The following is a 41,901-nucleotide window of genomic DNA, read 5'->3' on the forward strand; positions in this document are numbered from 1 at the left end:
CGCCGGCCGCTCCCCCCGCGCCGCTCGCGCCGGCCGCTCGCGCCGGCCGCTCGCGCCGGCCGCTCCCCCCGTGCCGCCCGCGCCGGCCGCTCGCGCCGTGCCGGCGCGGCCCCCGCGCCGCTCGCACGCGAGACGCGAGACGCGGGCCGTCAGTGCTTCTCGGCCTCCGCCCAGGACCGGCCGGAGGCGGTGTCGACCTCCAGGGCGACGGCCAGGTCGACCACCCCGCTCATGGCCTCGACCAGCAGCTCGCGCAGCGCCTCCTCCTCGCCGGGCGCGGTCTCGCAGACCAGCTCGTCGTGCACCTGCAGCAGCAGCTGGGACGCCATGCCCTCGGCCCCCATGCGCTGGTGGACGGCCACCATGGCCATCTTGATGATGTCGGCGGCCGTGCCCTGGATGGGGGCGTTCAGCGCCATGCGCTCGGCCATCTCGCGGCGCTGGCGGTTGTCGCTCATCAAGTCGGGCAGGTAGCGCCGGCGGCCGAACAGCGTGGACGTCCACCCGTCCTTGCGGGCCTGCTCCACGCCGTCGTACAGGTACGCGCGGACACCGGGGAAGCGTGCGAAGTAGGCCTCCATGAGCTCGCGAGCCTCGTCGGGTGGGATGCCGAGCTGCTGGGACAGCCCGAAGGCCGACAGGCCGTAGGCCAGCCCGTAGGTCATCCCCTTGATGCGGCTGCGCAGCGTGTTGTCCACCGCCGAGATCGGGAGATCCCACACCAGCGCCGCGGTCGTCGCGTGGATGTCCTCGTGGCTGGTGAACGCCGCGATCAGGTCCTCGTCGCCGGACAGGTGCGCCATGACCCGCAGCTCGATCTGCGAGTAGTCGGCGAGCAGGAGGCTCGTGTAGTCCTCGCCGGGGACGAAGGCCCGGCGGATCTCCCGTCCGGTGACCGAGCGGATGGGGATGTTCTGGATGTTGGGGTGCTGCGACGACAGCCGACCGGTCACCGCCACGGTCTGGCGGAACTCAGCATGGATGCGCCCCGTCGACGGGTCGATCAGGGGCGGCAGCGCATCCACATAGGTGCCTTTGAGCTTCGAGACCTCGCGGTACTCCAGGAGCGGCGCGACGATGGGGTGGGTGTCGACCATCGCGGTCAGCGCTGCGGCATCGGTGGAGTAGCCAGTCTTGATGCGCTTCGTCTTGGGCAGGTCCAGGCGGTCGAACAGCACCGCCTGCAGCTGCTTGGGGGAATCGAGGTTGAACTCCTCGTCGGCCCAGCCGTAGATCTCCTCCTGCAGACCGCGCATCCGGTCGCCGAGGGTCTCGCCGATCTCCACCAGCACCTCGAGGTCCACGGCGACGCCGGCGTGCTCCATGCCGACCAGCACCGCGACCAGGGGCAGCTCCAGCTCGCCGAGCAGGCGTGCCTGGTCGCGCTCGGCCAGGGCGCCGGCGAGCACGTCGGCGATCTCGTGCAGCGCCTGGGCCCGCAGGGCGCGCTCGGGCCAGTCGTCGGCGATGGCCATCGCCAGCTGCTGGCTCCCCTCGTCGGTCGCGGTCCCCGCGGTCAGCTGCTTGTTCAGGTACTGCAGCGCCAGGGCCTCGAGGTCGTACGCGCGCTGCTGGGGCTGGACCAGGTAGGCGGCCAGCTCCGTGTCCATCTGCACGCCGGCCACCGGCCACCCGCGGGAGGCCGCCGCGTGGCACAACGCCTTCAGGTCGTGCACCAGCAGTGGGCGGTCCTCCGCGGCCAGGAGGGCGGCGAGCAAATCGAGGTCCTCCCGCGCCAGCTCGGCGAGGGTCGCCGTCGCGGGCGCGACGCCGGTGGCGGCGACCGCGACGGCATCCCACGCCACCACCGGGGGCCGGCCCCGGGCGAACGGCACGAGCGCCACCGGCAGGTCCGGGGACACGCTCCCGAGCCAGGTGACCAGCTCCCCCGCACCAAGGCGCCTGGGCTCCACGGCGAACGATCCCGCCTCGACGTCCCCGACCCCGGCATCAAGGGCTTCGGCGAGCCGCTCCCACAGCGCGCGGAACTCGAGGGTGGCGAACAGGCTGCGCACCGCCTCCATGTCGGTGTCGCCGCGCCGCAGCACGTCGATGGACAGGGGGACCTCGACGTCGCGGCGCAGCTGTGCGACCGCGTACCCGTCGAGCACCGCCTGCTGGTGCTCGGCCAGCGCCTCGCCGCGCTTGCCGCGGATGTGCTCGAGGTTCGCGAAGATCCCCTCCAGGTCGCCGTACTCGGCGAGCAGCTTGGCGGCGGTCTTCTCCCCCACCCCCGGGACCCCGGGGATGTTGTCGCTCGGGTCCCCGCGCAGCGCCGCCAGGTCGGGGTAGCGGTCCGGGCCGACGCCGTACTTGGCCGCGATCGCCCCCGCGTCCATGACCACCGTGTCGGAGATGCCCCGTCTGGTGTAGAGCACCGAGGTGTGCTCGTCCACCAGCTGGAACGCGTCACGGTCACCGGTGACCACCAGGGTGTCCATCCCCGAGCCGGAGGCCAGCGTCGCGTACGTCGCGATCAGGTCGTCGGCCTCCACCCCGTCGATGGTCACCTGGGGGATGGCGAGCGCGTCGAGGACCTCGCCGATCAACGGCAGCTGGGAGCGGAAGGCGTCGGGGGTCTCCCGGCGGTTGCCCTTGTACTCGGGCAGGATCGCCAGGCGCTCTGCGGGCCGGCCCTTGTCGAACATCACCGCGATGCCGTCGGGCCTGTGCTCGGTGAGCAGCTTGATGAGCATGCTGGTGAAGCCGTACACGGCGTTGGTCTGCTGGCCGGTCGTGGTGCGCAGATCCTCTGGCAATGCGAAGAACGCCCGGTAGGCCAGGCTGTGGCCGTCGAGGAGTGCGAGGACGGGGCGGGCAGGCATGCCCGCGATGATAGAGGCCTGATCCGGGGGCCCGACATCTGGTCGAAACTATCGCCTTCGTAGGATAGGATCACACCACCGAGCACGCTCCACGCACCACCGGTAACCAAGGAGAACACCGATGTCGAGGACGAGATGGTTGCGCCTCCTGGCGATTGTGACCGTACCTGCCCTCTTTCTGACGGCCTGTCCGGCCGACGAGCCGGAGGAGGAAGATCCCGAACCCGTCGAGACGCCCGATGACACCGAGACGGAGGAACCTGAGGACGACGTCACCCGCGGCGACGGGGTGCTGAGCCTCGGCTTCGTGCTGCCCGAGACCGGTGACCTCGCCTTCCTGGGCGACCCCATGATCGAGGGGCTCAACTACGCCGTGGAGCAGATCAACGAAGCTGGTGGCGTCCTCGGCGAGGACGTCACCCTCACCGGCGGCGACGAGGCCGGTGACACCGCCGTGGCCAGCGAGACGGCGGACCGCCTGCTCGCCGACGGCGTCGACGCCATCATCGGCGCGGCGGCGACCGGCATGTCGCTGGCGATCATCGACCAGGTCACCGGCGCCGGCGTCGTGCAGTGCTCCGGCTCCAACACCGGCCCGGTCTTCACCACCTACGAGGACGACGGCTTCTACTTCCGCACCGCCCCGACCGACGCGCTGCAGGGGCCGATCCTCGCCGAGAAGATCGTCGGCGACGGCCACACGCAGGTCGCCCTGGCCGCCCGCTCCGACGAGTACGGCGAGGGGCTCTTGGACGCCACCAGTGCGGCGCTCGAGGAGCAGGGTGCCACCGTGGTGGAGGAGGTCCTCTACGACCCGACTGCGGACACCTTCGACTCCGAGGTCCAGCAGCTCGTCGACGCCAACGCCGACGCGATCGCGCTGATCTCCTTCGAGGAGGGCGCGCAGCTGGTCTCCGGCATGATCGAGGCCGGCATCGGGCCGGGCGAAGTGGCGCTCTACGGCGCCGACGGTGTCGCCACCGCCGACTTCCCCGCCTCGGTCGACCCGGGTGACCCCAACGTCGTCGACGGCATGTCGGGGACCCGCCCCGACGCCAGCGTCGACCCCGAGTTCCAGAGCGGGTTGGAGGAGTTCGCCCCCGACCTCGAGGACTTCACGTTCGCCCCGCAAATCTACGACTGCGCGGTGATCACCGCCCTGGCGGCGGTGGCCGCGAACAGCGACGACCCCGAGGTCTTCGTCGAGGAGATGAACAACGTGACCCGCGACGGCGAGGAGTGCACCAACTTCGCCGACTGCGTCGCCCTGCTCGAGGACGGCGAGGACATCGACTACCAGGGCCCCAGCGGCGCCACGACGTTCACCGACGCCGGTGAGCCGGCGATCGGCACCTACGAGATCTGGGAGTTCGCCGACGGCGAGTTCACCGTCATCGAGAGCGGCATCGAGTCCACGCTCGAGGAGGGCGCAGAGGAGTAGTCCCGGTCACACCATCGAGGGGGTCCGGTTCACCGGACCCCCTCTCGTGGTCTTACCGAGCCTTGGCGAGGGTCCCGAGGTACAGCTCGATGACCTTCGGGTCGCCGAGCAGCTCGTCACCCGTGCCGGTGTAGGCGTTCTGCCCCTGGTCCAGCACGTAGCCGCGGTGGCAGATCTGCAGGCACCGACGGGCGTTCTGCTCGACCATGACGATGGAGATGCCGGCGCCGTTGATCTGGCGCACCCGGCGGAAGACGCCATCCTGGTTGGCCGGCGACAGCCCGGCGGACGGCTCGTCGAGGAACAGCACCGCCGGGTCCATCATGAGCGCCCGGCCCATCGCCACCATCTGGCGCTCACCCCCGGACAGGGACCCGGCCCGCTGCTTGCGGCGGTCAGCCAGGAGGGGGAACAGGTCGGCGACGAACGCGAACCGTCGGTCCCACTGCTTGGGCCGCAGGTACAGGCCCATCTCCAGGTTCGCCTCCACCGACAGACGGGGGAACACGTTGGCGACCTGCGGGACGTAGCCGACGCCCTTGGCCACGAGCTGGTGCGCCGCCAGGTTGGTGATCTCCTCGCCGCGCAGGCGCACCCGCCCCTCGGTCACGGCCAGCAGGCCGAACATGGCCTTCACCAGGGTGGACTTGCCGGCGCCGTTCGGCCCGATGATGCCCACGAGCTCGCCCTCGGCCAGCTCCAGGTTGCAGCCGTTCAGGATGTTGATCCCCGGCACGTAGCCGGCGACCACCGACTCCGCGACGAGCACCGGGTCACTGGTCACGCTCGTCCTCCTCTGGTGGCGGCTCGTCATGGCTTGCGCCGAGGTACGCGTCGATGACCGCCTGGTTCGCCCCGATGGAGTGCGGGGGGCCCTCCGCGATGATGCGCCCCTCGGCCATGCAGACCACCCAGTCGCTGATGTCCATGACCACATCCATGTCGTGCTCCACGAACAGCACGGTCATGCCCTCGTCGCGCAGCGCCTTCACGTGGCCGAGCAGGGACTGCGTCAGCGCGGGGTTGACCCCGGCCATGGGCTCGTCGAGCATCACCATGGACGGTTCCGCCATGAGGGCGCGGGCCATCTCCAGCAGCTTCTTCTGCCCTCCGGACAGCGTGCCCGCGTAGTCGTCACGCAGGCCGTCCAGCTTGAAGCGCGCAAGCAGCTCGTCCGCACGGTGCTGGTTCGCTGTCTCCTGACGGCGCCACAGCGCCGGCACGAGGGAGGGCAGGAAGCGCTCCCCCAGCTGCCCGCCGGCGGCCAGCATCATGTTCTCCAGCACGCTCATGCGGCCGAGTGCCTTGGTCAGCTGGAACGTGCGCACCATGCCGAGGCGCGCCACCCGGTGCGCCGGCACGCGCGCCAGCGGGTGCCCGTCGAAGGTCCAGCGGCCACGGTCGGGAGCGTCGAAGCCGGTCATCAGGTTGAAGAACGTCGTCTTGCCCGCGCCGTTGGGACCGATCAGGCCGGTGATGAGCCCGCGCGGCACCTCGAGGTGCGCCACGTCGACGGCCTGCAGCCCTCCGAAGGACCGCTCGATCTCGTCGGCGATCAGGATCGGATCGGGTTTGGCGACCCCGGGCTCGGCCGGCACGCCCGCGAGCGGGTCACGGCTGCTCACCGCCGGGGCTGCGCCGTCCCCGCCCTGGGGGGACGGCCGGGAGTCACTTGGCATCGAGCTGCATCTCCCTGCGGTCGCCGAGGAGCCCCTGCGGGCGGTAGACCATGAGGAGCATCAGGCCGAGCCCCACCAAGGCGAACCTTGTCGCGCCGATGGAGCCCGACCCGAAGTACTCGGGGGGCAGCAGCTCCGCCGCTGCCGCGCGCCGCAGGAAGCTGTCGAACCCGGCCACGATGAACCAGAAGATCACCGACCCGACGATCGGGCCCAGGATGCGGGCTGCGCCCCCGAGGATCAGCACCGTGTAGGCGAAGAACGTCAGCTGCGGCTGGAAGGTGTCCGGTTGCACCGTCTGCAGGGTGAGGGAGAACACCACGCCGCCGATCGCGCCGACCACGCCGCCGATGACCAGGCTCTGCATCTTGTAGGAGAAGACGTTCTTGCCGAGGCTCCGGGCCGCGTCCTCGTCCTCCCGGATCGACTTGATGACCCGGCCCCAAGGGCTGCGCATGAGCGCCCACATGAACAGCGAGATCAGCGTCACCAGTGACCACCCCACGACGATCACCCACAGCCGCCGCGAGCTCAACGTGAGCAGGAGGATGTCGTAGTCGCCCGGCGGGATGGGGTTGAGGCGGTAGAACTCGTCGGCGAACCCCCGCAGGCCGAACACCCCGTTGGTCACCGGACGGGCGTCGCTGGAGCGGAAGATGAACCGCAGGATCTCCGCCGCGGCGATGGTGGTGATCGCCAGGTAGTCGGCGCGCAGCCGCAGGGTCGGTGCGCCGAGGAGCAGCGCCAGGACGACCGCCAGCCCGATGGAGATCAGGATCCCGACCCACAGGCCGAGCCCGAAGGTCGAGACCCCGATCGCGACACCGTAGGCCCCCACGAGCATGAACCCGACCTGCCCGAAGTTCAGCAGACCCGTGTAGCCGAAGTGCATGTTCAGCCCGATGGCCAGCAGCGCGTAGACCGCGGCGGACGGTCCGGTGGCCGTCCGCAGGGCGTCGGTGAAGATCGTCAGGCTGCTGAGGCCGACCGCCTCGGCGGCGGCGAACACCACCACGGTCACCGCCACCAGCACGGCGACGAGCTTGATCTGGCCGCGGGCCTTCGGGGTCCACCGGGGGGCAGGCGTCTCCTCCTGCTCGTCGGCGGCCGCCTGGGTGGATGTCACGGGCGGGCTCCTCCCATCAGCCGATCCGCTCCTTGAAGCCCAGGATGCCCTGAGGTCGGACCAGCAGGATCAGGATGAGGATCAGCAGCGCCCACATGCTCTTCAGCTCGGTCGAGAACCAGATCGTCGACAGCTCCGTGACCAGGCCGACGACGATGCTGCCGACGATGGCGCCGTACGCGGTACCGAGCCCGCCCAAGATCACCCCGGCGAACATCAGCAGCAGGAGGCGGAACCCCATCAGGTAGTGCACGGTCTCGACCAGGCCCAGCAGGATCCCGCCCAGGGCGGCCAGTCCGGCGCCGACCACCCAGACCACGAGGATGATGCGCTCCACGTTGATGCCCGAGGACTCGGCGAGGTCCCGGTTGTCGGCGACCGCCCGCATGGCCTTGCCCAGGCGCGTGCGGTTCAGCAGCAGGCCGACGCCGACCAGGACGACCAGGGCGAGCCCCATCGCGAACAGGTCGCGGGGGGTGATCCGCACGGGACCGAAGATGAGCGCCGTCTGGACCGTGTAGTCACGGTAGGGATTGGGACTCCCGCCGTGGAAGAAGAGAATGACGTGGCGCACGAAGAACGCCAGACCCACCGTGATGACGAGCATCTGGACCAGCCCGGTCCGGCGCCGGCGCAGCGGCCGCCACATGCCGGCCTCGAGGGCGCCCCCGAAGCCCGCACCGATCCCCACGGCGATCACCGCGGCCGGGACGATGTGCAGCCCCGCCGTGTTCAGCACCAGCGCGGTGATGGCACCGAGGGTCACCAGGTCCCCGTGGGCGAAGTTGATCAGCCCCGTCGTGCCGAAGATCAACGACAGGCCGATGGCGGTCATCGCGATGATCAACCCGAACTTCACGCCGTTCAGGCTGCTCTGCGCGAGGCGTCGCACGAACTGGCCCTCGGCGGCCTCCCGCTCGCCGAGCTGGAAGATCAGCGTGCGGACCTGCCTCGGGCGGATGGTGACGTCGAGCGTCGCACGATCGGGGTTCGTGAGCCCGAGGTCTGCCGGCAGGGTCTCCACGTCGAGCGTGGCCTCGTACGGGCCAGGGCCAGGGAGGTCGACCGTCCACGACCCGTCATCGTCGCTCGTCACGCTGTCGATGACCGCACCGTCGTCGTCGGCCACCGTGATGGCCACGTCCTCGACCGGCTCTCCCTCCTGGTCGGTCAGGGTGCCCTGGACGCGTTCGTCGGCTTCCTGGGCCACCGCGGGCGACGCCGTCAAGGCGGCGAGCACCATGATCGTGCCGAGCACCACCCCCACGAGGTTGCCCACCGTGCCGCCTCGCCTCCTCTGCCGGTCCCGCCGGTCCCGGATTCTAGTGTGAAAGTCGACGCAAGGGTCACAGGACCTGCACACCTTCGACGATGCGTCCGCGATCCAGGAGGATGAGCTGGTCCGCGCTGCCGGCCTCAGGGCTGCTCGTATCGCTCCACGACCTGTTCGGCGACGGCCTTCATGGTCAGGCGGCGCTCCATCGCAGTGCGCTGCAGCCACCGGAACGCGGACGCCTCGGTCATCTCCTCGCGTTCCTGCAGGAGGCCCTTGGCCCGCTCGACGAGCTTGCGGGCCTCGAGACGATCGGTGAGGTTGCCGACCTGGCTCTCCAGGCCCTGCAGGTCCTTGAAGCGCCCGGCGGCGATCTCGATCGCCGGCAGCAGGTCGTGCTTCTGGAACGGCTTCACGAGGTAGGCCATGGCCCCTGCGCGGCGGGCCTTCTCGATGAGGTCGCGCTGGCTGAACGCCGTCAGGATCAGCACCGCCGACAGCCGCTCGCGGGTGATCTGCTCCGAGGCCTGGATGCCGTCCATGACCGGCATCTTCAGGTCGAGGATCGCGAGGTCCGGACGCAGCTCACGGGCAAGACGCACCGCGGTGGCCCCGTCGCTGACCTCCGCCACCACGTCGAAGCCCTCCTCGATGAGCATCTCCTTCAGGTCGAGGCGGATGAGGGCCTCGTCCTCGGCGATGAGGACCCGGATGGGACGGTCGGGTCGCTTGGTCACCTGGTCCTCCTCGGGTGCCGGCGCTGCGGCGGCGGGTCTGGGCATCGGGCATCTCCTTGCGTCGTGCTCGCTAGCCCATTCGGTCGAGCAGGGCGTCCTGCTCGGCGGTCAGCTCCTCGATCAGCGCGGCGGTCTCGTCCCGCTGCCGCTGCAGCCGTCGGAGGTCTTCCGCGGTGGTCCGCCGTTCTCGGTCCGCCAGCGGCGTCCCGGCGACGGTGGCCCGTGTCGCCGCGTCGTCTGCGACGTCCTTCTGGTAGGCCACCTGCTCGTCGAGCACGCGCAGGGTCTCCCGGAGCCGGCGCGCCTCGTCGCGCGCCTCCGCGAGTCGCTTCTCAACGCTTCCGTGCAGTCTCACGCCACCCGTTTCGTCGTGGGGACAGGGGCACCACCCTAGGGGCAGAGGGACTTAGACCGTCGCGGCCCCCGGGGAAGGCGCAGTCTACGACACCTACCCGGCCTGCCGGGAGATGACGTCAGAACAACGTCAGCTGCCCGGCGAGCATGTCTGGTGCTCCGGGAGGGATTCGAACCCTCATGCCTTTCGGCGTGCCCTTTTGAGAGGCATGCGTCTGCCTGATTCCGCCACCGGAGCGCTGCCGTTCCGCCACGAGTGTAGATCGCCGACCGCGGTTCCTTCCACACCAGGTATCGGTCTGCGCGTGGCAGTTTGGGCAGAGGAGGCGGAGGTTCTCAATGCGGTTGTCGGTGCGATCCCCGTTGATGTGGTCGAGCTGGAGCGGGATGGGTTGCCCTTGCCACTCGGTCCCGCCGCAACCCTCACACCGCGCCTCTTTGCGCCCTTCCGCGAGCAACCGCAGCCGCAGCTTGTGGGTGTTTCGGTACGTGGACTCCGCAACCAGGATCTCCTCCAACGGGATCGGCAGGCCGTTCGGCACCCGACCCTTGTTCCAGCCCTGTCCGGTGAAGTGGCCCGTGTCCAGCCCGAGCTCGGCGATGCGCTCCTTGAGCGTCACGTAGGTGCCACCACCGTACTTGAGGCCCAGCTCACGGTGGACGGCGGCGAGCGAACGGGACACCGCGACCGCGCGGGCCAGGTCCGCATCCGACCACATCCGCCCCCGCGGCCGAGCAGGCGACAAGGTCGACGGGTCGACACTCCATGCCGGGGATCGCAGACGCCGCCGTATGTGCGGTCGGTCCAGCCCCAGCTCCAGGATCCGCGTACGAACGGCGACCATGGTGGCACCGCCCTTGGCCAACCCCAGCCTGCTCAGCACCTCGGTGATCGACTCGGACGCGTCCACGGCAGCGCGGAGCTGCTCGTCCGTCCACCGTCGCGGTCTGGCCATGACCGTACAGTCCCACGCCCCTGCGACAACCGGCTGCGGATCTGCCACGGTTGTGCACAGCCTGGGCGGGCCCACGTCACCGCCACCGTGACGCTGGGGCGCCGCCCGTGCGCTAGCGTGGCGGCAGCCGTCTGGAGGAACCGTCCACATGCACCTCGCCATCACCGGTGCGACCGGGTTCATCGGCTCGGCGCTCGTCGCGGCGATGGCGGCCGCCGGGCACGACACGACCCGGGTGACCCGCCGCCAGTCCGACGCGCCCGGCGAGATCAGCTGGGACCCGGCGAGCGGGCGGCTTGACCCCGAGGCCCTGCGTGGCGTGGACGCGGTGGTGCACCTCGCCGGCGAGCCGATCGCGTCGGGTCGATGGACGCAGAAGCGCCGGCGCCGGATCCGCGACAGCCGGGTGGAGGGGACCGCGCTGCTCGCCAAGACCATGGCCGGGATGCCCGACGGACCCCGGATCCTGGTCGCCGCGTCGGGGATCGACTACTACGGCGACCGCGGTGACGAGGTGCTGACCGAGGACAGCGCGCCCGGCGACGACTTCCTGGCCGAGGTGTGCGTCGCCTGGGAGGCTGCCGCCGACCCCGCCCGCGACGCCGGGGTGCGGGTCGTGCACCTGCGGACCGGCATGGTGCTCGGCGAGGGCGGGGCGCTGCCCAAGCTGGCGTTGCCCTTCAAGCTGGGTGTGGGCGGAAGGCTCGGCTCGGGCAAGCAGTACATGAGCTGGATCACGCTCGACGATCACCTGGCGCTCATCGCGTACGCGCTCAGTGACCGCCTGGACGGGCCGGTGAACGCGGTGGCCCCGGCACCGGTCACCAACGCCGAGTTCACCCGCACGCTCGCCGACGTGCTGTCCCGGCCGGCGCTGGTGCCCGTCCCGCGGTTCGCGCCGCGTCTGGTGCTCGGCGAGCTGGCCGACGCTCTGCTGTTCTCCAGCAAGCGGGCCCTCCCGGAGCGCGCCGAGGCGAACGGCTTCGTCTTCACCCACCCCAACCTCGAGGACGGTCTGCGCCACGTGCTCGACCGACCTCGGACCGGATGAGGGCGGCCATGGGCCCCCACGGCGGCGACTCCGATCCTGGGGCCGAACCGGGCCCGAGCGATGGGACCGGTGGGGACGACCCCGTGGAGCGCAACCGCGCGACGCCCGCGCGCACCACCCCGAACCGGCCCGCCGTGGGCGCGGCGGTCACCAACCGCCTGCGCCGCATCACCGGTGCGGCACTGCTGATCGCCACCCTGGTGCTCGTGGCCGCGATCATCGCCGAGCGCGCCAGCTGACCCAGCGACCCGTGCATCGCCCGAGCCTGCGAGGGCGGGTCTCAGCCCCTCCCGGGGCGCCGGCACCCCTCGGCCAGGCCGGCGACGAGCTCGCGGACCGCCTCCGGCCCGCCCTCACCGGCCGCGCGCACCGCCGCGGACCCGACGATCACCCCGTCGGCGAAGCCAGCGACCTCCGCCGCGTGGGCAGCGGTCGACACGCCGATACCCACGCACACGGGCCGGTCGGTGCAGGCGCGCAGCCGCTCGACGAGGGGTGCCGCCATGGTCGACAGGGATGCCCGCTCGCCGGTGACACCGAGCGTCGAGGTCGCGTACACGAACCCCGTCGAGGCGGCGGCGACCGCGCGCAGCCGCTCCTTGCTCGAGGTCGGGGCCGCGAGGAACACGGTCGCCAGGCCATGGGCGGCTGCGGCGGCGGTCCATGGCGCGCCCTCGTCGGCGGGCAGGTCCGGCAGGATCGCCCCGGCCAGTCCGGCGCCCGCGGCCGCGGCAGCGAAAGCGTCGAGCCGTTCGGTCCCCCCGTAGTGCCAGACGAGGTTGTAGTAGGTCATCACGAGTGCCGGCACCTCGATCGCGGCGGTGAGGGCAGCGCACATCTCCAGGTCGTCGCCGGGGGTGTAGCCGCGCTCCATGGCCGTGTGGCAGGCCGCCTGGATCACCGGACCGTCCATCAACGGGTCGGAATACGGGAAACCGACCTCCAAGAGGTCGGCGCCCGCCTCCGCCGCGGCGACCAGGCAGGCTCGTGACGTGTCGAGATCGGGATAGCCGGCGGGGAGGTAGACGATGAGCGCCGCGCGGCCGCCGTCGTTGGCCGCCCGTACCGCCTTCTCGACCATGACGGCGGTCACCCGGACACCTGCCCGCCGCGCCGCTCCAGGACCTCGAGAACCTCGTCGACGTCCTTGTCCCCCCGTCCGGACAGGTTGAGCACCACGATCCCGCTGCGGCCCACCTCCCGGGCGAGGCGGATGGCGGGCAGGACCGCGTGGGCGGGCTCCAGTGCCGGGATGATGCCTTCGAGCTCGCAGAGCAGCCCGAACCCCTCCAGCGCCTCGCCGTCGGTGGCCGTCACGTAGCGCGCGCGCCCCGTGTCGGCAAGCCAGGCGTGTTCGGGCCCGACGCCCGGGTAGTCCAGGCCGGCGGACACCGAGTGGGTCGGGCGGACCTGACCGTAGTCGTCCTGCAGCACGAACGAACGGGCGCCGTGCAGGATGCCCTCGCTGCCCCCGGACAACGACGCCGCGTGGCGCGGGCCGTCGAGGCCCTCGCCCCCGGCCTCGACGCCCACCAGGGCCACCGTTTCGTCTGGTATGAAGGCGTGGAAGGCGCCGATGGCGTTCGAGCCTCCCCCGACGCACGCCACCACCGCGTCGGGCAGGCGGCCCTCGGTCTCGAGCATCTGCCGGCGGGCCTCCTCGCCGATGACCTTCTGGAACTCGCGCACCAGCAGCGGGAACGGGTGTGGGCCCACCACCGAGCCGATGAGGTAGTGGGTGGAGTCGACGTTGGTGACCCAGTCGCGCATCGCCTCGTTGATGGCGTCCTTCAGCGTGCGGCTGCCGCTGGTCACCGGCACGACCTCCGCCCCCATGAGCTGCATCCGCACGACGTTCAACCGCTGGCGGCGGCAGTCCTCCTCGCCCATGTAGACCGTGCACTCCAGGCCGAACAGCGCCGCGGCTGTGGCGGTGGCGACGCCGTGCTGCCCCGCCCCCGTCTCGGCGATCACCCGGCGCTTGCCCATCCGGGTGGTCAGCAGCGCCTGCCCCAGCACGTTGTTCAGCTTGTGGCTGCCGGTGTGCGCCAGATCCTCACGCTTGAGGTAGATGCGACCGCCTCCGGCGTGCGTGGTCAGCCGCTCGGCCAGGTAGAGCGGCGTCGGGCGACCGCCGTAGTCGCGGGCCAGCGCGGCGAGCCGCCCGGTGAACGCCGGGTCGGCCGTCGCTGCGGCGAAGGCCGCGGCGAGCTCGTCGAGCGCGGCGACCAGCGCCTCGGGCACGAAGCGCCCGCCGAACCGTCCGTAGTGACCGAGATCAGACCGGTCGGTGGCGGTCACCGGGGCGCCCCGGTGGAGGCGTCCGCAACTTGCGCCCCCGCCGTGGCGAGCGCCCGCACCGCCACAGCGGGGTCGTCCGCGCACGCCACGTGCTCGCCCACGAGGACGGCGTCCGCGCCCAGGGCTCCCAGCCGGCGCACGTCGTCGGGGCCCTTGACGCCGCTCTCCGCGACCGCCAGCGCGCCGGCGGGCAAGGCGTCGACGACGGCGGCGAACCGGTCCGGGTCGACCTTCAGGCTCGTGAGGTCGCGCGCGTTGACGCCGACTACCAGGCGCCGGCCCGTGGCCGCGGCCGCGTGCGCCGTCGCAGCCCGGGTGGCCTCGCCCGCGTCGTGCACCTCGACCAGCGCATCCAGTCCGGCGCGGTCCGCGGCAGCGAGCAGGCCCTGCAGCTGCGGGTCGTCCAGCGCGGCGACGATCAGCAGCACGGCGCTGGCCCCCGATGCCCGTGCCTCCCACACCTGGTACTCCTCGACCACGAAGTCCTTGCGCAGCACGGGAATCGCCACGGCTCCGACGACGGCCTCCACGTCGGCCAGCGACCCGCAGAACCAGTGCGGTTCGGTCAGCACGCTGACGGCGCCGGCGCCGCCCTCGGCGTAGGAACGCGCCAACGCCGCGGGGTCGGGGATCGGCGCGATCGGGCCCCGCGACGGGCTGGCCCGCTTCACCTCGGCGACGACCGTCACCCCGGGTGCAGCCAGCGCTGCCACCAACCCCGGCGGCGGGTCAGCACCCGCCACCCGGCGCCGGAGGACGCCCAGGCTGACCACGGCGGCAGCGGCGGTGGTCCGTGCGCGCGCGGCCGCGCACGCCTCGTCCAGGAAGTTCGTCACCGGCTGCTCCTTGGGGTGGGCAGCCATCGTAGGGCGGATCGCGGCCAAGCCGCCATCGGGGAAACGACGGTCCGGCTGGGCGACGACCTTACGCCTCGGCGTCGGCGCAGATGACGCTGGAGTGCGCCTCGGCGACGACGATGTCGGCTCCCTCACTGTCGAGCAGGTCCACGCGCAGACCGCGCACGGTGAACCCGTGGCCCTCACCCGCCTCGTCGGGGATCACCTCGTTGATCCACACCTCGGCGACACCGGGGATCACGATGTTGGTGTTGGGCGGCGGGTCCAGGGGCAGCTCCACACCGGCGACCGTGACGTTGACGAACTGCGAGCCCTCCATGGCCTCCTCGAACGTGCCCTCGTCGGGGCACGTCGACGTCGAGATCGTCCGGATCGCGTCAGCGGTGACCAACGGCTCCTCGTCGAGGGGGTCCCCCGAGAGGATCTCCAGGTCGGTGACCGCCGCCTCGCCTTGCGCGAAGCCGAGGTCGAGGTCGCCTCTGGCGAACACCTCGATCACCTCGGCCTCCACCAGCGGCTGCAGCGGCAGCCCCCCCAGCACCTCGTCGGTCTCCTCGGCCTGACGCGGCTCGGGCAACGCGATCGCCACGCTCGGCTCCTCGTCGAGCACCTCCACCCCCAGCAGGTTCACGTCCAACCCGAACGCGCTGGCGGTCAACGAGTCCGCGGGGGACGTCGGCGTCGCGCCCTCCTGCCACGTCTTGGTCGCCGTGTCGGACACCCGTGCGTCGGCGTCGGGATCGCCGGTGAACTGGATGCCGTCGGTCTCCGCGTCGGTGTCGACGACCTCACACGTCTCTCCGGGGCGCACCGGGCACGCCACGATCACGTCGCTGGCAGGGTCGCCGGGGCCCGTGTAGGTGAAAGACGACTCGCCGTCGTCCCCGGTGCGCTGCTCCTCTTGCGCAACCGGGCCGCTGAACACACCCGCACCGGTGTCGCGGTACACCTCGAAGCGCACGTTGGCGTCGGCCAGCAGCGCCTCCTCGTCGTCGCGCACCGTCGCGGTCACCGTGTGCTCGGTGCCCACCGCGTTCGTCGCGGTCGCCGGGGTGAGATCCAACGTCTGCGCCCGGTCCTCCGCCGGGATCAACGAGCCCTCCCGCAGCGCGGCCAGCAACCGCACCAGGAACGACGCCATCTGGTCACGCCGCGTCGACGTGGCCGGGTCGTAGGTGCTCGCCGTGCGCCCGATCGTCAGGTTCAGCGCCTGCGCCCCGTTGATGTTGCGGGCATGCACGTTGCTCGCCGGCACATCGGTGAACGGCCCGCTGTCCCGCTGCAGGTTCTCCAGCGGCACGTCCTCGATGAACGACGCCGCCCGCAAGATGAACGAGGCGATCTGATCACGCCGCAGCGGCAACGACGGGCTGTAGGTCGTGGAGGTCGTGCCCGCGGTGATCCCGGTCGCGGCGAGGATGTTGATGTTGTCCTCGTGGACGTTGCCCGAGATGTCGGTGAAGCCCTGGTCGCTGGCCGGGGGCAGATCCACATCCGCCGCCCGCAACGTGCGCACCATGAACGACGCGAACTGGTCACGCTGCACCTGCGTGCTCGGCCGGAAGCTCCGATCCGCGAAACCCAGCGCGATGTCGTTGTTGTACGCGCAGTCCACGTTCAACCGGTGCACCTCAGGGATCTGCAACCGGTCGGTGAACGGCGCCGGAGGGTTGACCTCGTCAGGACACGCATCGTTGGGGTCGTCCACCGGCTCCTGCGCCAACCCCACCAACGGCAGCAACGACACCGCCATCAGCGCCACGGCCACCGCCGCCACAATCCGCCACGGGTACGAACCCATCGTGCTCGTCTGCTGCGTCATCATCGGGCCTCCAACCTGAAAGGTGCTCTATCGCTTGCCGGCACCGAGACCGGTGCCGGCTCGTCACGAGCGGTCCCGACGCCGCGTGTCAGTACCTCATGGCGGTCGCTGCGCGACCACCTCACCCGGCACAGCGGAGAATCGCCTCCGCTGGCGCTCCGGCGATTCACGTGTCAGTTGCAGATGACGCTGGAGTGCGCCTCGGCGACGACGATGTCGGCTCCCTCACTGTCGAGCAGGTCCACGCGCAGACCGCGCACGGTGAACCCGTGGCCCTCACCCGCCTCGTCGGGGATCACCTCGTTGATCCACACCTCGGCGACACCGGGGATCACGATGTTGGTGTTGGGCGGCGGGTCCAGGGGCAGCTCCACACCGGCGACCGTGACGTTGACGAACTGCGAGCCCTCCATGGCCTCCTCGAACGTGCCCTCGTCGGGGCACGTCGACGTCGAGATCGTCCGGATCGCGTCAGCGGTGACCAACGGCTCCTCGTCGAGGGGGTCCCCCGAGAGGATCTCCAGGTCGGTGACCGCCGCCTCGCCTTGCGCGAAGCCGAGGTCGAGGTCGCCTCTGGCGAACACCTCGATCACCTCGGCCTCCACCAGCGGCTGCAGCGGCAGCCCCCCCAGCACCTCGTCGGTCTCCTCGGCCTGACGCGGCTCGGGCAGCGCGATCGCCACGCTCGGCTCCTCGTCGAGCAGGTGCAGCCCCAGCAGGGTCACGTCCAACCCGAACGCGCTCGCGGTCAACGACTCCGCCCCGACCGGATCCAGCCACGTTTTGGTGGCCACGATGTTGGGCTCGGCGCCCACCACCGGGACACCGACGAACTGGATGCCCGCGGTGCCCGCGTCGGTGTCGGTGACCTGGCAGGTGCCCTCGTCGGGCGCGCAGATCACGATGCGGTCCACCGCCTCGGCGTCGTGGCTGTAGGTGAAGGTGGCCACCCCATCCCCGTCGGTGGTGACCGTTGCCGACTCCACCGGACCCGAGAACGTCGCGTCGGCGGTCTCCGCCCGGTACACCTCGAAGCGGATCGCGGCGCCCTCCACCAACTCGTCCTCGAAGCGGGCGGTGGCCGTCAGCGTGTGGTCCGCACCCAGCGGGTTGACCGCATTCAGCTCACCATCACCGAGCTCGATCTCGTCCACCGGCGGCACGTCCTGCCACGTCTTGGTGGCCACGATGCTGGGCTCGGCGCCCACCACCGGGACACCGACGAACTGGGTCCCCGCGGTGACGGGATCGGTGTCGGTCACCTGGCAGGTGCCCTCCTCGGGCGCGCAGACCACGATGCGGTCCACCGCTTCGGCGTCGTGGCTGTAGGTGAACGTGGCCACCCCATCCCCGTCGGTGGTGACCGTCGCCGACTCCACCGGACCCGAGAACGTCGCGTCGGCGGTCTCCGCCCGGTACACCTCGAAGCGGATCGCGGCGCCGGCGACCGTCTCGCCATCGACATCACGGGCGGTGGCCGTCAGCGTGTGGTCCGCACCCAGCGGGTTGACCGCGTTCAGCTGACCATCACCGAGCTCGATCTCGTCGACCGGGGGCGGCTCGACCCACGTCTTGGTCGCCGTGTCGGACACCCGTGCGTCGGCGTCGGGATCCCCGGTGAACTGGATGTCCTCGGTCTCCGCGTCGGTGTCGACGACCTCGCAGGTCTCCTCGGGGCGCACCGGACACGCCACGATCACGTCCTCGACGGGCTCACCCGGGCCGGTGTAGGAAAAGCCCGACTGCCCCTGGCTGTCGGTGCGCTGCTCGCCCTGCTCCACCGGCCCGCTGAACACGCCCTCACCGGTGTCGCGGTAGACCTCGAAGCGCACGTTGGCGTCGGCCAGCAGCGCTGCCTCGTCGTCGCGGACCGTCGCGGTCACCGTGTGCTGGGTCCCCACCGGGTTGGTCGCCGTCGCCGGGGTGAGGTCAAGCGTCTCCGCCCGGTCCTCCGCCGGGATCAGCGGGCCCTCCCGCAGCGCGGCCAGCAACCGCACCAGGAACGACGCCATCTGGTCGCGCCGCGTGGCCGTGCCCGGCTCGTAGGTCCCCGCCGTGCGCCCGATCGTCAGGTTCAGCGCCCGTGCCCCGTTGATGTTGCGGGCATGCACGTTGCTCGCCGGCACATCGGTGAACGGCCCGCTGTCCCGCTGCAGGTTCTCCAGCGGCACGTCCTCGATGAACGACGCCGCCCGCAAGATGAACGAGGCGATCTGATCACGCCGCAGCGGCAACGACGGGCTGTAGGTCGTGGAGGTCGTGCCCGCGGTGATCCCGGTCGCGGCGAGGATGTTGATGTTGTCCTCGTGGACGTTGCCCGAGATGTCGGTGAAGCCCTGGTCGCTGGCCGGGGGCAGATCCACATCCGCCGCCCGCAACGTGCGCACCATGAACGACGCGAACTGGTCACGCTGCACCTGCGTGCTCGGCCGGAAGCTCCGATCCGCGAAACCCAGCGCGATGTCGTTGTTGTACGCGCAGTCCACGTTCAACCGGTGCGCCTCGGGGACCTGCAGCCGGTCGGTGAACGGCGCCGGAGGGTTGACCTCGTCAGGACACGCATCCTGCGGGTTCTCCACCGGCTCAGGCTGCGCCAACCCCACCATCGGCAGCAACGACACCGCCATAAGCGCCGCGGCCACCGCCGCCACGCCCCGCCACCGGTACCAACCCGCCACACTCGTCTGCTGTGTCATCCTCGGTCCTCCAACTCGCTCACCAGGGCTGCCCGCACATGACCGCGAGACGGGCCGGGAGAAACTCCTGCTCGACGCTCCTAACGCCCGAGCCGCCGATGCGTGACGCCCGATGCCCCCCGAAAGGGGGATTCATGATCCCCTATAGGTGGGATGTCATGGTTCGTCGCTGGCGAGCCCCCAATCACCCTGGTCCTGGCCGGCGGCCCCGTCGATCGAGTACCGGTCGCCGAGCGCCGGCGGCGGCGCCGGGCGGCGCCACGCCACGACCCCGGCGCCGGCGATGGCCACCGCTCCGAGGCCGGCGACCCACGGCGCGGTGGTCAGGCGTCCGGGTGCATCCAGCGCGCGGACGACGCCGACGGCGACCACGACGACCGTCACCGTTCCGACCAGGCACAGCAGCGCACCGAGCACGCGCCGCCCGCGCCCACGCGCCACAATCAACCCCAGCCCACCGAGGACGGCGAGCACCCCCGCCGCGATCCCCCTTGCGGCCAGCGCGATACCCGCCGTGCCCTCGGGCTCGGCCAGGGGCACGCCCCCGACCTCGCGGACCTGTTCGGTCACCACCCAGTTGCCGCTCGTCGCGCCGACCAGGAGCAGCCCGCCGATCACCGCCAGACCGACGGCCAGCGGGGGGAACGTCGTTCCATTCACCGTCACCGCCCGCGGACGGTCGGCCCGGCCATCAGCCGCTCGGCGGCCCGGACAGCGGCGAGCAGCGCCATCGCCTTGTCCTGCGTCTCCGCGTACTCCTGTTCCGGGACGCTGTCGGCGACCACGCCGGCACCGGCCTGCACGTGGGCCCGCCCGCCGGTGAGCACGAGCGTGCGTATCGCGATGCACAGGTCGACGTTGCCGGCGAGGTCGAGGTAGCCGATCCCCCCACCGTAGAGACCCCGCCGCGTGCCCTCCAGCTCGTCGATGATCTCCATCGCGCGGACCTTCGGCGCCCCGGTCAGGGTGCCTGCCGGGAACGTCGCCCGCAGCACGTCCACGGGGCCGACGCCGCGGCGCACCGTGCCGGTCACCCGCGAGGAGATGTGCATGACGTGGCTGTACCGCACGACCTCCATGAAGTCCGCGACGCGCACTGAGGCGGTCTCGCAGACCCGACCGAGGTCGTTGCGGGCGAGGTCGACGAGCATGACGTGCTCGGCCCGCTCCTTCTCGTCGGCGAGCAGGGACCGGCCCAGCTGGATGTCCTCCTCATCGGTCGCCCCTCGCGGCCGCGAACCCGCGATCGGCCAGATCGAGGCGGTGCAGCCCTGCACCCGCACCAGCGCCTCCGGTGAGGAGCCCACGACCTGCAGGTCCCCGTAGTCGAACAGGTACAGGTACGGCGACGGGTTGATGACGCGCAGCACGCGGTAGACGGCGAACGCGTCCACGTCGGTCTCCAGCGAGAACCGCTGGGACGGCACCACCTGGAAGATGTCACCGGCCCGGATGTGCTCCTTCGCGGACTCGACGGCGCCCAGGTACTGCTCCTTGCTCATGTTCGCGGCGGCGTCCGCGACCGAGGTCGCCTCGGGCGGCGCGGCGGGCGGCGCATGGACCTGACCCCCGAGCATCGCGATCAGGCGTTCGGAGTCCACCACCGCCTGGTCGTACTGCCGCCCCGGGTCGTCGCCGACCAGGATGTTGGACACCACGAGCAGGCGCTGGCGCAGATGGTCGAACGCCACCAGCTGTCCGGGGAACATCAGGCGCACGTCGTCCATGCCGAGGTCGTCGACCGTGCCGTCGGGCAGCGCCTCGATGTAGCGCACCACGTCGTAGCCGAGGTAGCCGACCGCACCGGCGAACAGCGGCGGGAGCCCGGCCAGCTCCGGCGCCCGCAGCGTCCCCATCAGCGCCTCCAACGTCGCCAGGGGGTCGCCCGTCTCGGCCGCCTCCCGAGCGGTCGGCGGGGCTGTCCCCTCCAGGCGCACCATGCCCCCGCGGGCGGACATGGTGAGGAATGGCCGCAGACCGATGAACGAGTAGCGCCCCCAGCGCTCGCCGTGCTCGACGGACTCGAGCAGGAAGGTCGGCCCTTCGACGCCGCGGAGCCGGTCGTACACCGCCACCGGTGTCTGCAGGTCGGCGAGCACCTCGCGCCACACCGGCACGACCGCATGGGTGCGGGCGAGGTCGACGACCTCGTCACGCCCCGGCCGATAGGGCGCGGCCGTCACGGGGCGGTGACCGGCTGGTGGAAGCAGCTGCGGGCGCCGGTGTGGCAGGCCCCCGGTCCCTGCTGGTCCACCGCGACCAGCACCACGTCGGCATCGCAGTCGGCGGTCACCGCCACGACCCGCTGGGTGTTCCCGCTGGTCTCGCCCTTGTGCCAGCGCTCACCGCGGCTGCGCGACCAGAAGACGGTCTCGCCGCCGCGCAGGGTCTCGGTGAGCGTGTCCTCGGTCATCCACGCGACCATGAGGACCTCGCCGGTGTCGTGTTGCTGGACGACCGCGGGGATGAGCCCTCGATCGTCGTAGCGCAGACGGGCAGGTTCGCAGACCATGGGTCGCAAGCGTAGCCGTCCCGCAGTCGTGGCGGTCCCGGCCCGGCCTACCGTCCGCCGCGGCTCGGATGGGTGACCCCGGGGCCGGACGCGTCGGAAGCGCTGGCGGCAGTGGCGCCGTGGGACGCAAGGACCTCGCCGCGGACGGGGGCCAGCCCCGCCCCGCGGAAGCCCAGGACCGCCGCCGCGTGCTCCGACAGGTCGATCACGCGCCCGTCGATGTACGGACCCCGGTCGTTGATGCGGACCGTCACCTGCGCCCCGTTGTGCAGGTTCGTCACGCGCACGTTCGTGTTGCAGGGCAGGCTGGGGTGGGCGGCGGTGCGGGCCCCCGGGTCGAAGGGCTCCCCGCATGCCGTGGTCCGTCCGGCGAACGCCCCGCCGTACCAGCTGGCCTGCCCTTCGAACGCCCCGACCACCACAGGGGACGGCGGTGGCGGCGGTGGCGGCTCGGGACGCGGGGCGCCCTGCAGCGCCGCCGCCACCTGCTGGACCACGAGGTCCTCGACCGCCTCGGATCCCCCGACGGTGACGGCGCCGGAGAGGCGGTCGCGGTGGTCGCGCAGCCACTGGTCCGTGCCCGGGTTCAGGGCTTCCCCGGGAACCAGGAGGACCAGGCCCTCGACCACCGCGGCGAGGGGCGCCGCGACCAGCGCGTCGGGGAACGCCTCCCCCGAGGCCATGACCAGGGGGCCCGCCCCGTCGGGCATGCGGTCCAGCGCCCGTTCGGCGAAGGCCGCCGAGGTGAGGTACCGGGACCGGCCCGCGACGCGCTCGACGGGGTAGCCCACGTCGCGCAGACGGCGCTCCACGGCGGGTGACAGAGATCCGGTACCGCCCGCGATCAGCACGCGCGTGGCGCCGAGGTCGCGAAGGCCGCGTTCGACGTCCGGTGACAGGCGATCGAACCGGGTCAGAAGGACCGGGATGCGATCCGGGCCACCGGCCAGCGCTCCCGCCGCCAGGGCGTCGGGCCAGGAGCGGTCCGCCACCGGATGCCGGCCGGGCGCCACCACGACCTCCCCGGTCATCGACGCACCGGCCGCGACCGCGGCCCGCCGGGCGGTCGCGTAGCGGTGCTCGCCTGCGAGCCGGGTGACGTCCTGCCCCGCGTCCGCCAGCTGCGCGGCGACGGCGGAGGACACGGCGTGCTCTCCTCCGACGACCCAGACCTTCGTGACCCCGAGCCGCCCGAGCTCGGCTGCCACGGCTGCCGGCAGCCGGTCGCGCGCGGTGAGCAGGATCGGTCCCTCGACGCGGGCGGCCAGGGCCGTCGAGGCGACCGCGTCGGCAAACGTGTCGGCGGTGGCCAGCACGGCCTGGTCGGCCGTCTCCCAGTACGTCTGAGAGACGGCCACCGCGGTCGCGATCCGATCATGCCCCTGGGTGCGCTGCACGGTCTGCGCAGCGGCGGAGACGATCAGCATGCCCGTGAGGGCCACACCAGCCGCGAGCACGGCAGCGTGACGAAGCACGAGGGACCCTTCCGAGTGGGTGATGGCCGAGGAGCGGTGACTGGGCCAGGGTTCACTCTGCCCAGACGCTCGGCCGGCGAACCATCCGGCGCCCGTCTGCCGGCGCGGATCAGCGCCGGACGGGAAGCCCGGCGGCGGCCATCGCGTCCTTGACCTCGTGGATGCGCACCTCGCCGAAGTGGAAGATCGACGCGGCGAGGACCGCCGAGGCATGTCCGTCGCGCACGCCGGCCACCATGTCGGCCGCGCTGCCCACCCCGCCCGAGGCGACGATGGGCACGTTCACGACAGCGGTCACGACCCGGAGCTGCTCGAGGTCGAACCCTGCTCTGGTCCCGTCGCGATCGATCGAGTTCAGCACGAGCTCCCCCGCTCCCCGCTGCTCGCACTCGACGGCCCACTCCACCAGGTCCCGCCCCGTCGGCGTGCGCCCACCATGGATGAAGACCTCCCACCCGGTCGCCGGCGGCGGCCGGCGCCGGGCATCGATGGACGCGACGACGCACTGGCTGCCGAACGCGTCGGCGGCTTCGCTCAACACCTCCGGGCGCTGCGGGGCGGCCGTGTTGAACGACACCTTGTCCGCTCCTGCCCGCAGGAGCCGGCGGGCGTCGTCGACGGTGCGGACCCCACCGCCCACCGTCAAGGGGATGAACACCTGCTCAGCCGTCGCAGCGACGACGTCGTAGATGGTCTCCCGCCGGTCCGACGAGGCGGTGATGTCGTAGAACACGAGCTCGTCGGCCCCTTCGGCGTCGTAGGCCCGAGCGAGCTCGACCGGGTCGCCGGCGTCCCGGAGCTCCACGAACTGGATGCCCTTCACCACCCGGCCGCCGTGCACGTCGAGGCATGGGACCACCCGCGCGGCCAAGGTCATCCCCGTTGCCCCCGCACGGCGGCCAGGGCGTCTTCGAGCGTGAACCGGTCGGCGTAGAGGGCTTTGCCGACGATCACCGCGTCGACACGCTCGTGCGCGTCGGCCAGGACCTGGAGGTCGTCGAGGCTCGACACCCCGCCGCTGGCGGTCACCCGCGCCGAGGTCGCCTCGGCCACCTCGGCCAGGCGGGCCACGTTCGGGCCCGTGAGCATCCCGTCACGGGCGATGTCGGTGAACACGAACCGCGAGACGCCCATGACCGTGAAGGTGTGCAGCGCGTCGAAGAGGTTGCCCGACTCGGTGGTCCACCCCCGTGCCTTCAGCGTCGTGCCGTCTGCGTCCAGGCCCACCGCGACCCGGTCACCGTGCTCGGCGACGGCGGCCGCCACGAACGAGGGCTCCTCCAGCGCCATGGTCCCGATGATCACGCGGCTGGCGCCGTAGCGGATCGAGTCGTCCAGGTCCGCCATGGAGCGGATCCCACCGGAGGCCTGCACGGGGACCCCGGTCGCCTCCACGATCCGGGCGATCAGGTGGCGGTTGCGCGGGTCGCCGTGGAAGGCGGCGTCGAGGTCGACGACGTGCAACCACTCCGCGCCGGCCTGGACCCAGCGCATCGCCGCGGCGACGGGGTCGGCGTCGTAGACGGTGGTGGAGTCCTCGCGGCCTTGGACCAACCGCACCGCCCGACCGTCCTGGATGTCCACGGCCGGGTACAGGGTGAAGCTCACGAACGGATCCTTTCGGGGCGTGCAGCGCGGGTCATGCGGTGCGGTCCCGGCGCTCGATGCCGCCGACCCAGTTGGTCAGGAGTGCGGCGCCCACCATGCTGGACTTCTCGGGGTGGAACTGGGTCGCCACCACGCTGTCCACCCGCACGATCGCCGCGAGGGCCACCCCATAGGTGGTGGTGGCGACCACATGCTCGTCGACCGCCTCGGAGTAGTAGGAGTGCACGAAGTAGGCGTGGGCCCCAGCCAAGCCCTCCATCAGGGGGTCGACCCGTGCGGGCTCGAGTGTGTTCCAGCCCATGTGCGGCACGATCACGTCATCCGGCAGCCGGCGCACCGTCCCGGGCAACAGCCCCAGGCCGGCGACGTCGGGGTCCTCGTCGCTGCCCTCGTAGAGGATCTGCATGCCGACGCACACGCCGAGCAGTGGGCGGCTGTCCGCGACCCAGTCCCGGGCCAGGGTCTCCAGGCCCTCCTGCCGGAAGCGGCGGACACACTGGCCGAAGCGGCCCACGCCGGGCACCACAAGGGCGTCGGCTGCGAGAGCCGCCTCGGCCGAGTCCGTCACGAACGCGTCCCCGCCGGCACGGACCAGCGCCTTCTCCATCGAGTGCAGGTTGCCCGCGCGGTAGTCGAGCACCGCGATCCGCGGACGCCTCACAGCACACCCTTGGTCGAGGGCACCGCCCCGCCCTCGCCGTGGGGTCTGGCGACCGCTCGGCGCAGCGCGACGGCGACCCCCTTGAAGACCGCCTCCTGGATGTGATGGCTGCCCTCACCGGCGAGCTTCGCGACGTGGAGGGTGATCGCCGCGTTGGCGACGAGCGCCTCGAAGAAGTGCTTGGTCAGCGTGGTCTCGTAGGTCCCGACCAGCTCGACGGGGGTGTCGGCGTCATAGACCAGGTAGGGGCGGCCGGAGAGGTCCACGGCGACGCGCACGAGTGCCTCGTCGATCGGCACGGTCGCGTCGCCGAAGCGCTCGACGCCGGCCTTGTCGTCCAGGGCGTGCGCGAGCGCCTGCCCGAGGGCGATGCCGGTGTCCTCCACGGTGTGGTGGGCGTCGACCTCGAGGTCCCCGTCCGTGCGCACCACCAGGTCGAAGCGGGCATGGCGGCCGAGCTGGTCGAGCATGTGGTCGAAGAAGGGCACGCCGGTGGCCGCCTGGACCTGCCCCGTCCCGTCCAGCTCCAGGCGGACGTGCACCGTCGTCTCCTTGGTCTCGCGCGTGACCTCGCCGGTCCTAGACATCGAGGGACTCCTTCGTCGCCGTGAGGAACGCGTCGTTCTCCTCGGGTGTCCCGACGGTCACCCGCAGGCAGCCCGCGAGCCGCGGATGGCGCGAGAAGTCGCGGACGAGCACCCCGCGGGCCAGGAGCCGGTCGAACAGGTCGTCGACCTCCGTGCGCAGCAGCAGGAAGTTCGCGTCCGACGCGAAGACGTGCACGCCGAGGTCGGTGAGGGCGCGGCGCATCCGGTCGCGCTCGGCCACGATCGTCGGGATGTGCGCGGTGACCTCGGCCGCCAGGTCGACGGCCACCAGACCGGCCTCCTGGGTCATCACGTCCAGGTGGTAGGGCAGGCGGACCTTGCGCAGGTCGTCGACCACCCAGTCCGGGCCGAGGAGGTAGCCGAGGCGCACCCCGGCCATGCGCCACGCCTTGGAGAACGTGCGGACCACCACGACGCGCTCGCAGTCGCCGATCAACGAGGTCGCCGACGCCGTCGATGCGGCATCGGCGAACTCCATGTACGCCTCGTCCACGACCACCAGCGCCCTGCCCGCCTGGTGCACCGCCCGCACCACCGCAGGTGGCACGGACAGGCCGGTGGGGTTGTTGGGGCTGGCCAGGACCACGAGGTCGGGGTCGAACCGGGTCACCGCCTCCGTGGCGATCGCCGCGGTCAGCCGGAAGTCCTCGTCGAGGTCGCCCTCGACGTGGCCCGTGGCGGTCGTCCGCGCGATCTCCGGATACATCGAGTACGTCGGCCGGAAGGTGAGCATGCGCCGCCCCGGACCCCCGTACGCCTGGAACAGCTGGGCCAGCACCTCGTTGGAGCCGTTGGCGGCCCAGACCTGCTCGGGCGGCAGCCCGAAGCGCCCGGCGAGGGCGAGGCGCAGGGCCCAGGCCCGGCGGTCGGGGTAGCGGTGCATCTCCAGGGCCGCCACCCGCTTCGCCAGGTGCTCGGTGAAGGAGGCCGGCGGCGGCCAGGGGGTCTCGTTGACGTTGAGGCGGACCGGGACGTCGAGCTGCGGCGCGCCGTAGGGCTCGACGGCCACGAGGTCGTCGCGGACCGGCAGGCGGGCCATCACCGGCCCTCGAGCCGGATGCGCACCGCCCTGGCGTGGGCGGGCAGGTCCTCGGCCGCGCCGAGGGCGTCGACCACCGGGGCGAACGCCGCGAGGGTCTCGGCGTCGTAGGACACCCAGTTGATCGGCACGAGGAAGTCGTCGGTGCGAAGGCCTCCCGCGAAACGCGCCGTCCCACCGGTCGGCAGGGTGTGGTTCGGGCCGGCGGCGTAGTCGCCGAGCGACACCGGTGTGTGCGCCCCGACGAAGATGGCGCCGGCCGCACGGACACGGTCGGCGACCGAGTGTGCGTCGAGCGTCTGGACCTCCAGGTGCTCGGCGGCGAACGCGTCGGCGACGGCGACGGCGTGCTCGAGGTTGTCGACGAGCACGGCAGCGCCCTGCCCGATCAGGGCGGTGCGGATGCGCTCGGCGTGCCGGGTGGCGGCCACCTCGACGGCAAGGGCGTCGATGACCCGCTCCACCAGGCCCGGGTCGGGGGTGATGAGGATCGCCACGGCCAGAGGGTCGTGCTCGGCTTGGGCGACCAGGTCCGCGGCGACATGGCGGGGATCGGCGCTGTGGTCGGCGATGATCGCCACCTCGGTCGTGCCCGCGAGCAGGTCGATCCCGCAGGCCCCGGCGGCGGCGACCTGCTGCTTGGCCTCGGCCACGTAGGCGTTGCCCGGCCCGACGACCTTGTCGCACCGCGGCACGCTGGCCGTCCCGTACGCCATCGCCGCGACCGCCTGCGCCCCGCCGAGCGCGAAGACGCGGTCGGCGCCGCCGGCGATCTCGGCCGCCGCCAGGATGGCGGCGGGGATGCGTCCGTCCGCGTCGGGCGGGGACGCCAGCACGACCTCGTCAACACCCGCCACGCGCGCCGGCACGATCGTCATGACCGCGGTGGACACCAGGGGTGCCAGGCCCCCCGGCACGTAGGCCCCCACCCGGCGGAGCGGGCTGTGGCGCACACCCATCACCGCCCCGTCCCGGCGATCGGACCAGTCCGCCGGCCGGGCACGCTCGTGGAACCAGCGCACCTGGTCGGTGGCGCGCTCCAGGGCCGACCGCAGTGCCGGGTCGAGGGCGTCGACCGCCGACTTGCACGCGTCGCGGCTGACCTCCGCCACGGGTCCGGAGTAGCCGTCGAGCTCGCCGGTGAGACGCCGCAGGGCGGCGTCGCCCTCCTCGTGGACCGCTGCGAGGATGTCGGCGACGGTCGCCCGCACCTTCGCGGGCGCTCCGCCGGCGGCGCGCCACCGCTCCGCCGGGTACGGGCGGCCCCCGCGCAGGTCATGAACGCTGATCATGGGGCCGACTCTACCGACGCCCCGCTCACCGGGCGAAGCCGGCGGAGACATTACCCCGCCGCGCACATAGGGTAGGTCGCGATGGAGCTGCCCCTGTTTCCGCTGCATCTCGTCCTGTTCCCAGGGCGGCCTCTGCCCCTCCACATCTTCGAGCAGCGCTACCGCACCATGCTCGACGACTGCATGAAGGACGACCGGCGCTTCGGCGTGGTCGCGATCAAGGCGGGACAGGCCGAGGGGGGCTGCGCGGAGATCTTCGAGGTCGGCACCATCGCCCAGATCGAGTCGGTGACGCCCTTGCCCGACGGACGCTCCGACGTCATCACCCGTGGCACGCGGCGCTTCCGCGTCGACGGGCTCGTGCCCGGCACGCCCTACATGAAGGGCGCGGTCGAGCTGCTCGACGAGCAGTGCAGCGATCCCGACGACCACGTGCACGCCGCCCAGCTGCGGGAGCTGCTCGTCCCCTACCTCGCCGGTCTGGGCGCCCCCGAGGAGCTGCTGGCGCGTCTGCCATCCGAGCCCAACGAGCTCGCCTACCTGGCAGCGGCGGCGCTGCAGACCGAGGTGCCGGAGCAGCAGCGCCTCCTGGAGCTGGACTCGACCAGCACCCTCCTGGCGGCGACGCTGCAGACGCTGCGCCGGGAGGTCTGCCTGATGCGCCACTTCGGGACGGTCGGCTCGTTGCGGCCCCCGGACCCGAACGGCGCCCAGCTGAACTAGCATGCGGGCCATGCTCGCCACCATCCCCTCCCCGTCCTCCAACGCCTTGGAGCTCGGGCCGCTGACCGTGCACTACTACGGGTTGGCAATCGCCCTCGGGATGGTCCTCGCCGTGACGGTGGTACGCCGGCGCTACCGCGCAGCCGGCGGCGACCCCGACCTGGCGGACCGCACCGCGGTGTGGGCCATCCTGGCCGGCCTGGTCGGCGCCCGGATGGGCTACGTCTCGACCAACCTCGACCGCTTCTTCCCGGATCGGCCGGCGGCCGTGCTGTTCGTCTGGGAGGGCGGCCTGGCGTTCTTCGGCGGGCTCACCCTCGGTGCTCTGGCGGCCCTGTGGTACCTGCGCCGCAACGGGGCCCTGTCGCCGACCTTCATCGATGCGGCAGCCCCCGCGATCCCCCTGGCCCACGCCGTCGGACGGTGGGGCAACTACTTCAACCAGGAGCTGTACGGCACGCGCACCGACCTGCCGTGGGGACTGGAGATCGACCGCGAGCCCGGCCCGGTACATCCCACGTTCCTCTACGAGTCCCTCGCCAACCTCCTGCTGATGGGCATCCTGGTGCTGCTCGGCCGTTCCGGGCGACTGGCCCGCGGCTCACTCATCTTCGTCTACCTCATCGGCTACGGCACCGTGCGGTTCCTGCTGGAGCTGATCCGCACCGACACCGAGTTCCGGCTGCTCGGCATCAGCCGCAACGGCTACGTCGCCATGCTGGTGGTCACCCTCGGAGTGGCCGGTCTGGTGTGGTGGAACCGGCGCCGGCCGGTCGCGGAGCACGACCCCCAGTCCGAGGCGGCCGCGGTCGACGAGTGAGCGTGCGGGTCGGCCACGATCAGGAGAAGGGGGTCTGGGGCCGCGTCCACGGCCGGCCGTCGACCTCGACGTCGACCTTCTCGTTGTAGAAGGCAACCAGCCCCTCGATCCCGCGCACCTCGGCGTGCACCTCGTCGTAGGCCCACGCGACGTTCTCGAGCCGCTCCCCGCCGGCCTCGGCGGTGTAGTAGCGGCTGGTCGTCCCCTTGTACGGGCAGGACGTCTGGAGGTCGCTGCGCTGCAGCGCGTCCACGCGCACGTCGTCGTGCGGCAGGTAGAACCGGGGAGGCAGACCCGTCTCGAACAGCAGGGTCGGCCGGGTGCTGTCCGCCACCACCTCGCCGCCGACTCGCACGACGACGTGCCGGTCGGAGCGGACGACGTCGCAGCGGTGGTAGGGATCCCGCGGATGCACGCCGATCCGCTCGGCTTCCTCCCACCACTCGTCCACCGCGTCCCACTCGAAGGCCAGGTAGCCCGACAGCGGCGGCGCCTGCGGCAGCGGCTCGGGGTAGCTCCACACCGCGTTCTCGCGCTCCTCACCGCCCACCCGGATCGTCCAGTACGACGCGTCCCCTTTGAACGGGCAGTGTGTCGACTGCTCGGTCGCGGCGAGGAGATCGGTGCGCACGTCCTCCTCGGGAAGGTAGTACACGGGCATCAACCCGGTCTCGTGCAGCAGCATCGCGCGGTCGCTTTCGGCGATCCCCTGCCCGCAGACCACGACACGGATGCGTCGTGGCGTCGGCTCGAAGTACAGCACGTGCCCCGGTGTCTCGCAGTCGAAGTTGAACACCCCCGCGGGCGCATACGCGAAGGGTCCGGTCCCTACCATCAATGCCATGCTGACCCCCTGAGCTGATGACCACTGTCGATCCTAGCTGGCGCGCCCACCCCGCGGGTCAGCCGAGGAGGGAGAAGAAGCGGCCCGCGGCGGGGGCGGCAACGGTCCCGCCGAACCCCCCGCTCTCCACCAGTACCGCCACCGCCAGGTCGCCGCGGTACGCGATGAACCAGGCGTGGGTGGCCGTGCCGCTGCCGAACTCCGCCGTCCCGGTCTTGCCGGCGACCGGTGCCCCGGGCACCTGCGCGGCGGTGCCGGTGCCGGTGCCGTCGGCGACGGCGTGCCGCATCAGGTCCTCCAGCTGCGCGTGCACACGCGCGGACAGCGGCTCGCCGCCCGGCGTCGCCTCGGCGTCGTCCAGGATGCGCGGCGAATCCCAGCGGCCTCGGGCCACGGCGGCAGCGACGCTGGCCATGTGCAGCGGGGTGGCCTCCACCCGGCCCTGGCCGATCGACGCGGCGACGTGCTCCACGGGGTCGGCCGGCTCCGGGAAGCGCGAGCTGGCGACGGGCACGCCGATGTCGTAGTCGATGCCGAAGCCGAACCGGCGGGCGATGGCTTCCAGCGCCCCGGCGGGCAGCTGGTCTGCCGCGTCAACGAAGGCGGTGTTGCAGGACTCGGCGAAGGCCTCCCGGAAGCTGATCGGCCCGAGGACGGCGAACCCGGCATTGCGGAAGCTGCGCCCGCCGATGCTGGTGGTCCCCGGGCACCCCACGGTGGCGGTGGGGTCGAGCCCCTGCTCCAGCAGGGCCGCGGTCGTCACCACCTTGAACGTCGAACCGGGGGGATAGCGCCCGGACAGCGCACGGTTGAACCCGCCCGGCGGCGTGTTCACCACGGCGCGGACCTCGCCGGTCGGGACATCCACGGCCACGAGCGCCGCGGGATCGCCGATGGGGGCCAGCGCGGCCTGTCCCGCCTCCTGGACGCCAGGGTCAAGGGTCGTGCGCACCTGGCCGGGCTCGGTGGCGGCGAAGGCGTGCAGGACCGTGACCACCTCCCCGTCGGCGCTGACGACGCGGACCTCACCGCCTGGGGCCCCGGCGAGGCGCGACTCCAGGGACCGCTGCATCCCCGACTGACCGACCACGTCGCTGGCCTGGTAGGGCACCCCGAGCTCGGTGAGCTGCTCCTCGGTCACTGCCCCGACCGAGCCCGCCAGCTCGGCGAAGGGCCCATCGCCCAGGACGGTGCCGTCGCGGTCCACGAGGGCTGCCCGCACGGGCCACGCGCGGACCCGACCCAGTCGCTGCCCCGCGTCGAGCTCGGGGTGCAGGGCATGCGGCCCCCACGCGACAGCCCAGTCCGACTCGCCGGGCTGCAGGCCGACCGCACCCTCGTAGCGCCACTCCCCCAGCCCGGAGAGCGTGAGCGTCACCGTGTAGGACGCGAGGGCATCGGTCGGCCCGGGGGCGTCGAAGACCACGTCGGTGAGGGTCACCTCCGCGTCGGCGACGTGCAGCGTCTCCCACGCCTGCGCGTGCGCGGCGCCGGCACCGCCGTCGGGATCGGCCACCACGGCGTCGAGGCCCTCCCAGTCGCCGGTCTCCCAGGCAGCGGCGAACTGCTCGGCGGTGGAGATCGCCGCCAGCCGGACCTGACGGGCCCGCTCCGCGCGCTGGGCCGCGAAGAGACCCGCGGTTACCGCCAGCGCCACCGCGGTTCCGGCCACGACCGCAATCGTCAGCCACCGCCGCACGGGCGCTCCTCACACATAGGTCGGGACGGTCGACCGACCCGTTCGCTCCTCACCACCGTAGCGCGCATCCGTCCTATTTCCGGACGAGTGGCGCATCGCCCAAAGGATCAGCAGGCCCCATGGGATCAGGAGACGCTGTCGGACCCGAGCAGCATCTTCAGCTCGGCGTACAACCCCGGGCTGCGCGAGACGTAGAGGTCGGAGGGCAGGCGCAGCGTGGTCCCGTCGCCGTTGGCGCCCGCCAGCCGCAGGTGCACCTGCACGACCCCCGGGTGGCCGCCGAGGACGTCCTTCAGGCGCTCGACGACCTCGGCCGTGCACTGCTGCGGGGCCACGGTCAGCCGCAGCGGTGACGACGTCGCGTCGGACAGATCCGGGGCGTGCACGTCGGCGGCGATCACCTTGGGGGTGTCGCCGTCGTCCAGACGACCCTTGACGCAGAGCACGGTGTCCTCCGTCAGGATGTCCTGCGCCGCCTGGTACACCTGCGGGAAGAAGATCGCCTCGATCCCGCCCTGGAGATCCTCGATCGTGCCGACGACGTAGGGCTCCCCGCGGCGGGTGAACTTCTTGGTGATGCCGGTCAGGATCCCCGCGACGGCGACGGTCCCCGACGCACCCTGCTCCAGCAGGCGTGCGATCGGCGCGGTCGACAGCGTCGCCAGCAGGCGCTCGAGCCCCAGGAGGGGATGGTCGGAGACGTACAGCCCGAGCATCTCGCGTTCGGCCGCCAGCTTCTCCTTGCGCTCGAACTCCCCGTCGGGGATCGACACCGCCTCCACCAGTTCCGCGGTGCCCGCGGTCTCGCCGAACAACGAGAACTGCCCTTCGGCCTCAGCCCGCTTGCGGGCGATCGCCTGCTCGGTGATGGCCTCGAACACGGCCAGCAGACCCTTGCGGGTATGGCCGAGCGACTCGAACGCCCCTGCTTTGATGAGCGACTCGATCGTGCGCCGGTTCAGGACTCCCGCATCCACCTTGGCGCAGAAGTCGGCGAAGTCGGCGAATCGGCCCTTGGCGTGCCGGGACGCCACGATCGACTCCACGACCGCCTCGCCCACGTTGCGCACTGCGGACAACCCGAAGCGCACCTGGGGAACCGCCGTGTCGGGCGATGGCGTGAAGTCCAGGTCGGACTCGTTGACATCGGGGGCCAGGACGGTCATCCCCATCATGCGGCAGGAGTGCAGGTACAGGGGCAGGCGGTCCTTGTTGCTCTTGACGCTGGTGAGCAGCGCCGCCATGTACTCGACCGGGTAGTGGGCCTTCAGCCATGCCGTCTGGTAGCTGACGAGCCCGTAGCCGGCCGAGTGCGACTTGTTGAAGGCGTAGTCGGCGAAGCCCTCGATCAGGTCCCAGAGGTCGGTGGCGAGCTTGCTGGTGTAGCTGTTGGCGACGCAGCCGTCGACGAACTTCGACTTCTGCGCGTCCATCTCGTCTTGCTTCTTCTTGCCGATGGCGCGCCGCAGGAGGTCGGCCTGGCCCAGGCTGAACCCCCCGAGCTGCTGGGCGATCTTCAGGACCTGCTCCTGGTAGACCAGCAGCCCGTAGCTGTCTGCCAGGATGTCGGCGAGGTCGGGATGGGGTACCTCGACCTTCGACCGTCCGTGCTTGCGCTCGGCGTACTCGCTGTGCAGACCCGCTGACATCGGCCCCGGGCGGTAGAGCGCCAGCAGGGCGATGATGTCGTCGAAGCAGTCGGGGCGCAGGTGGCGGCACAGCGACTTCATGCCGGCCGAGTCGAGCTGGAACACCCCGTCGGTGTCGCCGTCGGCCAGCATCGTGTACGTCGCGGCGTCGTCGAGGGCGATGTCCTCGATCACGACGTCCCGCCCGGTGTTGACGGCGATGTGGCGCAGGCAGTCGCTGATCACGGTGAGGTTGCGCAGGCCGAGGAAGTCCATCTTCAGCAGGCCGATGTCCTCGACCATGCCGCCGTCGTACTGCGTGACGATCTCCCCGTCGGACTCCAGCCGCAGGATCGGCGTGTACTCGGTGATGGCGTCGGGGGCGATCACCACCCCCGCGGCGTGGATCGAGTGCTGGCGCCGCAGCCCTTCGAGGCTGAGCGCGGTGTCGAGCACCTTGGCGGCGTCCGGTTCGTTCTCCCACGCCCCGCGCAGCTCGGCGGACAGCTTGCGGGCCTCGGCCAGCGGCTTGTCCTTGCCCATCACCGGCGGAGGCATCATCTTCGTCAGGCGGTCGCCGAAACCGAACGGGTAGCCGAGGACCCGTGCCGAGTCGCGGATCGCCTGCTTGGCCTTGATGGTCGAGAACGTGACGATCTGCGCGACCTTGTCGTCGCCGTACTTCTCCGTGGTGTAGCGGATCATCTCCCCGCGCCGGCGCTCGTCGAAGTCCATGTCGATGTCGGGCATCGACACCCGCTCGGGGTTCAGGAACCGCTCGAAGATGAGCCCGTAGCGGATGGGATCGAGGTCGGTGATGCCGGTGCAGTACGCCACCAGGCAGCCGGCCGCCGAGCCGCGCCCGGGACCGACGCGGATGCCGACCGCCCGGGCGTGGTCGCAGAGGTCGGCCACGATCAGGAAGTAGCCGGGGAAGCCCATCTGCTCGATGACGGCGAGCTCGGTCTCGAGCCGCTCCCGGACGTCGTCGCGCAGCGGGACGCCGTAGCGGCGCTCCGCGCCCTCGTAGACCTTGCGGCGCAGGTACTCCGCCTCGGTCATCCCGTCCGGACAGCTGAAGGCGGGCAGATGGTGACCGCCGAAGGTGAGCTCGACGGCGCAGCGCTGCCCGATCTCCAGCGTGTTGCGCCAGGTCTCGGGGTGCTCCGGGAAGAGGGCGTGCATCTCCTCGGGCGCCTTGACGTAGAACTGGTCGCCCTTGAACTGGAAGCGGTCGGGGTCGTCCTTCTTGGACCCGGTCTGGATGCAGAGCAGCGCGTCGTGCGCCTCGGCGTCGCCCTGGTCGGTGTAGTGGCTGTCGTTGGTGGCGACCAGCCCGATGCCGAGATCCCGGGCGATCTCGACCAGGAGCGGGTTGTTCGCCCGCTGCTCGGGGATGGTGGTGTGGTCCTGCAGCTCGACGAAGTAGCTGTCCTGACCGAAGATGTCGCGGTGCCGGGCTGCGGCCGCGACCGCCCCGTCGCGGTCGTCGGCGAGCAGCAGCTGGTTGACCTCGCCGCCGAGGCATCCCGACAGGCAGATGAGGCCCTCGGCGTACTCCGCCAACAGCTCGGCGTCGGCACGCGGCTTGTACCAGTAGCCCTCCAGGTAGGCCCGCGAGACGAGCTTCATGAGGTTGCGGTACCCCTGCTGGTTCTCGGCGAGCAGGGTCAGGTGGTGGTAGGGCTCGGCACGCGGGTTCGGTGCCCCGTCAGCGCCGGCGCCCCGTCGGCCGCCCTTGGCGAACCGGCTGTCGGGCGCGACGTACACCTCGCACCCGATGATGGGCTTCACCCCGTGGCGGAGGCCGGCCTTGTAGAAGTCGACCGCACCGAACATGTTGCCGTGATCGGTCATCGCGATCGCGGGCATCCCCAGCTCGGCGACCCGTCCCATGAGCGCGTCGATACGGCTGGCCCCGTCGAGCATCGAGTACTCGGTGTGGGTGTGCAGGTGTACGAACGAATCGCTCACCGGTGACGCAACGCTCCTGCATGGTCGGTGGTCTCGTCACCGCAGGCAAGCACACCGACCCGTGAATCACAAGGGTGGAAGTCGCTGCGGGAAGTCGCGGGGAAGCGGCGGGGAAGGGCGGCCAGTCTACCCCCCTGGACCCGGGCGGGGGGCGGTCCCCGCGAGTCGGCGCAGCGTCTCCCGCGCGGCGACGAGGTCCGCGGGCAGGGGCTCGTCGACCGCCACGCGCGCGCCGGTCACCGGATGCACGAACGCCAGGCGACGGGCATGCAGGGCGGGACGGTCCAGCCCCAGCTCGGCGGCCAGCGCGGGGGACGCGCCGTAGAGGCGATCCCCGCAGACCGGGTGGCCGACCGCCGTGAGATGCACGCGGACCTGGTGGGTGCGACCGGTCTCCAATCGCACCGTGAGCACCGCCGCCCGGCCGAGGTCCTCGTCGAGGTCGTAGTGGCTGATCGCCCGCCGGCCGGAGGGGTCGACGGCGAAGCGGGTGCGACGCGCGGTCGAACGCGCGATGGGCGCGTCGATGGTGGCCCGTGGCGGGCTCGGCACCCCCGCGACCAGCGCGGTGTAGACCCGCTCGACGTCGTGGGACCGGAAGCGGGCGGTGAGACCCTCGTGCGCCGCCAGGGTGCTGGCCACGACGAGCAGTCCCGAGGTGCCGCGGTCCAACCGGTGGACGATGCCGGGCCGCCCGGTCGGGCAGGCGGCGGCATGCGGGCCGCACGGGTCGGCCAGCGGTACGCCCATGGCGGTGAGGCCGTCCACCATGCTGCCCGTGCTCGGGTCTGTGCCGGCCCCGGCATGGACCACCAGGCCCGCGGGCTTCGCCACGACGAGCAGGTGCTCGTCCTGATAGCGCACGGGGATGGCGTCGGGCATCGGCGACGGCGCCTGCTCCGCGGCCGTCACCCGGACGCGCTGGCCGGTCCGGAGCCGCTGCGACTTGGTGATCGCGACACCGTCGACCGTGACGTCACCGGCGTCCAGGCGGGACTGCGCCCGCCCCCGGGTCTCGCCCAACCAGGCCGCCAGGGCCACGTCCGCGCGCCGGCCGTCCTCAGCGGCGTCCACGACCTGATCGAGCAGACGCTCCTGACCGCGGTCGCTGCGATTCACGGCTTCCGGTCTGGGGACTCCGGTCGCACCGACTGGTGCGTCGCGCGGGCGGCCGCGGCAGCGCGCTCCTCCCGGTCGACGATGGTGAGCAGCACCGCGATGCCCACCGCTCCAACGACGATGCCGATGTCCGCCACGTTGAACACGGGCCACCAGCCGATGTCGAGGAAGTCGACGACGTGGCCGGAGGGAAAGCCCGGTGGGCGCAGCAGCCGGTCGGTGACGTTGCCGAGGGCCCCGCCGGTGACCAACCCGTACACGGCAGCCAGGGAGAGACGGTCGGTCCGCGGGAGCGCGCGCACCACCAGGACGACCACGAGGATGGTGACGACCAGGAACAGCGCGGGGAACGCTGGGATCCCGAACGCGCCGCCCGGATTGCGGACCAGCCGCAGATCGAGCGGACCCACGGAGGTGCCGGGCACCCCCGTCGCGGGCAGCTGGGCGACGGCCAGCACCTTGGTGGCCTGGTCGAGCAGCAGCCAGATCACCGCCACGCCGAGCGTCGTCGCGTAGATCAGGCGGCGGGGCAACAGGGGCTTGGCCTCCGGCGCGGGCGACGCCGACGCCGACGCCACAACGGCGGAGCGTCGCGTGGGGACCGCGTCGCCGACGCTGCCGGTGCCTTTCGGACCGCCCTTGTCGGGACGGAAACGTCGCCGTTTCGCCCCCTGCTCGTCCGCCGACCTGGTCGGCTCGGCGGGGGCGTCGGCAGGGCCGTCGTCGGTCGTGTTGGTCTCCATGGCGTTCATCGCCCGCAGTGTAGCGGTGGACGCGGCCATGGCTGGCTGCACCCTCCCGACGACGGAGGCCGCAGGTCGGGCGTTACGATGCCCTGACCCTTTCCGATGCGCAGGAGGACCTGTGGGTTTCGAGCCTGTGGAGCAGCATCCCGACTTCCCGGCGCTGGAACGCCGGGTGCTGGAGCGGTGGCGGGGAGAGAAGATCTTCCAGCAGTCGGTGGATGCCCGCGCGGACGGGCCCCTGTTCCGCTTCTACGAGGGGCCGCCGACCGCCAACGGGCAGCCGGGTGTGCACCACGTCGAGTCGCGGGCCTTCAAGGACCTCTTCCCCCGCTACCGCACCATGAAGGGCTACCGCGTCCCCCGCAGGGGGGGATGGGACTGCCACGGCATCCCGGTGGAGATCGCGGTGGAGAAGGAGCTCGGCTTCACGCGCAAGTCCGACATCGAGGCCTTCGGCGTCGCGGCCTTCAACGCCCGCTGTCGCGCCTCGGTGACCCGCTACGTCGAGGACTGGGAGCGCCTGACGCAACGCATCGGCTTCTGGGTCGACACCGACGACGCCTACTGGACCATGTCCACGCCCTACGTGGAGAGCGTGTGGTGGTCCCTGGCGGAGCTGTGGTCCAAGGGCCTCATCTACGAGGGCCACAAGGTCGTGCCCTACTGCCCCCGGTGCGGCACGGCGCTGTCGGACCACGAGGTCGCGCTCGGCTACGACACGGCGGTCGACCCGTCGGTCTACGTGCGACTGCCGGTGCTCGAGGACAGGCTGGCCGAGGAGGGGGCCGCCCTGCTCGTCTGGACGACCACGCCGTGGACCCTGGTCTCCAACACCGCGGTGGCCATCGGTGCGGACATCGCCTACGTCCTCGCTCGTCGACCGACCGACGACGGTCCGCTCGTGCTGGCAGCCGAACGGGTCACCGAGGTGCTCGGCGAGGACGCCGAGATCATCCGTACGGTGTCCTCCGACGAGCTGTACGCCCTGCACTACCGCGCGCCGTTCGACGACCTCGACGATGAGGTGTCGGACGACTGGCACTACGTCACCGTGGCGGATTTCGTCACCATCGCTGAAGGCACGGGGCTCGTGCACCTCGCCCCGGCCTTCGGGGCCGACGACATGGCGGTCGCCCGTACGGACGGGTTGCCGGTGGTGAACCCTGTCGACCTCGAGGGCTGCTTCGACGCGCGCGTGCCTGCCCTCGCCGGTCAGTTCGTCAAGGCCGCCGACCCGGCGATCATCGAGATGCTGCGCGACCGCGGCCTGTTGGTGCGGTCTGGTGAGTACACGCACACCTACCCGTTCTGCTGGCGCTGCTCCACGCCACTGCTGTACTACGCCAAGCCCTCGTGGTACATCGCCACCACCACGGTCCGCGACCGGCTCCTGGAGGTCAACAGCCAGGTCGACTGGCATCCCCCGCACATCCGCGAGGGGCGCTACGGCGACTGGCTTCGGAACAACGTCGACTGGTCGCTGTCGCGCGAGCGGTACTGGGGCACACCGCTGCCGCTCTGGCGCTGTGAGCAGTGCGACACGGTGACCGCGGTCTCGTCGTTGGCCGATCTCGGGGAGAAGGCGGGGCGCGACGTGGCGGGCCTCGACCCCCACCGCCCCGCCGTCGACGAGATCACGATCGCCTGCCCGGCCTGCAAGGCGACCGCGCACCGTGTTCCCGAGGTGATCGACGCCTGGTACGACTCGGGGTCGATGCCCTTCGCGCAGATGGGCTACCCGCATGTCGAGGGCAGCACCCGGCAGTTCGAGGACGCCTTCCCGGCTGACTTCATCTGCGAGGCCATCGACCAGACCCGCGGATGGTTCTACTCGCTGATGGCCGTCTCCACGCTGCTGTTCGACGCCAACAGCTATCGCACCGTGCTCTGCCTCGGGCACATCGTCGATGCCGAGGGCAAGAAGATGTCGAAGTCGCTCGGCAACGTGCTCGACCCGTGGGAGCTGATCGAGTCGCGCGGCGCCGACGCACTGCGCTGGCTGCTGCTGACCGACGGCTCGCCATGGCTGGCGCGGCGGGTCGGGCCCGAACCGCTCGACGAGGTCACCCGCAAGTTCCTCCTGACGCTCTGGAACACCTACTACTTCTTCGCGACCTACGCGCGCATCGACGGCTGGGAGCCCGCGAGCTCACAAGCCCCACCGGTGGGGGAACGCCAGGTCCTCGACCGGTGGGTGCTGGCCGAGCTCGCCGAGGTCGTCCGCGTGGTGGACCGCAGCCTGGACGGCTTCGATGCCACCACCGCAGGCCGTGCCATCGCCGTGTTCGTGGACGACCTGTCGAACTGGTACGTCCGCCGCAGCCGACAGCGCTTCTGGACCGCCGATGACGTCACCTCTGCCCCGGGAGCCGACAAGGACGCGGCGTTCTCGACCCTGCACGAGTGCCTGGTGACCCTCGCCGCACTGGTCGCGCCGTTCATCCCGTTCCTGGCCGACGAGCTGTACGGCAACCTGGTCGGCGCGGTGGACCCCCACGCGCCGGCGAGCGTCCACCTGCTCGACTTCCCCACGGTCGACGAGCGCGCCGTCGACGACGGCCTGCGCGCCGCGATGGGCGCGGCCCGGCGCACCGTGGAGCTGGGGCGGCGGGCCCGCAACGACGCCAAGGTGGGTCTGCGGCAACCGCTGCGACAGGCATTGGTCACCGTCCCGGCGGACGTGCGCGAGACCTGGCCGACGGTCGCCGGGGTGGTCGCCGATGAGCTGAACGTCAAGCACCTGGGCGTCCCCGACAGCCGAGACGGTCTGGTCACCCACCGCGTGAAGCCGAACTTCCGGGCCCTCGGGCCTGACTTCGGCAAGCGCACCCCGGCCGTTGCGGCCGCCATCGAAGCCGCCGACCCGGCCATCCTGGCGGCCGCACTCGCAGAGACCGGGGAGGCCGAGGTGCTCGTCGACGGCGCCCCTGTCCGCGTCACCGCCGAGCAGGCGCAGGTGCACGAGGAATCCGCCCGGGGCTGGCAGGTCTCCAGCGACGGGCCGTTCAGCATCGCCCTCGATCTCGCCCTCGACGACGAGCTGCGCCGGGAGGGCCTGGCCAGAGAATGGATCCGTGCGTTGAACGATCTGCGCAAGCAGGCCGGACTGGCCTTCGACGACCGAATCGAGTTGGAGGTGGCCGCCGAGGGCGAGCCGGCCGCCGCCCTCGACGAGCATGCTGCGGGCATCGCCAGCGAGGTGCTGGCCGTGTCCCTGCGGCGCGGCACGGCCGAGGGCGGCCAGGCGCTGTCCTTGAGCGGGGGCGCCCAGGTCCGGGTGCGGCTGGCGGTCGCCCGATGAGGCGGCCCCCCCGGCGCGTCGCGCTCGATGTCGTGCTCGTGGGCGTTACGGCCGCAACCGGCGTGGCCGTCGCGCGCCGGGCCTTGGCGCGCATCGAACCGCCGACCAACATCACCGGGGCGCCGGTGCCCCTCGACCGGCCGTTCCGCCCGCGGCTCGGCAGCGCGCCAGACGCCCGCATCCTGCCGCCGCGGTGGGAACCGCTCGGGTTGTCCGCGCTGGCACGGTGGGAACCGGCGCCACCCCGGCGCGCTGTGGCCCGCGCAGCCGCCTACGCCTGGGCTGCGCCGCTGACCGCTGTCGGTCTGCTCGTCGGCGGTCTCGCCGGCGTGCGCCCCCGCGTCCGCGAGGGCGTGCTCCTGTTCGCCGACGCCCGCGGTCCGGCCGGTGCGGTGCTGCGCTCGCGAGGGTTCTCCGCCGGGGCGATCGGCCACGTGGTCGTGGCGCTCAACGACCCGTCACCACGGCTGTTCGCCCACGAGCTCGCGCACGTGCGCCAGGCCGAGCGCCTCGGCCTGGGCCTGGCCCCGCTGTACCTGGGACTGCTCGCGGTGTACGGCTACGCGCGGCATCCGTTGGAGCGAGCGGCCAGGGTCGCGGCGCGCCGCACCGCGGGCGCCCCCTAGCCCCGCGCCCCGCCCTACGACCGCTCGTCTGGCGGCGTCGCCTTCTTCGTGGCCTTCTTGGCGCTCGTCTTCTTGGCCGTGGACTTCTTGGCCGTCTTCTTGGCGCTC

34 protein-coding genes and 1 tRNA gene are annotated in these 41,901 nt (G+C 71.8%); 7 read left to right on the forward strand and 28 right to left on the reverse strand.

Annotated features, from left to right (window positions below):
* Positions 1 to 149 precede the first annotated feature (149 nt).
* A complete protein-coding gene (gene polA / locus WD250_04515) occupies positions 150 to 2,825 on the reverse strand; it encodes a DNA polymerase I (protein ID MEX2619463.1) in 2,676 nt (891 codons plus the stop codon).
* 121 nt (positions 2,826 to 2,946) lie between these two features.
* On the opposite strand from polA, the gene WD250_04520 reads away from it, so the two are divergent.
* Positions 2,947 to 4,266: an ABC transporter substrate-binding protein gene (locus tag WD250_04520; protein MEX2619464.1), complete on the forward strand. Its 1,320-nt coding sequence runs from the start codon at positions 2,947 to 2,949 to the stop codon at positions 4,264 to 4,266.
* A 52-nt stretch (positions 4,267 to 4,318) separates the two neighbouring features.
* On the opposite strand, the gene WD250_04525 is transcribed toward WD250_04520, so the two are convergent.
* The 7 genes from WD250_04525 to WD250_04555 form a co-directional block, all read right to left on the reverse strand.
* Positions 4,319 to 5,050: an ABC transporter ATP-binding protein gene (locus WD250_04525; GenBank protein MEX2619465.1), complete on the reverse strand. Its 732-nt coding sequence runs from the start codon at positions 5,048 to 5,050 to the stop codon at positions 4,319 to 4,321.
* On the reverse strand, positions 5,040 to 5,945 hold the full coding sequence (locus WD250_04530; GenBank protein MEX2619466.1) for an ABC transporter ATP-binding protein: 906 nt from the start codon (positions 5,943 to 5,945) through the stop codon (positions 5,040 to 5,042). The genes WD250_04525 and WD250_04530 overlap by 11 nt, the downstream gene beginning before the upstream one ends.
* Positions 5,935 to 7,071: a branched-chain amino acid ABC transporter permease gene (locus WD250_04535; protein MEX2619467.1), complete on the reverse strand. Its 1,137-nt coding sequence runs from the start codon at positions 7,069 to 7,071 to the stop codon at positions 5,935 to 5,937. Before WD250_04535 ends, WD250_04530 begins: the two co-directional genes overlap by 11 nt.
* Before the next feature lie 16 nt (positions 7,072 to 7,087).
* Entirely contained in the window at positions 7,088 to 8,350 is a 1,263-nt protein-coding gene (locus tag WD250_04540) for a branched-chain amino acid ABC transporter permease (protein ID MEX2619468.1), read from the reverse strand.
* Between the two features lie 137 nt (positions 8,351 to 8,487).
* Positions 8,488 to 9,126, reverse strand: coding sequence for a response regulator (locus WD250_04545; protein MEX2619469.1), 639 nt, complete (start codon positions 9,124 to 9,126; stop codon positions 8,488 to 8,490).
* A gap of 25 nt (positions 9,127 to 9,151) precedes the next feature.
* Positions 9,152 to 9,436 (reverse strand): hypothetical protein, encoded by a 285-nt coding sequence (locus tag WD250_04550; protein MEX2619470.1) that lies wholly within the window; start codon positions 9,434 to 9,436, stop codon positions 9,152 to 9,154.
* A 151-nt stretch (positions 9,437 to 9,587) separates the two neighbouring features.
* Positions 9,588 to 9,673: transfer RNA gene (locus WD250_04555), tRNA-Leu, on the reverse strand.
* An 866-nt stretch (positions 9,674 to 10,539) separates the two neighbouring features.
* On the opposite strand from WD250_04555, the gene WD250_04560 reads away from it, so the two are divergent.
* On the forward strand, positions 10,540 to 11,442 hold the full coding sequence (locus tag WD250_04560; GenBank protein MEX2619471.1) for a TIGR01777 family oxidoreductase: 903 nt from the start codon (positions 10,540 to 10,542) through the stop codon (positions 11,440 to 11,442).
* An 8-nt stretch (positions 11,443 to 11,450) separates the two neighbouring features.
* Positions 11,451 to 11,681 carry a hypothetical protein gene (locus tag WD250_04565; protein ID MEX2619472.1) on the forward strand — a complete coding sequence of 77 codons (231 nt, stop codon included), beginning with the start codon at positions 11,451 to 11,453 and terminating at the stop codon, positions 11,679 to 11,681.
* A 41-nt stretch (positions 11,682 to 11,722) separates the two neighbouring features.
* On the opposite strand, the gene trpA is transcribed toward WD250_04565, so the two are convergent.
* From trpA to hisD, 15 genes are all read right to left on the reverse strand, one after another.
* Positions 11,723 to 12,535, reverse strand: coding sequence for a tryptophan synthase subunit alpha (gene trpA / locus WD250_04570; protein ID MEX2619473.1), 813 nt, complete (start codon positions 12,533 to 12,535; stop codon positions 11,723 to 11,725).
* Positions 12,532 to 13,743, reverse strand: coding sequence for a tryptophan synthase subunit beta (trpB, locus tag WD250_04575; GenBank protein ID MEX2619474.1), 1,212 nt, complete (start codon positions 13,741 to 13,743; stop codon positions 12,532 to 12,534). The genes trpA and trpB overlap by 4 nt, the downstream gene beginning before the upstream one ends.
* Positions 13,740 to 14,579 (reverse strand): indole-3-glycerol phosphate synthase TrpC, encoded by an 840-nt coding sequence (locus WD250_04580; GenBank protein MEX2619475.1) that lies wholly within the window; start codon positions 14,577 to 14,579, stop codon positions 13,740 to 13,742. The genes trpB and WD250_04580 overlap by 4 nt, the downstream gene beginning before the upstream one ends.
* 88 nt (positions 14,580 to 14,667) lie before the next feature.
* Positions 14,668 to 16,401, reverse strand: coding sequence for a choice-of-anchor P family protein (locus tag WD250_04585; GenBank protein MEX2619476.1), 1,734 nt, complete (start codon positions 16,399 to 16,401; stop codon positions 14,668 to 14,670).
* 194 nt (positions 16,402 to 16,595) lie between these two features.
* The gene (locus WD250_04590) at positions 16,596 to 19,118 is read right to left on the reverse strand and encodes an Ig-like domain-containing protein (GenBank protein ID MEX2619477.1); all 2,523 of its coding nucleotides are present in this window, start codon (positions 19,116 to 19,118) and stop codon (positions 16,596 to 16,598) included.
* A gap of 156 nt (positions 19,119 to 19,274) precedes the next feature.
* Positions 19,275 to 19,784: a Trp biosynthesis-associated membrane protein gene (locus WD250_04595; GenBank protein MEX2619478.1), complete on the reverse strand. Its 510-nt coding sequence runs from the start codon at positions 19,782 to 19,784 to the stop codon at positions 19,275 to 19,277.
* Positions 19,781 to 21,301, reverse strand: a complete 1,521-nt coding sequence (trpE, locus tag WD250_04600) for an anthranilate synthase component I (protein ID MEX2619479.1) — start codon at positions 21,299 to 21,301, stop codon at positions 19,781 to 19,783. The genes WD250_04595 and trpE overlap by 4 nt, the downstream gene beginning before the upstream one ends.
* Entirely contained in the window at positions 21,298 to 21,630 is a 333-nt protein-coding gene (gene hisI, locus WD250_04605; protein ID MEX2619480.1) for a phosphoribosyl-AMP cyclohydrolase, read from the reverse strand. The genes trpE and hisI overlap by 4 nt, the downstream gene beginning before the upstream one ends.
* Positions 21,631 to 21,677: 47 nt before the next feature.
* The gene (locus tag WD250_04610) at positions 21,678 to 23,105 is read right to left on the reverse strand and encodes a septal ring lytic transglycosylase RlpA family protein (GenBank protein ID MEX2619481.1); all 1,428 of its coding nucleotides are present in this window, start codon (positions 23,103 to 23,105) and stop codon (positions 21,678 to 21,680) included.
* A 109-nt stretch (positions 23,106 to 23,214) separates the two neighbouring features.
* Entirely contained in the window at positions 23,215 to 23,976 is a 762-nt protein-coding gene (gene hisF, locus WD250_04615) for an imidazole glycerol phosphate synthase subunit HisF (protein ID MEX2619482.1), read from the reverse strand.
* A gap of 2 nt (positions 23,977 to 23,978) precedes the next feature.
* Complete coding sequence (gene hisA, locus WD250_04620; GenBank protein MEX2619483.1) at positions 23,979 to 24,713, reverse strand: 1-(5-phosphoribosyl)-5-[(5-phosphoribosylamino)methylideneamino]imidazole-4-carboxamide isomerase; 735 nt, start codon at positions 24,711 to 24,713, stop codon at positions 23,979 to 23,981.
* Positions 24,714 to 24,744: 31 nt separating this feature from the next.
* Complete coding sequence (hisH, locus tag WD250_04625; GenBank protein MEX2619484.1) at positions 24,745 to 25,374, reverse strand: imidazole glycerol phosphate synthase subunit HisH; 630 nt, start codon at positions 25,372 to 25,374, stop codon at positions 24,745 to 24,747.
* A complete protein-coding gene (gene hisB / locus WD250_04630) occupies positions 25,371 to 25,961 on the reverse strand; it encodes an imidazoleglycerol-phosphate dehydratase HisB (GenBank protein MEX2619485.1) in 591 nt (196 codons plus the stop codon). The genes hisH and hisB overlap by 4 nt, the downstream gene beginning before the upstream one ends.
* Positions 25,954 to 27,021, reverse strand: coding sequence for a histidinol-phosphate transaminase (gene hisC, locus WD250_04635; GenBank protein MEX2619486.1), 1,068 nt, complete (start codon positions 27,019 to 27,021; stop codon positions 25,954 to 25,956). Before hisC ends, hisB begins: the two co-directional genes overlap by 8 nt.
* On the reverse strand, positions 27,021 to 28,313 hold the full coding sequence (gene hisD / locus WD250_04640; GenBank protein MEX2619487.1) for a histidinol dehydrogenase: 1,293 nt from the start codon (positions 28,311 to 28,313) through the stop codon (positions 27,021 to 27,023). Before hisD ends, hisC begins: the two co-directional genes overlap by 1 nt.
* Positions 28,314 to 28,394: 81 nt before the next feature.
* On the opposite strand from hisD, the gene WD250_04645 reads away from it, so the two are divergent.
* A complete protein-coding gene (locus WD250_04645; GenBank protein ID MEX2619488.1) occupies positions 28,395 to 29,036 on the forward strand; it encodes an LON peptidase substrate-binding domain-containing protein in 642 nt (213 codons plus the stop codon).
* 10 nt (positions 29,037 to 29,046) lie between these two features.
* The gene (gene lgt, locus WD250_04650; protein ID MEX2619489.1) at positions 29,047 to 29,856 is read left to right on the forward strand and encodes a prolipoprotein diacylglyceryl transferase; all 810 of its coding nucleotides are present in this window, start codon (positions 29,047 to 29,049) and stop codon (positions 29,854 to 29,856) included.
* 19 nt (positions 29,857 to 29,875) lie between these two features.
* Here the strand turns inward: lgt and WD250_04655 are convergent, their stop codons facing one another.
* From WD250_04655 to WD250_04675, 5 genes are all read right to left on the reverse strand, one after another.
* Complete coding sequence (locus WD250_04655; GenBank protein ID MEX2619490.1) at positions 29,876 to 30,700, reverse strand: DUF427 domain-containing protein; 825 nt, start codon at positions 30,698 to 30,700, stop codon at positions 29,876 to 29,878.
* 58 nt (positions 30,701 to 30,758) lie between these two features.
* The gene (locus WD250_04660) at positions 30,759 to 32,372 is read right to left on the reverse strand and encodes a penicillin-binding transpeptidase domain-containing protein (protein MEX2619491.1); all 1,614 of its coding nucleotides are present in this window, start codon (positions 32,370 to 32,372) and stop codon (positions 30,759 to 30,761) included.
* A gap of 152 nt (positions 32,373 to 32,524) precedes the next feature.
* Entirely contained in the window at positions 32,525 to 36,001 is a 3,477-nt protein-coding gene (gene dnaE, locus WD250_04665) for a DNA polymerase III subunit alpha (protein MEX2619492.1), read from the reverse strand.
* Positions 36,002 to 36,127: 126 nt separating this feature from the next.
* Positions 36,128 to 37,120: an RluA family pseudouridine synthase gene (locus WD250_04670; protein MEX2619493.1), complete on the reverse strand. Its 993-nt coding sequence runs from the start codon at positions 37,118 to 37,120 to the stop codon at positions 36,128 to 36,130.
* Complete coding sequence (locus WD250_04675; GenBank protein ID MEX2619494.1) at positions 37,117 to 37,902, reverse strand: signal peptidase II; 786 nt, start codon at positions 37,900 to 37,902, stop codon at positions 37,117 to 37,119. The genes WD250_04670 and WD250_04675 overlap by 4 nt, the downstream gene beginning before the upstream one ends.
* A gap of 82 nt (positions 37,903 to 37,984) precedes the next feature.
* Here WD250_04675 and ileS point away from each other — a divergent pair, with 82 nt between their 5' ends.
* Both ileS and WD250_04685 read left to right on the forward strand, forming a co-directional pair.
* Positions 37,985 to 41,167, forward strand: a complete 3,183-nt coding sequence (gene ileS / locus WD250_04680) for an isoleucine--tRNA ligase (GenBank protein MEX2619495.1) — start codon at positions 37,985 to 37,987, stop codon at positions 41,165 to 41,167.
* Positions 41,164 to 41,793, forward strand: a complete 630-nt coding sequence (locus tag WD250_04685; GenBank protein ID MEX2619496.1) for a hypothetical protein — start codon at positions 41,164 to 41,166, stop codon at positions 41,791 to 41,793. Before ileS ends, WD250_04685 begins: the two co-directional genes overlap by 4 nt.
* Positions 41,794 to 41,901: the final 108 nt, after the last annotated feature.

This window comes from Egibacteraceae bacterium (assembly GCA_040905805.1).
In the GTDB taxonomy this organism is placed as follows: domain Bacteria; phylum Actinomycetota; class Nitriliruptoria; order Euzebyales; family Egibacteraceae; genus DATLGH01.

Coding starts and splice junctions, on each gene's coding strand:
- polA (MEX2619463.1), bottom strand. CDS start 2,825: ATGCCTGCCCGCCCCGTCCTCGCACTCCTCGACGGCCACAGCCTGGCC.
- WD250_04520 (MEX2619464.1), top strand. CDS start 2,947: ATGTCGAGGACGAGATGGTTGCGCCTCCTGGCGATTGTGACCGTACCT.
- WD250_04530 (MEX2619466.1), bottom strand. CDS start 5,945: ATGCCAAGTGACTCCCGGCCGTCCCCCCAGGGCGGGGACGGCGCAGCC.
- WD250_04545 (MEX2619469.1), bottom strand. CDS start 9,126: ATGCCCAGACCCGCCGCCGCAGCGCCGGCACCCGAGGAGGACCAGGTG.
- WD250_04560 (MEX2619471.1), top strand. CDS start 10,540: ATGCACCTCGCCATCACCGGTGCGACCGGGTTCATCGGCTCGGCGCTC.
- WD250_04565 (MEX2619472.1), top strand. CDS start 11,451: ATGGGCCCCCACGGCGGCGACTCCGATCCTGGGGCCGAACCGGGCCCG.
- WD250_04585 (MEX2619476.1), bottom strand. CDS start 16,401: ATGGGTTCGTACCCGTGGCGGATTGTGGCGGCGGTGGCCGTGGCGCTG.
- WD250_04590 (MEX2619477.1), bottom strand. CDS start 19,118: ATGACACAGCAGACGAGTGTGGCGGGTTGGTACCGGTGGCGGGGCGTG.
- hisI (MEX2619480.1), bottom strand. CDS start 21,630: ATGGTCTGCGAACCTGCCCGTCTGCGCTACGACGATCGAGGGCTCATC.
- hisB (MEX2619485.1), bottom strand. CDS start 25,961: ATGTCTAGGACCGGCGAGGTCACGCGCGAGACCAAGGAGACGACGGTG.
- hisC (MEX2619486.1), bottom strand. CDS start 27,021: ATGGCCCGCCTGCCGGTCCGCGACGACCTCGTGGCCGTCGAGCCCTAC.
- hisD (MEX2619487.1), bottom strand. CDS start 28,313: ATGATCAGCGTTCATGACCTGCGCGGGGGCCGCCCGTACCCGGCGGAG.
- WD250_04645 (MEX2619488.1), top strand. CDS start 28,395: ATGGAGCTGCCCCTGTTTCCGCTGCATCTCGTCCTGTTCCCAGGGCGG.
- lgt (MEX2619489.1), top strand. CDS start 29,047: ATGCTCGCCACCATCCCCTCCCCGTCCTCCAACGCCTTGGAGCTCGGG.
- WD250_04655 (MEX2619490.1), bottom strand. CDS start 30,700: ATGGCATTGATGGTAGGGACCGGACCCTTCGCGTATGCGCCCGCGGGG.
- WD250_04675 (MEX2619494.1), bottom strand. CDS start 37,902: ATGGCCGCGTCCACCGCTACACTGCGGGCGATGAACGCCATGGAGACC.
- WD250_04685 (MEX2619496.1), top strand. CDS start 41,164: ATGAGGCGGCCCCCCCGGCGCGTCGCGCTCGATGTCGTGCTCGTGGGC.